The 45,415-nt window shown below is 52.7% G+C and carries 43 protein-coding genes; 21 read left to right on the top strand and 22 right to left on the bottom strand.

All coding sequences use genetic code 11. The features are described from left to right. Positions 1 to 254: 254 nt before the first annotated feature. Both FJ146_13755 and FJ146_13750 read right to left on the bottom strand, forming a co-directional pair. Positions 255 to 857 carry a class I SAM-dependent methyltransferase gene (locus tag FJ146_13755; GenBank protein MBM4253033.1) on the bottom strand — a complete coding sequence of 201 codons (603 nt, stop codon included), beginning with the start codon at positions 855 to 857 and terminating at the stop codon, positions 255 to 257. Continuing rightward, positions 854 to 3,304 (bottom strand): hypothetical protein, encoded by a 2,451-nt coding sequence (locus FJ146_13750; protein MBM4253032.1) that lies wholly within the window; start codon positions 3,302 to 3,304, stop codon positions 854 to 856. The genes FJ146_13755 and FJ146_13750 overlap by 4 nt, the downstream gene beginning before the upstream one ends. Before the next feature lie 355 nt (positions 3,305 to 3,659). Here FJ146_13750 and FJ146_13745 point away from each other — a divergent pair, with 355 nt between their 5' ends. From FJ146_13745 to FJ146_13725, 5 genes are all read left to right on the top strand, one after another. Next, on the top strand, positions 3,660 to 5,708 hold the full coding sequence (locus tag FJ146_13745) for a hypothetical protein (protein ID MBM4253031.1): 2,049 nt from the start codon (positions 3,660 to 3,662) through the stop codon (positions 5,706 to 5,708). A gap of 15 nt (positions 5,709 to 5,723) precedes the next feature. After that, a complete protein-coding gene (locus tag FJ146_13740; protein MBM4253030.1) occupies positions 5,724 to 6,626 on the top strand; it encodes an SPFH domain-containing protein in 903 nt (300 codons plus the stop codon). Continuing rightward, on the top strand, positions 6,623 to 7,531 hold the full coding sequence (locus FJ146_13735; protein ID MBM4253029.1) for an SPFH/Band 7/PHB domain protein: 909 nt from the start codon (positions 6,623 to 6,625) through the stop codon (positions 7,529 to 7,531). Before FJ146_13740 ends, FJ146_13735 begins: the two co-directional genes overlap by 4 nt. Before the next feature lie 135 nt (positions 7,532 to 7,666). After that, positions 7,667 to 8,641, top strand: a complete 975-nt coding sequence (locus tag FJ146_13730; GenBank protein ID MBM4253028.1) for a hypothetical protein — start codon at positions 7,667 to 7,669, stop codon at positions 8,639 to 8,641. A gap of 422 nt (positions 8,642 to 9,063) precedes the next feature. Next, positions 9,064 to 9,573 (top strand): peptidyl-prolyl cis-trans isomerase, encoded by a 510-nt coding sequence (locus FJ146_13725; protein MBM4253027.1) that lies wholly within the window; start codon positions 9,064 to 9,066, stop codon positions 9,571 to 9,573. An 88-nt stretch (positions 9,574 to 9,661) separates the two neighbouring features. On the opposite strand, the gene FJ146_13720 is transcribed toward FJ146_13725, so the two are convergent. Then, positions 9,662 to 11,224 carry a S1 RNA-binding domain-containing protein gene (locus FJ146_13720; protein MBM4253026.1) on the bottom strand — a complete coding sequence of 521 codons (1,563 nt, stop codon included), beginning with the start codon at positions 11,222 to 11,224 and terminating at the stop codon, positions 9,662 to 9,664. Between the two features lie 289 nt (positions 11,225 to 11,513). Here FJ146_13720 and FJ146_13715 point away from each other — a divergent pair, with 289 nt between their 5' ends. Beyond that, positions 11,514 to 11,903, top strand: a complete 390-nt coding sequence (locus FJ146_13715; protein ID MBM4253025.1) for a hypothetical protein — start codon at positions 11,514 to 11,516, stop codon at positions 11,901 to 11,903. On the opposite strand, the gene FJ146_13710 is transcribed toward FJ146_13715, so the two are convergent. The 4 genes from FJ146_13710 to FJ146_13695 all read right to left on the bottom strand — a co-directional run bounded on the left by FJ146_13710 (position 11,900) and on the right by FJ146_13695 (position 15,421). Then, a complete protein-coding gene (locus FJ146_13710) occupies positions 11,900 to 12,649 on the bottom strand; it encodes a DUF1275 domain-containing protein (protein MBM4253024.1) in 750 nt (249 codons plus the stop codon). The genes FJ146_13715 and FJ146_13710 overlap by 4 nt on opposite strands. Positions 12,650 to 12,766: 117 nt before the next feature. Beyond that, positions 12,767 to 13,798 (bottom strand): rod shape-determining protein, encoded by a 1,032-nt coding sequence (locus tag FJ146_13705; protein ID MBM4253023.1) that lies wholly within the window; start codon positions 13,796 to 13,798, stop codon positions 12,767 to 12,769. Between the two features lie 119 nt (positions 13,799 to 13,917). After that, on the bottom strand, positions 13,918 to 14,712 hold the full coding sequence (locus FJ146_13700) for a methyltransferase domain-containing protein (GenBank protein ID MBM4253022.1): 795 nt from the start codon (positions 14,710 to 14,712) through the stop codon (positions 13,918 to 13,920). Further along, on the bottom strand, positions 14,705 to 15,421 hold the full coding sequence (locus FJ146_13695; protein MBM4253021.1) for an RluA family pseudouridine synthase: 717 nt from the start codon (positions 15,419 to 15,421) through the stop codon (positions 14,705 to 14,707). The genes FJ146_13700 and FJ146_13695 overlap by 8 nt, the downstream gene beginning before the upstream one ends. 217 nt (positions 15,422 to 15,638) lie before the next feature. Between FJ146_13695 and FJ146_13690 the strand changes: the two genes are divergently transcribed. Continuing rightward, the gene (locus tag FJ146_13690; protein MBM4253020.1) at positions 15,639 to 17,444 is read left to right on the top strand and encodes a long-chain fatty acid--CoA ligase; all 1,806 of its coding nucleotides are present in this window, start codon (positions 15,639 to 15,641) and stop codon (positions 17,442 to 17,444) included. On the opposite strand, the gene FJ146_13685 is transcribed toward FJ146_13690, so the two are convergent. Together FJ146_13685 and FJ146_13680 are read right to left on the bottom strand one after the other, a co-directional pair. Next, positions 17,445 to 17,954, bottom strand: a complete 510-nt coding sequence (locus FJ146_13685) for a hypothetical protein (protein MBM4253019.1) — start codon at positions 17,952 to 17,954, stop codon at positions 17,445 to 17,447. It abuts the gene before it with no gap. A 72-nt stretch (positions 17,955 to 18,026) separates the two neighbouring features. Beyond that, positions 18,027 to 19,562, bottom strand: coding sequence for a VWA domain-containing protein (locus FJ146_13680; GenBank protein MBM4253018.1), 1,536 nt, complete (start codon positions 19,560 to 19,562; stop codon positions 18,027 to 18,029). 160 nt (positions 19,563 to 19,722) lie between these two features. Here FJ146_13680 and FJ146_13675 point away from each other — a divergent pair, with 160 nt between their 5' ends. Continuing rightward, positions 19,723 to 20,457 (top strand): hypothetical protein, encoded by a 735-nt coding sequence (locus FJ146_13675; GenBank protein ID MBM4253017.1) that lies wholly within the window; start codon positions 19,723 to 19,725, stop codon positions 20,455 to 20,457. A gap of 28 nt (positions 20,458 to 20,485) precedes the next feature. Here the strand turns inward: FJ146_13675 and FJ146_13670 are convergent, their stop codons facing one another. Continuing rightward, a complete protein-coding gene (locus FJ146_13670; GenBank protein MBM4253016.1) occupies positions 20,486 to 20,902 on the bottom strand; it encodes a hypothetical protein in 417 nt (138 codons plus the stop codon). Positions 20,903 to 21,009: 107 nt separating this feature from the next. Between FJ146_13670 and FJ146_13665 the strand changes: the two genes are divergently transcribed. Continuing rightward, a complete protein-coding gene (locus tag FJ146_13665; protein ID MBM4253015.1) occupies positions 21,010 to 21,267 on the top strand; it encodes a DUF4160 domain-containing protein in 258 nt (85 codons plus the stop codon). Continuing rightward, positions 21,264 to 21,731: a hypothetical protein gene (locus FJ146_13660; GenBank protein MBM4253014.1), complete on the top strand. Its 468-nt coding sequence runs from the start codon at positions 21,264 to 21,266 to the stop codon at positions 21,729 to 21,731. The genes FJ146_13665 and FJ146_13660 overlap by 4 nt, the downstream gene beginning before the upstream one ends. A gap of 170 nt (positions 21,732 to 21,901) precedes the next feature. Here FJ146_13660 and FJ146_13655 read toward each other — a convergent pair whose 3' ends face one another. Further along, the gene (locus tag FJ146_13655; GenBank protein ID MBM4253013.1) at positions 21,902 to 22,276 is read right to left on the bottom strand and encodes a hypothetical protein; all 375 of its coding nucleotides are present in this window, start codon (positions 22,274 to 22,276) and stop codon (positions 21,902 to 21,904) included. Between the two features lie 231 nt (positions 22,277 to 22,507). Between FJ146_13655 and FJ146_13650 the strand changes: the two genes are divergently transcribed. The 3 genes from FJ146_13650 to FJ146_13640 all read left to right on the top strand — a co-directional run bounded on the left by FJ146_13650 (position 22,508) and on the right by FJ146_13640 (position 25,920). After that, positions 22,508 to 23,299 carry an enoyl-CoA hydratase/isomerase family protein gene (locus tag FJ146_13650; protein ID MBM4253012.1) on the top strand — a complete coding sequence of 264 codons (792 nt, stop codon included), beginning with the start codon at positions 22,508 to 22,510 and terminating at the stop codon, positions 23,297 to 23,299. Positions 23,300 to 23,415: 116 nt separating this feature from the next. Then, positions 23,416 to 24,372: a hypothetical protein gene (locus tag FJ146_13645; GenBank protein MBM4253011.1), complete on the top strand. Its 957-nt coding sequence runs from the start codon at positions 23,416 to 23,418 to the stop codon at positions 24,370 to 24,372. A 525-nt stretch (positions 24,373 to 24,897) separates the two neighbouring features. Then, positions 24,898 to 25,920: a serine/threonine-protein phosphatase gene (locus FJ146_13640; protein ID MBM4253010.1), complete on the top strand. Its 1,023-nt coding sequence runs from the start codon at positions 24,898 to 24,900 to the stop codon at positions 25,918 to 25,920. Between the two features lie 10 nt (positions 25,921 to 25,930). On the opposite strand, the gene FJ146_13635 is transcribed toward FJ146_13640, so the two are convergent. Further along, positions 25,931 to 26,650, bottom strand: a complete 720-nt coding sequence (locus FJ146_13635; protein MBM4253009.1) for an SGNH/GDSL hydrolase family protein — start codon at positions 26,648 to 26,650, stop codon at positions 25,931 to 25,933. A 206-nt stretch (positions 26,651 to 26,856) separates the two neighbouring features. Between FJ146_13635 and FJ146_13630 the strand changes: the two genes are divergently transcribed. Next, positions 26,857 to 27,801 carry a hypothetical protein gene (locus tag FJ146_13630; GenBank protein MBM4253008.1) on the top strand — a complete coding sequence of 315 codons (945 nt, stop codon included), beginning with the start codon at positions 26,857 to 26,859 and terminating at the stop codon, positions 27,799 to 27,801. Here the strand turns inward: FJ146_13630 and FJ146_13625 are convergent. Genes FJ146_13625 through FJ146_13610 form a run of 4 tightly spaced genes read right to left on the bottom strand, consistent with a single transcriptional unit; the run spans position 27,639 to position 32,830 of the window. Continuing rightward, complete coding sequence (locus tag FJ146_13625; GenBank protein ID MBM4253007.1) at positions 27,639 to 28,490, bottom strand: 1-acyl-sn-glycerol-3-phosphate acyltransferase; 852 nt, start codon at positions 28,488 to 28,490, stop codon at positions 27,639 to 27,641. The genes FJ146_13630 and FJ146_13625 overlap by 163 nt on opposite strands. Then, complete coding sequence (locus FJ146_13620) at positions 28,475 to 29,404, bottom strand: class I SAM-dependent methyltransferase (protein ID MBM4253006.1); 930 nt, start codon at positions 29,402 to 29,404, stop codon at positions 28,475 to 28,477. The genes FJ146_13625 and FJ146_13620 overlap by 16 nt, the downstream gene beginning before the upstream one ends. Further along, positions 29,383 to 30,027 (bottom strand): hypothetical protein, encoded by a 645-nt coding sequence (locus tag FJ146_13615; GenBank protein ID MBM4253005.1) that lies wholly within the window; start codon positions 30,025 to 30,027, stop codon positions 29,383 to 29,385. The genes FJ146_13620 and FJ146_13615 overlap by 22 nt, the downstream gene beginning before the upstream one ends. Next, complete coding sequence (locus FJ146_13610) at positions 29,936 to 32,830, bottom strand: CDP-archaeol synthase (protein MBM4253004.1); 2,895 nt, start codon at positions 32,828 to 32,830, stop codon at positions 29,936 to 29,938. Before FJ146_13610 ends, FJ146_13615 begins: the two co-directional genes overlap by 92 nt. A gap of 54 nt (positions 32,831 to 32,884) precedes the next feature. Between FJ146_13610 and FJ146_13605 the strand changes: the two genes are divergently transcribed. Both FJ146_13605 and FJ146_13600 read left to right on the top strand, forming a co-directional pair. Further along, positions 32,885 to 33,799: a hypothetical protein gene (locus tag FJ146_13605; GenBank protein ID MBM4253003.1), complete on the top strand. Its 915-nt coding sequence runs from the start codon at positions 32,885 to 32,887 to the stop codon at positions 33,797 to 33,799. Between the two features lie 191 nt (positions 33,800 to 33,990). Continuing rightward, the gene (locus FJ146_13600; protein MBM4253002.1) at positions 33,991 to 34,731 is read left to right on the top strand and encodes a hypothetical protein; all 741 of its coding nucleotides are present in this window, start codon (positions 33,991 to 33,993) and stop codon (positions 34,729 to 34,731) included. A 17-nt stretch (positions 34,732 to 34,748) separates the two neighbouring features. Here FJ146_13600 and FJ146_13595 read toward each other — a convergent pair whose 3' ends face one another. Then, positions 34,749 to 35,207 carry a hypothetical protein gene (locus tag FJ146_13595; protein ID MBM4253001.1) on the bottom strand — a complete coding sequence of 153 codons (459 nt, stop codon included), beginning with the start codon at positions 35,205 to 35,207 and terminating at the stop codon, positions 34,749 to 34,751. 79 nt (positions 35,208 to 35,286) lie between these two features. Between FJ146_13595 and FJ146_13590 the strand changes: the two genes are divergently transcribed. The 5 genes from FJ146_13590 (at position 35,287) to FJ146_13570 (ending at position 37,648) form a co-directional block, all read left to right on the top strand. Next, positions 35,287 to 35,820, top strand: coding sequence for a hypothetical protein (locus FJ146_13590; protein MBM4253000.1), 534 nt, complete (start codon positions 35,287 to 35,289; stop codon positions 35,818 to 35,820). Then, positions 35,787 to 36,344, top strand: coding sequence for a hypothetical protein (locus FJ146_13585; GenBank protein ID MBM4252999.1), 558 nt, complete (start codon positions 35,787 to 35,789; stop codon positions 36,342 to 36,344). Before FJ146_13590 ends, FJ146_13585 begins: the two co-directional genes overlap by 34 nt. A 329-nt stretch (positions 36,345 to 36,673) precedes the next feature. Further along, complete coding sequence (locus FJ146_13580) at positions 36,674 to 36,874, top strand: hypothetical protein (GenBank protein MBM4252998.1); 201 nt, start codon at positions 36,674 to 36,676, stop codon at positions 36,872 to 36,874. Positions 36,875 to 36,920: 46 nt separating this feature from the next. Then, on the top strand, positions 36,921 to 37,277 hold the full coding sequence (locus FJ146_13575) for a hypothetical protein (protein MBM4252997.1): 357 nt from the start codon (positions 36,921 to 36,923) through the stop codon (positions 37,275 to 37,277). A gap of 14 nt (positions 37,278 to 37,291) precedes the next feature. Beyond that, positions 37,292 to 37,648 (top strand): hypothetical protein, encoded by a 357-nt coding sequence (locus FJ146_13570; GenBank protein MBM4252996.1) that lies wholly within the window; start codon positions 37,292 to 37,294, stop codon positions 37,646 to 37,648. A 53-nt stretch (positions 37,649 to 37,701) separates the two neighbouring features. On the opposite strand, the gene FJ146_13565 is transcribed toward FJ146_13570, so the two are convergent. The 5 genes from FJ146_13565 to FJ146_13545 all read right to left on the bottom strand — a co-directional run bounded on the left by FJ146_13565 (position 37,702) and on the right by FJ146_13545 (position 45,281). Then, the gene (locus FJ146_13565) at positions 37,702 to 39,255 is read right to left on the bottom strand and encodes a DUF1501 domain-containing protein (protein ID MBM4252995.1); all 1,554 of its coding nucleotides are present in this window, start codon (positions 39,253 to 39,255) and stop codon (positions 37,702 to 37,704) included. Position 39,256: 1 nt separating this feature from the next. Continuing rightward, positions 39,257 to 42,430, bottom strand: coding sequence for a DUF1585 domain-containing protein (locus FJ146_13560; protein ID MBM4252994.1), 3,174 nt, complete (start codon positions 42,428 to 42,430; stop codon positions 39,257 to 39,259). A gap of 153 nt (positions 42,431 to 42,583) precedes the next feature. Continuing rightward, complete coding sequence (locus tag FJ146_13555; protein MBM4252993.1) at positions 42,584 to 43,684, bottom strand: S1 family peptidase; 1,101 nt, start codon at positions 43,682 to 43,684, stop codon at positions 42,584 to 42,586. A 625-nt stretch (positions 43,685 to 44,309) separates the two neighbouring features. Beyond that, complete coding sequence (locus FJ146_13550) at positions 44,310 to 44,993, bottom strand: hypothetical protein (protein MBM4252992.1); 684 nt, start codon at positions 44,991 to 44,993, stop codon at positions 44,310 to 44,312. Between the two features lie 42 nt (positions 44,994 to 45,035). Beyond that, a complete protein-coding gene (locus FJ146_13545; protein MBM4252991.1) occupies positions 45,036 to 45,281 on the bottom strand; it encodes a hypothetical protein in 246 nt (81 codons plus the stop codon). Positions 45,282 to 45,415: the final 134 nt, after the last annotated feature.

Raw genomic sequence — 45,415 nt, 5'->3', positions numbered from 1 at the left:
TTTTTGCTGTCGCATCGCTCGAGCCATAAGCGCCTCAGTTAAGGCACCGAAATCACAGGACGGGGGTCCCCGTTCTTACTAAAATGGCATCGGCACACCGGGGGATAACTTTAGGTAGGTATTTAAGGCACGGAAAACACTGGTCAAACGGCGACGAATTCCGCCAGTGTGATTGGCTGAAGGAGCTGAGATTTTGGGGAGTTGGACTCAGATGAGCGAAAGCTCAATCCAAGCGCTGGGCCTATCAGACAGTTCTAGGGTTCTGCCACCGCAACCAGTTGCACCACCGCACTGCGACCTTTATGTCCCTGCCCTTCATTGATATCGCGCTCTAGTTCGTGGCATGACTTGACTCTTAGGCGATGCCAGCACGCCCGCAGCTCATCCGCTGTGACCAGCATATCGACATCTGGAGGACCACCGGTTTTAAACGTGAGTTGCCGTGGCGTGTAGGATTCGAGCAGAAATACACCGCGTGGCGCCAGCGCATCCTCGACTTTTGGATAAACTATTTTGCGTTTATTAGTCGGCAAATGAAACCAAATCGAAACAATCGCGTCCCATTTACTTTGACCAAAATCGAATTGCGTCAGATCAGCACAGACTGTCTCAACCTGGAGGTGCTCTGACCTAGCCCAGTCGTTTAATTTCTGCAACCCAACTTTGGACCAGTCGACAGCGGTCACCTGAAAACCAAGACGCGCCAAAGCCACCGCGTTGCGCCCCTCGCCCTCGGCTAGCATGAGGACCCGACCACCCTTCGGAATAAGTGCGATGCTATCCCGAAGGAAGTCGTTAATCTCGCGTCCGTAAAAAAAGTTCTGAGAGCTATAGCGCTGGTCCCATTGATCCTTCATAGCGAAGCACTGTCCTCAGCTTGGCTACTACTCGGTGGAACGAAGCGTACTTCTAAATAAAGCGGTAATGTTTGCAGAGCTGCTTCCGTATGAAACTCTTGTACCTTGCCACCAACGATACGCACCTGTAATGCCGCAGCTGAGTTCACCGCAGTGAACGTTCCGACCGCTGTCTGCACGGATCCATTGATAGACACGACGCTATTGGCTAGGTCGTCGAAGGATCCAATCGTATTCCAGGAGTTCACAGCTGTTCCGAGTTTGAGATTACTGATGACCGACGTAACAACTGGTTGCCCAGCGATGGTCGGCGTCGGCGCATAGGCTACACCACCAACCACAAGCAACGAGCCTTTAGTACAAAGTGATTGGCTCTTACCTGCAACACATGCGGGCAACGCACCGGTCATGTCAGCCATCGTATGGGTGTGAGTGGTGTTCGCTTTGTTACGCATTTGCACATCGAGCGCCATGAGTACGCCGTCGACGTAAGCTTTGTTGTAGAAGGTCTCGGTCAGCGTCGGTGTGCGCAGCGAGATCACGTTATTCTGGCTACCAAAACTAATGTCGCGAGAACCAGGCTCTCCAACTGGACCCGCTGGACCAACGGGACCCGCAGGACCAACGTCGCCCTGGTCACCTTTGGGACCAACGGGACCTGCAACGCCCGTGGGACCTGTGGGGCCAACAGGACCTATCGGGCCCATATCGCCCTTGTCGCCTTTTTCTCCTTTGTCACCGACATCACCTTTGTCGCCCTTGGGTCCAGCGGGACCGACAGGACCAGCTACGCCTGCTGGACCAACAGGACCAACAGGACCAACAGGACCAACAGGACCAACAGGGCCGGCGGGGCCGGCAACGCCCGTCGGACCGGCGGGACCAACTGCACCAGTGTCACCTTTGGGACCAGCGGGACCTGCAACGCCCGAGGGACCGACAGGACCTATCGGGCCAACATCGCCCTTGTCGCCTTTTTCTCCTTTGTCACCTACATCACCTTTGTCGCCCTTGGGTCCAGCGGGACCGACAGGGCCGGCAACGCCAGCGGGACCTACCGGACCAACCGGGCCTGCAACACCTGTGGGACCGACAGGACCGACTTCTCCCGTTTCACCTTTAGGGCCAACGGGGCCGGCAACGCCTGTGGGACCGGCAGGACCTACCGCACCAGCTGGACCTACGTCGCCTTTGTCACCTTTGTCACCGACATCACCTTTGTCGCCCTTGGGTCCGGCGGGACCCGCAACGCCAGCAGGACCAACGTCACCCTTGTCGCCTTTATCGCCCGCGTCACCCTTATCGCCTTTCGCGCCCGCGTCACCCTTGTCACCTTTTTCGCCGAAGTCGCCCTTGTCCCCTTTCGCACCTTCTATACCGGTAGGACCGGCAGGACCGACAGGACCAACATCACCCGTGTCGCCCTTATCGCCTTTGGCGCCGACGTCGCCCTTGTCACCCTTCGCCCCTGCTAAACCGGCAGGACCGGCAGGACCGGCAGGACCAACTGGGCCTACATCACCCTTGTCACCCTTGTCACCTTTATCGCCCGTGTCGCCCTTATCGCCTTTGGCGCCAACATCACCCTTGTCGCCCTTGTCTCCTTTATCGCCCTTATCACCGACGTCGCCTTTAGCACCGCTGAGACCAACCGGGCCCGCTGCACCCGCTGGACCAACGGGACCGGCTGGACCAATCGAGCCTTTGTCGCCTTTGTCGCCTTTTTCGCCCCGGTCGCCTTTGGGACCGGCTGGGCCTTCGTCGCCAGCTTCACCCTTTTCGCCTTTTTCTCCTTTATCGCCCTTAGGACCGTGAGCCCCTGGGACTCCAGGATTTCCTGGCTCCCCTTTATCGCCGCGTGGACCTTGAGGACCCTGGGGACCGGCGGGACCTGGGTCACCCTTGTCGCCTTTGTCACCTTTGGGACCTTTATCGCAGCGTGGGAGATGGTAGGCATTGGGAGTCGTGCCGTCCGTACATTTTGGGATGCCCGTTTCGGCGCGCGACTGCGATTCGATGTAGATGTGACCCTGTCCGTCGAGCGTCACCGTCAGCATCTGACCGCGTTGGTCGATCGGACTAAACTTCGGTTCACGATCAGAGATCCGACCATCGCGATTTTTGTCGAATCCAATTTTGAGACTCCCACGCAGGCTCTGCGCACTGACCTCTGGGGTGCCTATGGTAACGATCCCAAAGATGCGATTACTCCCATTGACGGGCGTAGACCTTAGTCCTTGGCTATCGACACTGAGCCCGACGGTGTCTCGCCCCACAATGGCGATGAGCTGCGCTCCCACTTCTTCAGCGCTCAGCTCTGAACTCAACACATCTATGGGGAATTCAAATTTATCTGGCACCGCGGCCGCTGCGGACATCGCGACACTTGCAGCGGGGCTGATTATCAATGCCTTGAGACTAACCGAGAGCAATCCCGATAGGCGCATGATTTTCCATCCAAATAATTATTGTTTATTTTTTTTTACTAAAGAGACATCGAGAAGATCGTCATTCGCGGATCTCTATAGGGTACCATAGCCAGGTAACCGACACCAAAGATCGGCTTCCCTGAGGCTTTAGTCATATGTTATCGCGCCACTAAATATGACTCTGATTTGACCAAAATTTCGGTAGACCATAAGATCGCATAAGAACCATCTACCGAACCGGACTCCCCGTGCTGACCCCGAGGGTGCTCCTACAGAGTGAGACAGCATTAGCACACGCACTGCCGTACGCCCGACACCCTCATTCGGTCCTAAAGATAATCAACACAACCAAAATAAGCAGAGGGGTGTCCTGGTGACGCAAACAGTGAACGGCAGTCAGACAGCGACCGACGACTGGGCTCCAATGCGGCCGCGGGAGCTTCTGCGCAGTTTAGGTAACAGTTGGCTGGAGGTCCTGAAAGCGCCGTCACTACCACAGGAGATCGTGGCGGGTCTCACCGTAGCAGCCGTTGCGTTGCCCCTGAATATTGCTCTTGCAGTGGCTTGCGGACTACCACCAAGTGCCGGGCTCGTCGCTGGAGCTATCGGCGGAGCCGTTGCGGCGGTCTTTGGCGGGTCTGCCTCGCAGATATCCGGTCCAGCAACAGCTCTATCCTTGACTGTGTTTACTCTGAATCAAGAATTTGGCATGTCCGGTGTCGCTGCGGCCTGCCTGTGTATTGGTGTCATCCAACTTGCACTTTGCGCCGTCGCTAGTCGGAACCTTCTGAAATATATACCTGAGTCGATACTGACCGGATTTGCAAGCGGCGTGGGACTTAAGTTACTAGACAATCAAATCCCAGAACTTCTTGGTTTTGATTACACAACTTCTGAACTAGCTCAGATGATGCATCGCCCAGCTTGGCTTCATGAAGTGTCTTGGTTAGCAGTAATGTCCGGACTCTTCGTTGCATTTTTGGTCAATGCCAGTAATAAGTTTAAGCGATTTCCGGCTGCGCTGGTGGCAATCGCGCTCATCACTGCAGTGGCCAACAGATTAGGCTGGAACGTAGAGCGTGTCGGACTGGTTCCAATTAATTTACACCTACCAACCTGGCCCACAGTTGCTGATGACCGATGGTTGCGCATAATCACCGTATCTGTACCGCTAGCAATCCTTGCCGCAGTTGAGACTCTGATCTCGGCAAAGTTGGTAAAAAATTGGACTAGCGATTCAAAAAACATTGATTCAAATCTTGAGATCTTCGGCCAAGGAGTGGCTAACCTCGCATCAGGTTTTGTTGGCGGCATGCCGGTATCGGGGGTCACCATTCAATCAAGAGTTGCCGTCCAGAGCGGTGCCAGGACAAGGTTATCTGCCTTATTTCATAGCGCAGCTCTTCTATTCGCTTTTCTCTATCTAAACGAGACAATTTCATCGATACCGCTTTCAGCGCTAGCCGGTTTACTCTGTATGATTGGCGTTCAGTTAATCGATACCTCAACTTTCTTCAAATTAATCAGGACACAACGCGTCGAAGCATTATGCTTTCTGCTAACCATCATTGGCACTCTCAAAGGTCACTTAATGGTGGGGCTTACCGCTGGTATTGCGCTTCACTTGGTCTCAATGAAGGTAAGACGTTTGATTCACAGTCCTGCGAGCCACGAAATAGCCGAAAAAGCGAAAAAAAAACCAACCAGCGGCACTCGAGCTAAAACCTTGGATGCGACCAAGGCAGCCAACAACCGTCGTCGCATCAATCACTTCAGTGATGAGAATCCAAATATTGATTGGCTCAAGCAAATCCGCATGAGGGCCCAGTCAGCTGCCTCTGCATTTGTTCATCAAAATGCATCTGTGATCGGCAAAGTGGTGCTTGGGGATCATGTTCATATTGCTGCCGAAAGCTCGGTACGAGCCGACGAGGGGTCGCCTTTTTATATTGGCTCCAATTCCAATGTACAGGATGGAGTGGTCCTTCATGCGCTCAAAGATAAGTGGATCGATGTAGATGGCGAAAAGTGGGCAATTTACGTCGGACAGAACGTATCAATAGCACACCAAGCATTGGTTCATGGACCGTGCTATGTGGGTGACAACTCATTTGTGGGGTTCCAGGCCGTAGTGCATAACTCTGTCGTTGGTAGCAAATGCTATATCGGTATCGGTGCCATCGTAGTTGGAGTCAACGTTCCAAGCGGTAAATATGTACCACACGGCAGTATCATCGACACTCAGGAGGCAGCAGATCAGCTTCCAGACGTGAGTCATGAACATATGCACTTCAACGAAGAGGTAGTTAATGTCAATCGGGGCCTGGCGGCGGCTTACTCACGCGAAAAATCTGTATCTTCAAAAAATTTAAGTAAGACGCAGGTCAATTCGCGTCCCCACCAAGCAAAAAATTGGTTTTGATCAGGGAGATTCCAAGTGACAGCGACTTTCTATTTAGCTGTATTTATTGGGCTAACAATTTACGCATTATACGGATTATCCAGATGCTTATTTCAAGTTTCTGAGGGAGAGATTGCTGTCATCTCAGCTTTTGGCAAAAGTAAATTTAGCAACGTATCTAGTAAGCAACTTAAAGTCTATGCCCCAGGTCTGCATCTAAAATTGCCGTGGGAATGTGTACAAAAAGTCTCGATGAAAGAGCAAATTTTAGAGCTCTCTGGAGATGAAAGCGGCATCACAGCCATGACAGCTGACGGCACGACACTTGCGATTAATGCTATTGTCCGGATCACGCTCGCCAAAGATTCCCTGTATCAATTTATCATTGGCCTGGAACATCCAATTGATCACCTCAAAAGTTGGTTTACTTGCTTGTTGCAGGACCAAATAGCAAACTTCGATCAAAAGTTGAGAACATCTGTTCCGTCTCAGGGCACTTTAGCAAGTTCTGATGACATAAAATTAGGCTCCTATGCCGTGATTCGTCGTGAGCGCCGTCTGCTTAATCAGGGCATCCAAGAATTTTGCCGTCATCAAATTGGTGACCGCTACGGTGTCAGCTTTGATGGTATAGACCTTACCGATATCCTGCCTCCCGACGAACTGGCCGAAGCTCTCAACAGCGTCATCAATGCCCACAGTGAGGCCCAAAGCCTTCTGGCTCGGACCGAGGGCGAATGCGAACAACAAGTGATCGCCGCGGCTAAAGGGCTAGACATTGCGAAAGCACGCGCTCAAGCGGTCGAGCAAGAGATTTCCACCATGGTTGATGTTCTGGCGAAACTCCAAAAAGACGGGACGTTGAGCGCTTACCTTGAGCGTCGTCGTGCCGAAGTTTATGCCGATGCCCGCACCTCCTACATCAAGAGGCCATCATGAGTAACGATATTTTGTCTATTGGCTTTGGCATTGTGATTGGTTTGAGTGTGCTCCCACTGATTGGTTGGCTCATGAAGCTCGTCAGCATGGAGGTTCATGAGGAGACCGCGGCCGTCATCACAAGTTTTGGTCGCCTGACCAAAGTCGTTCGGGAGCCTGGCCTCCACCTTTGGCTAGGAAGGTATTTACCGTGGAATAAATGCCAACAAGTCTCACTCAAGCGGGACCATCGCACGTTTGAAGAGATCCACGTCAACGACTGCCGTGGCACCACGGTCATCGTCGACCTGTGGACTCAGTTCCGCGTGATGTCACCGGAAAATGCGCTGTTCCGCGTCACTGACCGGGAAAAAGCGTTGCGTAGTCTGCTCACCAACTCTGCCACCGCTATTCTCGGTACCTTTGAATTAAGCCAAATCCTGGCCAACCGCAGCGAGCTTAGCCAAAGGCTCAAAGACGATATCCGCGATGAAACGCTGCGTTGGGGTCTAGAGATCGACCTCGTATTCATTAGTAAGCTGAGTCTTTTGCCCGAGGTCTCAGCTCAGCTATTTGACACGGTAGCAGCACGCCTGGAGAAGGCTAAGGCCGACATTGACGAAAATGGCCGCCTGAGTGCCGACATGCTCCAAGCCGCTACGGCAGCAAGTGTTGCTAAACTGGTGGCAGAGGCCCGCGGCCAGTATAGCCTCGGCGTGAACGCCGCCTACCAGAAGCTCCGTACCAATCCAGAGCTCATGGCAGCATATAAGGAACTGTACGAACTCTCACTGATCAAACCCTACAAGACTGTGACCTTTCACGGATTCAGTGACGGCGAAGTGTCGGCCATCGATGCAGCGATGACCACGGCTAGTGGCTTTGATGCGGCTCACCAAGCTTTGAGTTCCCATGCGCCTGTCTAGAAAAATCTGTCTAAGGATTTGACATTCGTCGTCAGGCCCCAAGGAAACCCTCTGGAATCACTGGGGCCGATTTCTGGCACAACTCCTGCTGCCTTTTTCTTTAAGAACAAAGAATAAAAGAGGTAGGAGTCACCCATGAACCACACAATTCGCATTCGTGATCATTTGGTCATTACCGGTGTCACGATCATGGCCGTCATTACTGGCTACAGCATCTATCAGATGGCCGCCGTGCGTAACGAAGCCAAATTGTTGCGGGAACAAAATACCGTCGTCACTGCTAATCTCCATAAACTGCAAGCACACTTTCAGCAGCTAAGGTCGTATACGGAAAGCACTCAGACACTTGCCATCGGTGGCGTGCGCACTGCGGCCGTTAGCGAGGACCATTATGATGCGCGCACTCTAAACTTAGGATCACGAGCGCTCGGCCAAAATGCGCCTTTTAGCCTCGCGGCAAAAAGCTTGAGCGGCGTGAGTGCAGCGGCTGCGCTCAGTGACACGGAGCAGTTCGCTCAAAACATTGCGCGCATAGACAGCATCGCCGACGATATCGAACTGGTATCAAAACGTCTCACTAATATTTCGGCAGCCCTACGCGTCAACAAAGACAATCTGAAAGCCGTGCCGTCCCGTCTACCCGTTTGGGGCCGCATCAGCAGCGAGTACGGTGAGCGTATGTCACCATTTCATGGCCTACGTAGGATGCACGATGGTATCGACATTATGGCAACCGTTGGTACTACGGTGTACGCCCCTGCTGATGGGGTCGTGACGTTTGCCGGTGAGTTTCCGCACATGGGCCGCATTGTGGTCATCGACCATGGCGGCTCCGAAATGATCACCCGCTACGGCCATCTGAGCGGCATCCAAGTCAAAGCCGGTGACAAGGTGAGAAAAGATCAGGCGATCGCTAAAACTGGCAACTCTGGTAGGTCCACCGGACCTCACCTGCATTATGAAATTTGGCACCGCAATCAGCCTGTAGATCCCCGGGAATACCTATTTGACATGAGCGACCAGGCGCCGCTCGTCATCGCTCCGCCTACCCGGCTGACCGCTGATAAGCGCTACTTTGAGCCAAAGTCGTTCTACAAAGACTTGGACTGAACAGGACGGATCTGGACGGATCGGGACGGATCCTCGCTAGAGGCTTGAAGCTGTACGTTAGCCGGTTTAAGATCAGGTTTAAGTCAAACTTTTCTGCTTATGAGCCAAGGAGGCTTTATATGCGTTCCAATCTGTCCAAGATGGGCCTACTCTTAGCCGGCGTCCTGGTAAGCACCAGCACCTATGCCAACGACAAACTAGCTGCCACTCCGGCCGCTAATGTGGCACCAGCGTCCGCCACGGCCACGGCACCTGCCACCACGGCCGCGCCGGTCACCAATAAATCCCCTGCAACAGCCCCTGCAGCAAGCACTGCTGCTCCCGCTGCTCCTGCGGCAGCTACGGCGACCGGTAAACCAGAGGCTGGAAAGCCCGCCACCACCACGGCACCGGTAACCGCTCCCACCAAAAGTGCGGGCACAGTGGTAGAGATCAAGACTAGCGAGGGCAACATCAAGGTCGAACTAGCCGATAAGGAAGCCCCGATCAGCGTCGCCAACTTCGTGGCCTACGTGAATAGCAAATTTTACGACGGTACCGTCTTTCATCGCGTGATCGATGGTTTCATGATTCAAGGCGGTGGCTATACTGTCGATGGTGATAAACTCAACGAAAAGCCAACCAAAGCGGCGATTGCTAATGAAGCCAAGAATGGCCTGAAAAACGACAAAGGCACCATCGCCATGGCGCGCACGAGCAATCCCGACAGTGGGACCTCGCAGTTTTACATCAACCTCGTAAACAACGACCGCTTAAACTACCCGAATCCCGATGGCCATGGCTATGCGGTCTTTGGTCGCGTGGTTGAAGGGCTCGACATCGTCGAGAAGATCGGCAAATCTAGAACGGCGATCCGCTTCAATATGCAAGACTTCCCCGTAGCGGACGTGAAGATCCTCTCGGCCAGCGTTGTGAAGCCTACCAGTCACTAAACTTAGGTCATGAAGCCTGATTGAGTGAACCACAAGGGCGACGCACGGACTAATGCATAGTCCGTGCGTCGCCCTGAGTTTTGGGGTATCAGCCGCGCTGTTTGAGCTTACTGCCCAGTAGGGCACCAAAACTGCCGACCTTAGGTGCATCTGCTTCAGCCCTCTGCGTGGCAGCAGCCTGACGCTCGGACGCCAGGTAGTCCTCGTAGTTCTTTTGATCGGAATCCTCTTCCTCAATATCAGCAAGGGTTAGCTGAATCCGTCGCTCCTCAGGCGCCACAGCTACGACTCTGACCTCGAGCTCCTTACCCGGGGTAGCGGCCTGCTTGTAGGCCTCGCCGTACTTGCGTTTAAGCACACTCAGCGGAAGCAGAGCCGTCAGGCCTGGTGCCAACTCCACTAAGGCACCAAAGGGCTTGAGCCGCTCGACTTTAGCACTGCGCAACTGCCCTACTGGATAACGCGTCGCAGCGGCGAACCAGGGGTCGTCCTCAGGCTGCTTCATGGTGAGTGAAATACGGCGTTGCACCGTGTCGATGTCTTTAACCGCGACGGTGACCGTGTCGCCAATCTTGAGAACCTCGGACGGATGATGCACCCGCTTCGTCCACGAGAGTTCGGAAATATGTAGCAGCCCCTCAAGTCCTGCATGAATTTGGACGAAGGCACCAAACGACTGCAAGTTTACAACTTTACCCTCGTAGACTTTGCCACCAGAGATGAGATCATGCACCCGCTCCCACGGATCTTGCGAGGCCGCCTTCATGCTTAAGGAGAGTTTAGGCCTGCCCTTGTCGTCACGCTCGATCTTCAGGATTTTGACCTGTACGTGATCACCAACACTGACGACCTCGCTCGGGTGAGACACGCGTCCATGCGCTAGATGCGACACATGGACCAAGCCATCGACGCCACCGATATCGACGAAAGCACCAAAATCCCGGAGCTCCGTAACCGTACCGGTGAAGACCTTGTCCTCAGTGGAGGTCGCCGCCAACTCTTGCAGGCGTAAGTCAGCTTTTTTGCGTAGCAGAGCGGTGCGCGAGACGACGATGTTACGCCCGCGTTCTTCGACTTTTTCGATCAAAAACTCGTAGTCCTTGCCGACGTGCTCAGCACCGTTATCGGTAAACTTGGTATCCATCTGCGAGATGGGACAGAAGGCTGTCTTGCCGAGTACTGTTACTTCAAAGCCGCCTTTAATGACTTTAGCGACGCGGCCGCGCACCGGGATGCCCTGGGCTTGAGCCTTATCCAAGTCATCGGACGACTTAAGAGCGTGAGTCATGTGATGACTCAGCTGGACCTCGCCACCGCGCTTAGCGATAACAAAGGCCTCAATCTTATCGCCTACCTTGTATTTTAAAGCGCCGTGCTCATCGACGAGCTCGATTTTGTCGATCACACCAGTCGCCTTACCGTGACCCAGGTCGACCATGACATCGGTACCAGAGCCAATGAGGGATAGCGTGCCCTGCACTTTTTCCCCGACAGCAATACGCTGGCCACCTTTGGCCTCCTGCTGCAGCAAAGCGGCAAAAGCCTGGGCCGCACTCTCCTTCTGCGGAGCCTCGGCGTCAAACCCGCTATCGTCATCTTCCCACTCGATACTTGGACCCTTAACCTTAACCATGTAGCACCTATCTCTCATCTGGGTTGGGAGGGAAAATTACCACGGTCCCCCTTAAACTGGTCTACTTAATTGTTGGTCAGGGAGGAATCAGCTACAATTTCCTCTTTGCGGCCACCAACACCTACAGGGAGCAGTTTGCCATGTGCATCATCTGCCTTGAATTTCAGCGCTCTCGCGACCTAAAAGACGCTCGTCAGATGCTAGCCGCGGCCAGACGTGAACCCACCGACATCTCCAGAGAGCACCTTGACGAGGTGGAGCAAAAACTAAAAGATGCCGAAGCAGCGACCAAATCAGGCAGTAACCCATGACGACCGACGATAGCCCAGGCGGGTCACAGCGCGCGACGACTGCTAAAGAGCGCGCCCGCGCCTTCCGTAAAGCAGCGTATGAAAAGGCAAAAGCGGCTGCCAAAGAGCGACGCAAGGCTGCCGCCGCCACCCCGGAGGCGCAGCAACGCGCCGCCGCCCTTAAAGCCAAGCGCCGCGATGCCTACAAAAAGGTGAGAGAGCGCAGTAAGGCCCGCGACCTTCAAGTCGCAAAGGCGGAGGCTGAAGCCGCTACGGCGGACCGTGCTACCGTCGACGCCGTGCGTCAAAAGGAGCTACTAAGGCTCATCACGACGGCCGACAAATTGGCACCACAGCCGCCGCGAGACACGCAGACGCAGCCCAAACTGACCCTAGTGAAAAATTAAACCCGTCCAGCTTGCTCACTGGTCGCCTGGTAAGCACTGATACTGCCCGCTGAAGGCGTGGGTGACACCTGAATTGGGGCAATCCCAGGGACCTGGCCAAACCCGGATGTGCCGACGTAGACAGCCAAAGCCGCGGGCATCAGAAAGCCGAGATACTGCGTGTAGTGAAACACGGTACCACCGATCAGCCCGCCGATGATGAAACCAAGGATCGTCGCAAAACGCACAACCGCACGGTGCATCTCTTTGGAGTAAATTTCTGGCCTGTGGCGACAGGTGAGGGCGCGTACCAGTCCCATACCGACATCAGTGGTAGTGCCCGTCAGATGGGTAGCCCGCACTATGCCGCCCGAGGCCGAGGTAAGGACCGCATTCTGCAGGCCAGAAGCAGCACATAGCATAATCAGCAGCGGGTAGTCGGCACGCAGCTGAAACGGCGATTCGAATGCCGTGAAGTAGCCCAAATGCCCAAGTAAACCAGCGCCGGCAAGGAGCATCGCAGCGAAATACATGAGCCCCCTGAATTGGGGCTTGCGACCGTTGAGTATGGCCGCATCGGTGAAAAAGGACGCAATCATCACACCGAGCACAAAATAGAGCGGCACACTGAGCATACCGGCAGCCAAACGAAACTGCCGATTACCCGTCTCCATACCAGCCAAGGTGGCAAATCCCGTCACGTGCGTCACAAAGCGATCGCAGGCCATCAAGCCACCGGCATTAACACTGCCGGAAATGAAGGCCATCGCGACCCACTTACGGACTATCTTAGCCGGAAACCGCTCCGTAACCACCCGAGACCTCAAACCACGGCTGCCGCCCAAATCCGCCAGGGAACAATGGGGCGTCCAGCCGCGTTACACTTACTGAGTAATACCACTGAGGACATGGATCTGATCAAGAGCCTTACCGCTGCCGATCACAACCGATGTGAGCGGATTGTCAGCAATCATGATCGGCAGACCCGTCTCCTCGCGGAGAAGCACGTCGAGATTTTTGATCAGAGCGCCACCACCAGCAAGGACGATGCCCTTGTCGACGATATCAGCAGCTAATTCGGGCGGCGTCTGCTCGAGAGCAACGCGCACGGCCTCAACAATGATGTTGACTGGCTCAGCAATCGCCTCGCGAATCTCCTCCGACGTCACCTGGATGGTCTTTGGAATACCAGCCACCATGTCGCGGCCCTTGACATGCATCGACTCGATCACATCGCTAGGATAGGCATTACCAATGGCAATCTTGATCTCCTCAGCGGTGCGCTCACCGATGAGGAGGTTGTACTTACGCTTGATGTAGTTAATGATGGCCTCATCCATCTTGTCGCCCGCAACGCGGACCGACTTCGAGTAGACAATACCGGCCAAGGAGATCACAGCGACTTCCGTCGTGCCACCACCGATGTCGACAATCATGCTGCCGCTCGGCTCAGTCACCGGCAAGCCAGCACCAATCGCCGCCGCCATTGGCTCCTCGATCAGGAACACTTCACGCACGCCGGCGCTCTCGGCAGCTTCTTTAACCGCACGCTTCTCAACGTTGGTGATACCGTAGGGAACACAGACGATCACACGAGGCTTAACCATCGTGCGGCGATTGTGCGCCTTCTCGACGAAGTAACGGATCATCGCAGCCGTGATCTCAAAGTCAGCAATCACACCGTCCTTCAAGGGACGAATGGCGACAATGTCACCAGGGGTACGACCAAGCATCTCCTTCGCTTCCTTGCCAACGGCGAGGATACGCTTAGGGCCAGTCACGTTCTTATTGATGGCAACGACCGATGGCTCGTTCATCACAATGCCCACACCCTTGACGTAAACTAAGGTGTTGGCGGTCCCGAGGTCGATAGCTAAGTCGTTGGAGAATAAGCCAGCAAGCCAGTCAAAGATCATCTCGCCCTCATTCGTGGCAAAGTGTTCGCGCGTTGGTGAAGTGGAATCGCTACAAAGGAATCCCTATCACGCATGGTACACGGAGGCAACGATCAAGGAAACGCAAAAAAGCAATCCGGTCAAATACGGTGCTTCTTTTTCTTGCGCTGCTTACCTCGCGGCATCGGCTTGGCCACCGGGGTCAGTGGCGGTGGCTTGGGAGCACGCGTCTTAGTCGGCTTGGACACGTCACCTTGGCGCATAATAAGCAGATAATTGAATCCGCGTAAAAAATAATTACCAAGTGCCGCCGACCGATGCCAGTGATCGCGCTTCATAGTCCGATTGTGGCGCACCACCGCCACGATATCAACTGGTACAAAAAAGCGCCGCATGATCGCAAACAGCTCAAAGCCGATGGGGCAGAACGGATGGTCCTGACGCCACGAATCACTCACGTAAACACCGACATGCCCACCAGGTTTGAGGACGCGGTGGATCTCGGTGATCACCTCGGTCATCGCCTCGTAGTACCCTCCCCCGTCGGCGTCTAGCTCGCCAATGCACTCGGGCAATCCCGAGTACTTAAGATGCGTCGAGTACGGTGGATCGACAAAAACAAACTCGGCGCTGCCGTCTGCCACCGGTAGATGCCGCGCATCCGCCCGCACGATCGCGGCGCGCTGCGGTTGCAAGTCGAAGCCTAGCCCTTGGCGGCCAAGATCCTTACAGACATCGAGGGTTGTCCCACTGCCGCACATCGGATCGATGACCGTGTCGCCGTCTTTGGTGTAGCGCTTGAGCAGATTCCAAATGACCCAGGAAGGGGTGGCACCCTTGTAGTTCTTACTGCCCTGCATGCCCTCGCCATAGTGCTGCGAGGGGTACTCCCATAAAGTCGTGGTCTGGAGCTCTAATTTCGGCTTCTTATACATGAATGTTCTCCGCAATCGGCGCCGGCCAAATGGATTGCCATACGGGCGGCAGCGCTGCCACCACCTCGATCAGCTCCTTAGTGATGGGATGATGAAACGCTAAGGCCCTAGCATGCAGGGCAATTTGTCCCTCCCATGGAACTGACGCCCCGTACTTTACGTCGCCGTATATGGGCATGCCAGCGTCGGCTAGCTGTACCCGAATCTGATGGCTCCTACCCGTCTTGGGAGCCACGGCCACAAGTGTCAGCCCGCCGTGGCGCGCAATGACCCGGAATGCCAACTCGCAACTCTTAGACCCCGCAGTGCCGGCCTGGACCATGGTGGTGACGTTGCGGTCCCGGTCCTTGAGGAGCGCCCCGGTGAGGACCCCGCTCGGACCAGGCGGCGTGCCTTCGACAATGGCGAGGTAGGTCTTGCCAATGTCACGCCCACGCATCTGTGCCGAAAGGCGAGAGGCCGCCTTGCTACTAAGAGCAAACATCACCGCACCTGAGACCGGACGATCGAGCGAGTGTAAGGGCGCCACATACCCCTTCTTACCCGGAGCCTGCCGACTGGCGTGAAACTCCCGCACCAATGCTAAGAGCGTATCGTCACCACTGTCGTCGCCCAAGGTCAGTAGGCGCGCCGGTTTATTGACCACCAGACAGTGGCTGTCTTGCCATAGCACCTGCGAACTGATCCACTTAACTGTTGGTAAAGACATTATTACGTAATGATTAAAGATGGTTACTGGAATACATCCTAACGCTCGCCCAAAGCCGCGCCAAGCACTGCTATCACGGGCAGTTGGATCAAATCACCAACAATTAAGTAGACCAGCTAAAGAGAGTTTACCGTTGAACCAACGCCTCAGGGTTGGCTACACTCGATCACCATTTGCGTCCCTGATATTAACAGGTTGACCGACTCTGGAGTACGAAATGCGACCGACGCGACTATTTGACCTCATCGAACGCCAAGCCGCCGCGCTGCCACTCGACGATGCCCTCGCTGCCAAAGTTGGTGATTCTTGGCGGCGTTATTCCAGTCAAGAAGTTGTCGATACCGCGCGGAACGTAGGCTTAGGTTTGCTCACCCGTCATCAGATTGCCAAGGGTGAGCGCATCGCCCTCATCTCAATGAATCGACCGGAGTGGGTGTTCAGTGACATTGCCATCGCGCAACTCGGTGCGGTATCGGTGCCACTTTACCCATCTGCTACAGCCAAAGACTACGCATACATTCTAGGTCATTCAGAGGCCACTGTCGCATTGGTCTCGACCACTGAGATCGCGCAGAAGTTGAACAGCGTGCGGGGGAGCCTCCCGAACCTAAAGGCCGTCTATACTTTCGATACCGCTCCTGGCATCACTGATACGATGCCGTTTTCAGAGCTGCTCACAGCTGGCCAAAATGCAACACCGGAGCTTGCAGCCGCACTGCAGGCGCGCCGTGACTCTGTAACGCCGCAAGACCTGGCTTCCATCATTTATACTTCTGGCACCACAGGCACACCCAAGGGCGTCATGCTGAGTCACCAAAATATACTCAGCAATGTCCTGACCGTTCTGGACGTCGTGAACATCAACCATCTGAAGCGGGCTCTGAGCTTTCTGCCATTGTCCCATGTATTTGAGCGATTGGCATGTTACGCGTACCAGTATATGGGTACGTCGATTTATTTTGCTGAAAGCGTCGAAACGATCGTCAAGAATTTGCCTGAAGTCAAACCTCATGTGATGGCGACCGTGCCTAGACTACTTGAGAAAGTTTACGAGGCCATCGTCAACAAGGGGCACGAACTTACGGGTTTTAAAAGGGTGTTATTTGACTGGTCACTCAAGCTAGGTTTGACATACGACCCCGATCACCCTGCTGACCTAAAAACAAAATTACAATTAGCCGTCGCTAGAAAACTAGTGTTTAGCAAGTGGAAAGCTGCACTGGGCGGCGAGCTAGATGTCATTTTGATTGGCGGCTCTGCTCTGCAGCCACGACTGGCAAGGGTTTTCTGGGCGGCAGGCATTCAAGTGCTAGAGGGCTACGGACTGACCGAAACCTCACCGGTGATCGCTTTCAACTCATTTACCGAGCATCGCGTGGGATCTGTCGGTAAACCACTGCCAAATTTGCAACTCAAAATCATCCAAGAGGAGGGCTACCGCGCGGGCGAGGGTGAAATCCTCGTTAAAGGACCATCCGTCATGATTGGGTACTTTAAAAATCCAGAGGCAACCGCCCAAGCTGTGGACGCGGATGGTTGGTTTCACACTGGCGATATCGGTGTATTAGATGATGGCTATTTGCGTATCACGGACCGCAAGAAGGAAATCTTTAAGACCTCCGGCGGTAAATACATTGCTCCGCTCGCCATCGAAAACAAACTGCGCGAATCACCTCTCGTCGCTCAGGTGATTGTCGTAGGAGAAAATCAGAAATTCCCGTCTGCGATCATCCTCCCTGAGTTCGACAACCTGCGTAAATGGTACGCAGCCCAGGGAAAGACCGTCACCAGTAACGCCGAGCTCATCGCACTGCCCGAGACCAATGCCCTCCTAAAGGAAGTCGTTGAGAACTCCAACGTCAACTTCGGTCAGTGGGAGAAAATCAAGCAGTTTCGGCTCGTATCTGATGAATGGTCGATAGCCGGGGGCGAATTAACCCCCAAGCTGAGTATCAAACGCAAGGTCGTCATCAACAAGTATAAAGATCTTATCGACGGCATTTACAGCGGCAGCAAATCTTAACTAGCGGTAGCTAACTTCGGATTTGCTACAAGTCATCCCAAACCGGTAGCCGTCGATATCGTAGATCGCTGACATGGGGAAATCTCCCGACTCTGGCCAGAGAGACAGCGACAAACCAGTTAATTGGTCGGCGCCGAACAGCTTGGCGTCGATGTAATTAGTCTTAAATGTTTCGCCGCCAGATGGTGGGATAAAAGTCCCTTGGACCTGAGCCGTATAAGTTTTGCTGCGTTTTCCTGACGCGCTCACCGATAAACTAACTTGGCCGCCGATAGCATAACCGCCAGGTGTCAGGCCTACTCCAAGCAGCACGCCTTCCATCCGGCCTTTAAATTCATGGCTATCAAAAGGATCACAGTGCAATGTGATCACGGGCATATCCGGTGTGTTGATGTGCCCAACGACGCCGCCACGTGACGCCGCCTTGACTCCGGACAAGTGCGCGCTCGCGCAGGACGAAAGGAGCAGGGATAAGCCGACTAATCTGATCGCTACAGCAACGAAATTCATAAATAAAAACTCATCTCAAAGGGGAATTGGTACAACTTGGATTTTTGGCAAGGAATCAGAGCAACGCTACTGTCACTTTGGCAAGAGCTCGTGGTAGCTGATATTGGCTACCGAGCTCAGTGTGTCGCCCGTCGATACTTTGCCCGTCACGGTAAGTTTATTTAGTGTTGCAGCCGTTGGTGTACCAACCAGGATGAAAGGCTCGGTGACCCAGTAGTAGCGGTTGGGCATATCTTGACGCGGCGCGAATTCTTCAATTTTGAGATTACGTACGCCGGCAGGGTTTTCCAGGGTTGCGGTCGCGTCTGCAGCCTTCATAAAGACGGGTATGGTTCCCAGCGTTGCCGCAGCCCGCACTAACTCGTCGGCGTTGGAGGTGACGCGCACCAACTTCGCATCGCCCGTGACTTGCTCAAGGTAGGCTCTAGGATTGACGGCAGATCCAGCATTGTAGCCTACAAATAAGGCAAACATGCTGACTCCTGGGATGCTGCGCAGGCGTTGGGCTGCGGTCAGACCAGATTGTTTTGGGTCGCCTTGACCAGTGGTAGGCGAGCCGTCAGAGATGAAGTAAACAATCTTGTCACCAGGGATATTGGCAAGTTGATCGGCAGCCGTGTTTAGTGCCGCGTGATAATTGGTCAGCTGTGCCGTGCCTGTTTCAGAACCACAAAAGGTTGCTGGGTTGAGACTATTAGCGACGGCGTCAAGCTCACCAACAGGAATCTTAACTTCCGATTGGGTGGCAAACCTGACCACACCAGCCTTAATCGTGGTGTTAAGCATCGCCTGGTATTTTTTGACGATGAGGTCTGCAGCGCGCAGACGTCCACAGGAGCCGTTGGTGGTCTTATCGTTCGGTCCTTCGCCAGCGGTGCCTTCCATCGATCCTGACCGATCGATGACGAACAAAATGGTGATTTCACCGCTTGGTTTAGCTTCGGGACAAAATTCTCCAGCCACACGCACTGTGGTGCCGGCCTTGGCGTAAAACTCGTTCGGAAATTGCCCAGCATCTTGGCCATCTTTACGGCAAGCAAGCCATAGCACGCCAGCGGAGTCGTTCAGAATCTTTTGGCCAAGTGTAGGGTTGGAACCCGACCCTGTCGAGGCATCGGTGTTGATGCGTGGACCACCGCCGATACCAGGTAGACCGGGGATACCCGGGATACCGGGAAGTCCGGGAATGTTTGGGATACCGGGAATACCGGGAAATCCCGGGGTCGTGCCGCCCGGGGTGGTTCCCGGTGCACCGCTGGTGCCTGGCGCTCCGCCGTTACCGGTGGAGGCGTCAGTATAATAGTTGGGCGCGGCGCCCGTCGAAAAGATCGCGTCGACTTGGCTTCGCACTTCAGAACCGACCCAACCGGGTTGTGAAACTTCAGGCGACACTGGCGTTCCGAAAGGAATGGGATCACCTTTAGCATCGTATTGCGGCGTCGGTGTGCCGCTACCATTTTGACTACTCGGACCAGCTTCTTCGCGAACAGCACGGTACTGTTCACCACCAAACTGGGTCTTGTTACAAGCAAAGTTCACCAGCGACATTAGGGACGCTATCCACAGGACAGACGACTTGCGCGGGACAGGAGCATTGATCTTCAACATAATCGCACCTCAGCAAGAGAGAACCCACGTTGGGACATTGTGCAAGAAGCGTGCACAGCGTCTACTCCCGTGGAATCAGGGGTTTAGCGAGACCTGTGGTAAAACTTTAGGCAATTTGGCATAGGTAGCGAGAATTTTTGCAGCCAAGGTAGCTCGGAAATTGCCGCTAATTATAAACAAAAATATTTTTAATCCGCTGGCGTGCGAGGTCTACGATGGGCAATCCTCGCTGGATCTCACTAGCCGCATCCTCCACCTTGACGAAGCGATCATAGCCGTAGACAAACCATCAGGGATGCCGACGCATCCGGGCCCAGGTGCCGATGATGTGCTTAGCCTCATGGCTGCAGCCCGTAACTACCTGGGCGCCTGGGTTTATCCCGTCCATCGCCTGGACAGAGCGACATCCGGTGTGGTGGTCATGGCACGGACTAAGGAGGTGGCTGGTCTACTTGCTGCCGCTTTTGCAGATCGCCAAGTCAGTAAAATTTACCACGCCGTAGTGCGCGGCTGGGTCGCAGATGACCTGCTCATTGATCGTCCCCTGGAGCGCCTGCATGACGACACCGAACAGTCGGCCTGCACCCACGTGAAGACGCTGACTCGCTACAGCGCGGATTGGGCCGTAAGGCCCTACCCTACCGCACGTTATAGCTACCTTGAACTTCGTCCCGAAACTGGCAGAACGCATCAACTCAGGCGTCATCTCGCTGGCATCTCTCATCCCATCCTCGGTGATACCAAATACGGTGACGGCGCTCACAATACGGCGTTTAGGGAGCACTGCGGCAGTCAGAGGCTTCTTTTGCACGCAGTACAGTTAGAGTTTAGGCATCCCATTAGTGGTTCATTGATGGTGGTGCGTAGTCGCTCTGATTTGGTAGGCGAGGGATGATCGCGTGGCTTACACCCTGGTTACAAACTCAGGGCCTGAAACTCACCTCGAGCGATGTCCAAGTTGAACTGCAAACGGCGGACGGCACTACAGTGCCATCGCTATATATGTAGAGAATACATGCAGTATTACCGTTGCCACTCAAGGTGGCTAGATGCCGTCCATAGTTAGGTCGGTAACCAACGGGTAACGTAAAAGCGGCCTGATTAAGAGTACCATTTTTGATGAGGCCTTTGAGGTGCACTACACCAAACTTGTCCTTGTAGTAACCAGCAGGTTCCCACGTGCCACCGTAGTTTACCCAGCTGTTTTGGAATGTGGGAGTGTTCCAATCCTCAATCGCGATACTACCACTCACATTGATGTTGCCTGTTACGTCGAGAGCGGCTGTAGGTGCCACTGATCCAATACCGACGTTGTCCGTTGAAATCGTAACAAGACGCATTCAACTAGCTTCGCCAGTAGAATTCTCACCGAGGTCAGGCTGCGAATTGATTAAAATCAAGGCGAAATACCATCCAAGGCATGAATTGAACACTCAGTAAAGAATGTATATATTGCTATCTATTACCTTATGTGGTAATAGATAACATAGTCTATGTACTCGAGGAAATTTTGGCCAAAATCCGTCGCAATGGTTACATTTTCATCACATGGAAGGGCGATCATTCTCCAAGGCACGTACACGTCTTTAAGAATGGGCGCGAAATTCTGAAGTGGGACTTGGAAAATAATCTCGTCATGAGCGGAAAAATTACTTGTAAATTACTGAAAATCATCCAATCCCTGGTTAGAGAGGGTGAGCTTTGAAAATCAAATTTGTTACCTTAAATAACCGCAAAAAGGCGATAGAGATTGAGACCATTAAGGGTAAGTTTTCGTTGCCGTTTTCACGCCTAGAGTTGCGCCCTTCGGCAAAGAACAGAATTGCCCAGATCTTTATCGATAAGGAGCTTGGATCGCGCGCCGTAACCTATGTGATGACATCGGGAAAAGAGGCTTCGGTGCATTTAGATGCATTTCTCGACTACAACAAGGATCCTGACTTTGTTCGTGCCGCGGCGTTATACCAGCTGACTATTGCTGCAATGGGACTGATGAGTAAATCAAGTTTAAGCAAACATGAAGTTGTTAGACGCCTTAAGACCTCTCCAAGCCAACTTGCCCGACTTCTTGATCCAGCAAATAAGAGCAAGTCGGTCGATGAAATGTTGCGACTGATGTCGGTCCTTGGCTATCGAGTGGAATGGCATATTGTTAAGGAAGTGGCCTAATTATCTGTTAAAAATTCTCAAGATTTTTGGTGTCTCCTCAGTTCGCGCCCAATTCATCCGCAAACATTATGCCGTGATCATGCGGACCGCGCCAAGGGCATTAGACTAGAATGGCGCGTTTATGTTCCTTTTCAACCGATGAGAGCCCGGGGTCGGGCACTGGCGCTAAGCTAATGAAAACCATAGATCTTACCCGCTGCAGTAACCTCGATATAAACAGGAGCACTGCCGTCACCAAAGATCTGCGCGATCTCAGCACTCGTGGCAACAATCGTTATTTGCAAGACGCCTTGGTTAGGTGTCACACCCGCATAGGTAAAAGCACGTGCAAGCTGGCTACCGCCCGTCGCAGCAGTCCAAAACCGCGCTTCGACATCGACTGGCCCGTCGACGGGAGCACCATTGGCGGTCGTTAGGCGCGCTGCATAGCTGAGCGAATAATTTTCGGCCTGAGCGGCAGCGGCTGGCATTAGAAAAAGCACGCCCAGTAGGCCAACAAGTGCCCGTTTAAAATGCTTAGGCGGTTTGAAAATTTTAAGGTTCAATCTGACCAGTTCCCCCCGCATGAGCTGGTTTAGCCATCGGTCATGCCGTAGCCGTGGCCTCAGCCCGAAAACTTCAGGGAAGCATCGGTAATTTATGGGGAAACTTGAGAAACAAGAACTTAACCCCTAACGACCCGATTTCACTTACAAAAGCAGACCACCGTAAGGTGCATTTGCGGCGCCCCGAAGCTGTGTCAAATTAGTAGTCACAGAGTTTTGTAGGAGCATGCGATGTACCAATTTATCCAAGCAAGCCAGGTAGGGTCGACTTTTGAGATTGTTCTCAATCGCCCAGATAAACGAAATGCTATCTCACTGGAACTCTGGCACGAGCTGGACGCAGCCTTGAAGGAAGCCAATCGCGCCTCTGGGGTGCGCTGTATCGTCATGAGGGGTGAGGGCAAAGGATTCTCTGCGGGCATTGATCTCAGTACCCTGACACAACTAGGTGACGGATACGGTGCCGACTGGCTGAGCAAAATGCGTCTGATTACCGCCGACATTCAAGCTGTGGTTAATCGCCTCGAACGATCCGAGTTGCCGACCATAGCTTTATTGCACGGGTTTTGCCTGGGCATGGGCATGGAACTGGCACTCGCCTGTGACTTTCGCATTGGAACCTCCGATCTCAAGATGGGGCTACCGGAGGTGCACCTCGGGATCATCCCAGATGTCGGTGGCACCACGCGTCTGGTCAAACTCGTCGGTGCGGCTCGGGCCAAAGAAATCATTATGACTGGGCGGCAACTTGATGCGGCATATCTGGAACGAGTCGGCATCCTGAACCAAGTCGTCGAGCCAGCCCAGCTCACAGACGCCGGTAAGGCTATGGAATCAGAACTGAGCAAGGGCGCACCACTAGCTATAGGTATGGCCAAACGTGTCATTGATGGGATGATCGATCAAGACCGCGGTTTAAGTCTTGAGGCCTGGGCTCAGGCGGCACTGTTTCAGACTGCCGACTTTCGTGAAGCAGCAGCCGCAATGAGCGAAAGGCGGCCTCCGCGATTTAGCGGCAAGTGACTCTGTGAGCCGCACTCACGACGGCTGGTGGCTACAAATCTAGACTCACGCTCGATTCTGCTAGAGGACGACGGCGATTCGACGCTAATTGTCCATAGCGCCTCGTATTTTCCTCTTTGTACGTGGCGATTTGGGCCGCCCTCAACGCGGCCCATTGGGTGGGTTGGTTAGCGCTGCCGCTCATCATGACACTCGCCGCTAATCGCTGGATGGCGGTCGGAATTCTGTCGCACGACGCCTATCACTATACGTTTCATCCCAACAAAAAAGTGAATGATTTTTTTGGGCACCTAACGGCCCTGATGATCTTCAACGACTTTAACGACGCACGCCGCGCCCATCTGGCGCACCATCAGCATCTCTTTACTGAAGGAGATCTGGATGCTCGTGTTGCCCGCGAAATAGATCAACTCGGCATCAAGGGTTGGAAACTTTGGCTGATGGCTCCTGCATACATGTTTAAGTATATGGGCCGTATCCTCCAGATCTACGGCAATGCTCCCAAAGGCTTTTGGGGTGAATTACGTCAGTACAGTCTGCACCTAGTATTGCTACTTGGTCTCAGCGTCTTGGATTGGCGCATGTCAATGATCCACGTCGCCGTAGCTTACCTGGCCCTGACATTCCATCTAACGCGCAGCTTTTTAGAACATCTACACATGCCCATCGGCGTCAAGACGCGGAGCTACTTCGGTAGTAGTCACCTACTTAACTGGACCATCTACGCTCATAACATTGGCTTTCATGAGCTACATCACCGATATCCGGGCATCCCTTGGTACAATCTCCCGAGGGTTCACTATGCCGGTGTCATGTCCAGTGTGACTACAGCCAACGAAGGTAAAGCACACTCCAATGCAGGCGCAAGCGCGCCAGAAGAATACGTCGACGCTGTTTTTTTTGGTGAGCACAGTATTGTCGCTATAGCTCGCCGCTATCCTTTTTTCAACCTACCACAGGGTCTGCCACCGGTTGGTACTAAACATGCTTTTGAAAAAATCACATCGCCAAAAAAAGATCGTGTTGGGTTTGAGCCGCAGCAACATGGCGTACTGCATCATCTAGCTAGCTAAACCTAGCAGCGATGCACGCGCTCCCTACTAAAACGTTGTTATAGTCGACCATAACTCTGGTTATTTATCTCCATATAGTTAGTAGTTACCATAGGGCAGACACCAAACAATAAACCAAAATTCTGGAGTTTCTGCCACATGCGACCGATCCCCTAATCGGGAGGCCTTAAACGTCCGTGGCACCTAGCTCCAACAACAGTCAGGAAGATCAACTCCAGTCGCAGGTCGATGTTTGGAGCAATAAGTTTTTGGCATCAGTTTCGCCGCGCATTCTACAATTGTGCGCAGCAATTATGCTACTAGCATCGATTCAGATCTTTCTGTTTACAGAAACACTAGAGCGCTTTCCTCTCGCAGCAACGTATTTTTTACTATCTATCATGTGTGGATTTTGCCTCCGTTTTACTTAAACGAGGCAATCTTAAGCTCGTACATTTATTCACCGCTATTAGTCAATTATTGCTGATTGGACACGCCATATCTTTTCTAGTCGTTTCTTACGGAGTTGATTCGGTCGAATCAAAGATGATTATTGCCGGAATCTACACGGCCATAGGACCTACTATCGTATTTATCGCACCTACTTCAAATAAGAACGCCATACTTTTGGCAGCTGAACACATCATCTTAGGGATGATTGGTTGGGGTCACCAACATCCAGCACTAGAAGACTTCAATTGGTTTTCCCTATTGACGATTTTTGATAGCTTGGGACTCGCCCTAAATGTTTTCTTTTACAAATATCTGATCCAATTCTCTCCCCTTGACAGCCGATCTAAAGAGTTGCAGCTGCAAAATGAGCGTTTGCGCTTAGAAGCCATAGAAACTCAAATGCATATTGCCCAGCGAGTGCAGGACTCTCTATCACCAGCGCTCAAGGTTTTGCATTGGAATGATGCCGAGGTGCACTTTTACCACGAACAACAGGACATACTCGGTGGTGACTGGATGGGTGCGCGCATTTTACCCTCAGGGGAACTGGTGTTGGTCGTTGCTGATGTGACCGGCAAAGGCATCGCCGCTGCCATGGTCGCTCAGGCAATCAATACGCTGTGGGCCGAGGCCAAAGCAGCCAGCTTCTTTGCGGCAGAAGACTGGCTGCGAAGCGTTAATCGCACGCTTTATGATATGGGAGAAAAGGTGCCGCATACGGCCACGGTAGGTTTGGCTGTAGTTGGCCGCGATCAGCTCACTTACTACTCGTGTGGGCATACGCCAATATTCATCGGCCAAGCACAGCGCACTCAAAATGTCCGCTATCGCCCCGTGATTGCCCCTGGTCAAGTGCTCGGCTTAAGCGGCGACATCTCATTCAATCCGCGGCGCATAAACTTTGCACCTGGAGCGCCTACACCGTCGATCCTACTTGGCTCCGACGGCGTGTTTGCCCGAGGCAGCAGAACCTCATCGAAGAAAATCAGCGCGATACTGAACGGCATCGAGCACGAACGACTGGCCCCTGAAGCGCCTAGCGAAGCTGAAGATGACCGACTACTGATATGGGTCCGTCCTGCGTCCCAGGCAGGATTAGGTACTCTCAGCGCCTAGGCAGCTTTGATTACTCGCTTTGCTCCAACACTTGGATAAATGCATCAGCAATACGCTGCTGACCTCGGGCCGAGGGGTGAATGCAATCAACCGTCGAAACGTCCTCCGGTTCAAGAGTGACACCGTCCAAGGTATCTACGACGAAGACATTCGGAAACTCATCGGCAAGTGCTAAGATAGCCTCGTTACTCGCAACGATGTCACGTGAGATCTCAGCGCGTCTCTCGTCGGATGCTTTCAAGAAGAACGGCGCGAGCCAATGAGTCAATTGGCAAAGCCTACGCCCGCGACCTAGTTTATAGAGCCATTCAAGGTCAGGTATCATACCAACAAAGATTTTGGGCTTTTTCTCACCGCGCGACAGACGTTCGACAACCCAGCGCACATCAGGAGCAACGCGGTGCCCTAGCCCCCAGCCGTAGTCGTTGGCGCCGATCTCGATAGTCACGTAATCTGGTTTGAGATTTTCGGCAAGGACCGCCTGCGCCTTCAGGATCGCACTCACTGCCCCTGGTATGGCGAGTGAGTAGACGGCGTCGACACGGTCACCTAGCGCTTTGACAAAGGTCCGCTCAAGTTTCCGACCAACAGCCCATGAGTAGTCACTAAACACGACTCCTGTTACGGCATTGGTACCGGATGTGATGGAATCACCAAGTGCTACGTAGGTCGCTCCCCGGGCTTGGACCGTCCATGCCAACAGTAAAGTAACGAATGCGACTTGCCTCATGAGTGATCTCCGAATCCGAATTGGTGACAAACAGCTAGTGTCTGGCTGATTTGCCGCGGAGCTTAGTCGGCGGACCGTTGGACGACAAGTGCTATCTGCCGTCCAAGTAAACTAATCCTGCGTAAGCGCAGCCCTACCTACCCCTGCGGCAGCAGTCGTGAGCTCTGCAACTCAATGAAAACTTGCAACAAATTCTGGATCGCATCATGATGGAATTCCAATGGAGATTCAGAGAGATGCGCCAACGCAGTTTAGCATCTTATTGGTTTGTCCCCGCAACGCAGCTAAAGGGTATCGCGCACACCTTGCTTGCGGCACTGGGCGCCCATGGCGTCTGCATAGCTGCCGGCGGTCTTGGTGTTGCGGCCCTCGTGTCAAGCGCTCTGACGGGAGCCGTCTCGACGAAGTTTATCGGCTTAGCGTTCTTGGTTGTATTTTCCAGCTATCGCATCGACTACCTGACGGAACGCCTGGAGACGCAGCGATTGCTGAATGTCATGGTTACTTTGGGCAGTTTTCTTGCGGCCTTTATTGTTTTACTGCAGACATCAAGAGCTGCTGCTTTATATGCAACCCTGTTCCCTGTCGCGACTTTTTTCTATGCACGACCTTTGTTACCCATCTGGTCAAAGGCCATAAAAGACTTGCCCTTGTTCAAGGCGATCTTCACCGCAGTATGTTGGGCGGGACTCGTACCTTTTGGCATGTTCTACTTCAATACTTGGAATGTCGAGACCGGTCTTTGGTTGGGTGGTTTTATCTTCCTGCGCATGTTTATTAATGCCGTGGCCTGCGATTTTAAAGACATGGAGGCCGACGCCCGCCGCGGTACGCTTACATTTCCGTTATGGCTGGGCGAAAGCCAAACTATCCGCCTACTGCAGGTCATGAACGTCGCTGCGTCTTCAGTCATTGCGCTAGTCGTTGTCTGCGACCTGGCACCAAGGTCATTCCTCTGGCTCTGTCTAAGTGCTGTCTGGCCGACGGCTTACCTTTGGGCGATCAAACGCAGATCAGTTGGACCGGTTGGACCAGTTGGCTTACATGGATCGCATGGATCGCATGGATCAGGCGATCTGATATTTCTCTCTGCAACGGTGGTCGATGTTGAGTTTCTATTTTGGATTCCCCTACTAGCCATAGCTACTTGATACATCTGATAGGCCCGATCGCGTACCCGTGCCACATCAAGCTCTGAAAGACCCTGGGTCTCAATGGGGTCAAGCGCCCTGATCCGGACCGTCGATGGTCGAAAGAAATACGACGCACCGGCGTTGGCCTCTGGGGGGATTTCGAAAAGTAGCGGAACGACCGGGTATTTAAGGCGAACCGCGAGGTGAAATACGCCTTTGTTAAAAGGCGCCACGCCACCGCCAGTGAAACGGCTCCCTTCGGGCGATGCGATCACTGATTCTGCTGTGCGCATTAACTCTCGCTCCGCGTGTCTGAAGCATCCGACACGTGCTTCATGTCGATACTGCGGTGGCACTAGAAAAGCACCAATCGAACGAGCTGCCCACATCATCGGTGCATGCTTAGGTCTTTCGGTCGAAAAAAAGCTGCGCAGATGGGGTAGATTCAATGCGGCAATAACAAAAATATCGAGGTTTGAGTGATGGTTGAAAAGATAAAATGCCGGCCCTCGGTGCCAGATATAACCATCTATTTCCACACGAATACCGTACACCCGCAAGGCTAGGTTAACCAGAGGACGCATTATAAAGCGCCGACTGAAATCCATGCTGCGACCGAACGTAAGTACATAAGCTGCAGTGGACAAAGCAGTGCCAATGCCAAAAAGCCCAATTCCGATAACAAATGGAACTACGCCTTTTTGCATATCACTGCCTGCATTGCCAGACGCCGCTTATGCAACGCTGCGAATAGAGGAAACGTCAAGGCCTGCGCAGCGAAATAAGAGGGCAGATGATTACGGATGTCAAAACCCTGTCCTTTGTTTAATTTAAACGCTGCCCCCATATAAAAGTAGAAAAAGGGCGGGAATGATCCCCACGGGAGGGATTCGACAATGCGGAGACCACTCTTCTCCAGTAAGCCGTGCAAGCTGCGACGGTCAAAAAGCACCGTATGCTGCGGCGCCTGTACGCCAGGCCAATGTTTGCCAAAGAGCTTGAAACTGAGACTACCGAGATCAGGCACTTCAAGCACGAGCACACCATCATCTGCCAAGTGGTCACGGGCCATCGTCAAAGACCGGACAGGATCGTAGCAGTGCTCGAGGAAGTGCCACATCGTAACGACATCAAAAGTCGCGTCGCCAAAATCCTGTTCGTAAAAAAGTCCCAGCCGAAAATCGATGCCTTCAAGATCTGTCACTTGGCGCATATCTTTGAAGTCGACACCGGTGACGGTCGCGCCATAGCGCTCGCGGATGTGCTTAAGAAAAGTACCGCGGGCACAACCAACATCGAGGACGTGGCTTGCGCTACCGAGCCGTGCATGCCGCCTAACGAGCTCAGCTTTCCGCCGATCGTGACCAGACAATGCCCAATTAACAACGGGTGTAAGCGCGCCAAAGTCTAGCTTCTTCTGATGAGATAAATAGGCGTCGTCGTAAAAATCCTGGACCTTCGCCATAGTCAAGCGCGGACTTTGATAAACCAAACTGCAGTCGGCACATTGGACATACGAGAAAGTACCAGGACGCCCGGTGTAATCATCGACGGCTTGCATATAGGGGACGGCACGCTGGGATTCACAGCTGTAGCATTTTACGTCGCTCTCGAAGTCCAAAAGTACACCCCCTCCGCAAGGAATAGCGCATGCCGCAATACATGCGCGCCACGAGTAGCATCATGACCGAGCCAAATGGCGTCATGCAAGATCTCGTTTATAAAAACTGCAAAAATCATCGATCCGATAACGGATAAGCGAACGCTACCAGCGCCTATGCAAACGAGCCAAGGATACTTAAGAAGTATGAGCCAGATGCGATGTGGCGAACGTATGCGATAACATACCCCGAGCATCATATTGAGAACGACCCATGATACCATTGCTTGCGCCGGCAGCATCATACTTACAGCTACAACGAGAGCGAAGTAACTAGCGATTAAACCGGGAATATAATTAGAGCGACAAAGCGTGCGCTGTGGATGATCCCGACGGTCTATAGCTAGCGAGGCCAGATCGTCCAGCAGCCGTAATGAAAGACCCATAAACCAAATCAGCGCAAAAGCACTCAAGTAGTCACAGTTACGATCAATTGCGGCAACAGCACTGAGAAGATAGAGACTAAAGAGTAAATATTTTACCCCGTAGCGCTCACGAATCCAGCTCACCAAGTCGCACATGAACAATACCACGGTCGCCATCCACTTCGATGTCGGTGCCGTCGGCAATGAGGTCGGTCGCATGGCTAACTCCGATTACGGCGGGAATGCCGTATTCCCGTGCAATGATGGCGCCGTGCGATAGCAGACCGCCGCGCTCTACAACTAGGCCCTTAATCATAGGCATGTAAGGAGCCCAACCGGGATCAGTCTGACTGGTGACGACAACGCTCCGTGCTCCTGAAATCTCCCTGACTCGGTTAGTCACCACGGCGCTACCCGACGTACGTCCGCCTGAGGCTGGAGTACCCGCGAATTGGCTAACTTGCCCACCGGTAAGGGGGCTTATCTCGAACACTGGTTCAAAGCGCGCGCCCTGGGCCAATACGAAATGACCAGGCGGAATAATCGAAGATGCCGCACTGAAATCAGCCCGCCGACCCGCCACATCCACCGATCGCCCTGCAGTAACCAAGGTAGCTAGTTCGTCGTGATTTAGAAAATAGACATCATCTGCCTCCGAAATCAAATCACGCGCCTTAAGTGCTGCCCCGAGCTTTACCAAATGGGCACCAAATCGTTTGTACAGCCGGGCCTGCTGGAATCTGGCACGTTCACGAAGGGATACGGCCTTTCGCGTTGCGCGCACAAAATAGCGGAGCACGTTGCGTCGTACGAGACCCAGGGACTCCAGACGCTGCCAAGCGCGAGCGAATATCTCGCTTTGCCGTTTTTCAAGATGCTCCGGGTTTTCAAGATTCGCAGACAAATAGGCACGGATCATGTTCGTAACGTCTTCCGCCGTAAGACTAGGAGATGTCAACATCAACTCCTCTGAGCAACGGAATCCATAGTCTCTAACGAATTGCTCAATCCTAGTCCTCATCTCTGGCGAGTCGATTGGCAGACCGCGGCGCACCTGCTCAGCAAGTGCCCAGATTTGTTTCCCGGGTCTTGCACTGACCAAATCTGGAATTCCAGCAAGAAGGTCAGCTTGAAGCTCCGCTAGATGCCACCTTTTGAGCAGATAACTGACAATTGCCGAGTCGACCATGGTACAAAGGTCGCCTACCGAAATCAGCCACCACTTGTTGAATCGAATATCAAGAAAATCAAGGACCGGCCAACTAGCGACCGCGCCATCTGGAAGGTCTTTACGGCAATACGTGTCTGCAAGTCTCTCAAACCGCGCTACCCGCAGCGGCAACATCCACCAGGCAATGGTGGCAAGCACTGCGATTTTTAGCGCCGTAAACAGGTCAGCCCCCTGCTCTTCGACACGTGCCTCAGCACGGACGTCGGGACTTACGCCCATAAACTGATCAAAGGCGGTACATACCGCTTTTGCAAACGGCAATTCCGTACAGAGATTATAAATATTAGTCAGATTGAAATATAAGCGAGCTCCATGTAGGCCGACAACATCATGAAGCACGTGATCTTTAGCCTGGACGCGATCGCGTGGCATGCCAATTAAGAGAGCCATCTTACGAAAATAATGATAGTAGCCGGCGCGCACGATGGAGAATTGCAGAGGAGGAGCGGGACTCGGGTAGTTTTCCGCTATGTTAGCGTTGCTCCAGACCACCGGGGTGTTGGTCGTGATGGGCCGCGACTGCACAATCCACGGTCGACCCTGCGCATCTATAATCCATTCAACATCGCGCGGGCCGTCTTGGCCAATGATGCGTAGTAAATCGATCACCTGATTAATCTTATCGATCGCAATCGTTAGCGAACCATCCAACACTTTGATGCCGTGCTGCGTGTGAAAGGCGACTCTGGTAGGGGTAGCGCTGCCGTCAACGAGTTTGGCATTATCTCCGGCCACAGACTCGATCAACATCCACTCAGATGAATCACCGTCGTAAGGTAAAGCCACAGGTGAGCTGGTAAATGCCACTCCGGCGGCAAGTGGCGGTATATAGGCTTGCACGATGATGCCTAGGCCGCCGAGCTGTCCATGAGTCCGCTGATACTCGATCGCTCGCGCCGTTTTTAGACTTTCGCGGCAAGTGTAGATCGCCGCCAAAACGGAGTCGATATCATTAGGGCTTCGGTGCGACGACAAAATGCCGGCAAAAGAGGCGGTAGTCGAATCCTCGCCACAGGCCGAGCTACGGACAATAACCTCGTCACCTAGCGTTACAAGTTTGCGGCGGAGTTCACGAACTACAACCTTGCGGAGGCGGCCCGATGGCGAAAAAGCCGAGGGAAGAATAACTAGCCCATCTGGGACAGGTAGCCCGTTGGCAATCAAATGTGCTAGTCCTTGAGCCTTACCGCCGCTGGCGCTGCCGGCGCCCTTGAGCTTAGCGACATAAGGCGATGACTTAAGCCCGACCCTAACCAGAAATACATTAAAGACAACGTGCACGCAGTAACCGATGCTAAGTGCCGTCGCCCAGGCGAATCGGTCGAAGGGCACCGTTAGAGAGATGAATAAAAGTGCCGCAACTACTGAGTCTAGTTGGTCGAAAACCCTGAAAAAGACGCCGATTAATCCCTTGCCATTAGCACCGGCTGCAATATTCAGACGCCGTTTTATGAAGGAATTCGGTAGCTCGCCCAGCATGTAAGCAAGACCAGCGCCGAAGCCAAGCTCTGTCAATGTCACGAGGCCAGTCGGCCATCCGGCAGCAGCAAGCACCCCTGGCGCCAGGATGCCGACGACACAGAATGCCAAGGCCGTTGCAGGCGGCATGACGACCAGACCGGCAACCGTTTTATTGGGACCGAAGATGGGACGATCCCCGAGCAACCGACCACCGTCGAGGGGAAAAGCCAAGCGCTTAAAAGCAGGCATTCCTAGCCAAACGCTGTGAATGATACCAGCTGCGGCAAACATTAAAACGCAAGCGGAACCAATGGCAATACTTGAAATCATCGTTATTTTCCCGATAAAGTTGAGCCAGGATAACTGCCAGCTTCGGGGAGGTCAATGGTGGATACTGCGCCGCTCGTAGCGACTATGGGACGAGCTCTTCTTTACTTGTTCCTCGCTTCGGGTCTGACGGTCAGCGGTGTGTACGCCTCGATAGGAACATCATGGCCTGTGTGGTGCGTAGGACAGTTGATGCTGGCAGTCGCCTGCACGCAGTGGTTTTGCATCATGCACGAATGTGGCCACAAGACCTTTTCTGGCGGGCGAAGCTTCGACACTGTCGTCGGACACCTTGCCGGAGTCTTTTGTCTCATGCCGTTCGAAACTTGGAGGTTCGTCCATCATGGCCATCACCTTTGGACTGGATGGCGCGATCGTGATCCAACGACGCGCGGTATCCTACCCAGGCCGATCGGACGAACTGAACGGATGTTTTTCAATACCTGTTGGCGACTTTGGATTCCTGTGTTTGCCTTCGCATATCGAGCAACGATATTTTGGAATTTGAGGAAATTAATTCGCTACTACCCGAGACAGAAGCGAGCCTTTACCATAAATGTAGTCGCATTATTTATTATTTACACGATCGCAGCGCCATGGATGATTAAAATATTTAGCCTACCTTTGCTTCTTCACTTCGCGGTGATGGATCCGATTATGCTAAGCCAGCACAGCCACATTCCACAAAAACTTGCAGGTTCCGCAGCTGTTAAACCTATCGTAAAAGCGGAGCAAGGCGTCTATACGCGTTCGGTGCTTTTGCCACGCTTGCTATCGACCTGGGTATTTCTCGGATTCGATTTACACGGATTGCATCATGTGTACCCGTACACTCCAGGATACAGACTACATCGCTTGGATCAGGTTGCCGGAATAACAATGTCTTGGAGGCGCTGGATTAAAGAGGCCAAACGAGTTCCCGCAGATATCTTGATCTTTAAAAACTGGGATCAAACGAGAATTCGCATTTAAAGCCACTGCATCAAACCACCCAAAACTCTGATTTTATTCAAAAATCTATCCGCTCCCATGGACGCAATCTAAAGCCCGATTGATTGTTTATATCTTTATTTTTTATATTTTTAATAAAATAATGTTTACAATCATGATTTTTTTATTTATTAAATATTAAATAGACTGAGCCCTAATCGAGGTAAAACGCCATGATCCCTCGCTTAAAGACCATATCCGCGTTGACCGTCCTTGCAACCGTGCTCAGCTGTGGGTCGGTCGACAGCGCGACAACTAAGTCGTCGACTAGTGCTTTTAGTGGCGCTGGGTCGGGTCAGTCTGCCGGGATCGGTGGTCACTCCTGCGAGGAACAAGCAAGCTGGGGCAAGTGTTCCGAGTCATGGATGCACCCGGTCTGTAGCTACGCGTGTAGCGGCTCTAACGACCAATCAAATAACACATCGCATGACGCCCCGAGTTCCCAAGGTGCCTGGGTCGGTGGTCATTCGTGTGAGGAGCAAGCAAGCTGGGGCAAATGCTCCGAATCATGGATGCACCCAGTTTGCAGCTATGCCTGCGGTGGATCTGGTCTTGGATCAGGTCTGGTCTACTACTGGATACCGAGTGCGCCCCAACCAGAACAACCGCAGGTTGAGCAGCCGCAGCAGCCCCAGTATGCAGGGCAACCTCAGCCACCACTATACGGGACATCCACGCTTCCTTATCCCTATAACAACAACGGACTGATGATTCCGAATCTGAGTCCCTATGAATTGTTTTCAAACAATACGGGACTCCTGTATCCAAATGTTGGCGGCGGCAATTCGTTCCCGTATTCTAACTCCACCACAAATGGCGTCATGGGCACGGGTACCGGCCTCGTGACTCCGAATTGGAGTGGAAGCTATAGCTACTCCCCATACTGGAACGGTCAACGATCGCCGTGGAAATGATTAGGATCAGGGCGCTATCAACTCGCGGCCACTAAACCAAATGCGGCACCCTGTGGATCGTGACAGACGGCGATATCATGCCCTAAAGGCGAGGGGTAAATACCTACCACATCGCCTCCCAGGTGGCGCACCTGCGACGCTGCTGGTGCCAATTTGCTCACGCGAAAATAATTGAGCCAATGCGGATGACTGCAGAATGCATCCGACGACTCGGCACCGGTGATGCTCGACCCCACGAGTAAAGTTGTATGCTGGTCACAAAAGGCATACCAGCAGAAGGTGTGGCGCACGCCATTGACCGTGATGTTGAGTTGTTTACCATCTCCTCTCCTTCCCATAGGGCTCGGCAGTATAGTCTGAGCTCCGGTCGTCGTTTGGCCCATGATCACTGCAGTTATCGGTATGGTTACCGTATAAAGCGTGCCGGTATAAGTGACAGACTGAGCTGGCGGCACGGACGGGATGATGTAACACACACATGTCACCCGGCGACAGACAAGCTACTGAGGCTCATGTCCCTTCCCCATCCTCAAACCTCGTGATCAAACCTCAGGCATGTCAAATGCCGCTTCCCAATCATGCGCCTACCAAAGGCGACGCCCCGAGCTTACTCCCTGCTATCAAATAATTGCAGACCATTTAAACACATTCACCTGCGAGCGCGAAGCTGAGCAGCGGCCCTTACCCGATTATGTACTCAAAGAGTCCGAGGCTTATCTCAAATGCGGTATTCTGGCACACGAATTCATACGCCTTAAATGCACGACATGCTGTGACGAAAAGGTTGTCGCATTTAGTTGTAAAAAACGCGGTTTCTGCCCAAGCTGCTGTGCCAAACGCATGGCTGAGGCTGCCACTCATCTGAAACAAAATGTACTACCTCTCGTATCATATCGTCAATTCGTCGTGTCATTCCCAGTCCCGCTTCGTTACTGGCTGCACACGAATAAGCGCTTTGCGTCCGAGATCTTTGGTCTCGTTACCAAAGAGATTCACCGCTACTACCTGCATAAAGCTCATGATGCTGGCATCGTCGATGCAACGCCGGGGACTATCTGTTTCACTCAGCGTTGGGGGGGTCGGCGCTAAACTTAAAACCTCACCTCCACTTACTCTGCATCGATGGTGTTTATACGAGATATGGCGACGTCGCACGCTTTCGCAATTTGGAGTCCATTAGCGATGAAGAAGTCGAGAGTCTAGTTGACAGTATCGCTAATCGTGTCCGTAGTCGGTGCATCAAACGAGGCTACTTGGGTAAAGACGGCGACATAGTTCTAAACCCCGCACTCGATCCATTGTTTCAAGATCACGAATCTCTTTCCGCCGCATTAGCAGCCTCGATAAGCGGCAACATCGCCTTTGGTCCTAATGCCGGCAATTACGTCCGAAAGATCGGCGGTGGCTTCGGCTATGAGGGCGAAGTGCCGCTGGATAAAGGCAAGCGCTACTACTCAGTTAACGGCTTCTCAATCCACGCCAACACCGCTGTTAACGCACACGCACTGATTCCCCCACCGCGCAGTCATCTCGTACGGTGGGCCCCCTTTCTCCAGGTTATTTGCACCGAAATCTCCTTACCGGAAAGACATAACCCTCAGGTCGGAGATTAAGAAGGGATTCCAGTTTGGTGATGATGCAGCGGAGGGCAAGAAAAAGAGTGATTTCAAGAACTACACCTGGTCAAAGCGAGCAGGGTGAGTTCACGTTTGGGCCGGACGACTGGTCGAGGGAACACATGACATGATCGAGGGCTAAGCGAGGCATGTGCTGGATGACGAGCCGGAGTCCAGTTAGCTCATGGGCTGGGGTGCCCTATTGCCTCGATAGCTGATGCTAAAGGACATCGCGGAGAATGCTCGTAGTCACGGTGGCCACAGTGGCGCCTGGTACAGAGAAATCCTGCCATTTAGGCAGACTGTGGGTTGCGGAGGAGGGAAGGTTGGCCCGGGAAGCAAGCCCGGGTGCTGGGGCAATGGGGGTTGAATGTCCTACCATCCGCTCAACGGGCGAAGGCGCTTTGAAAGGCCAGCATGATGAAAAGGCGGCGGACGGACCAGCCGATTCTGAAATTCCAGGTGGGGTCGCAGGACCGAAGCATCCAGGCTCCGCACCGGGTGTAGATACTCTAAGCTCGCAGTGACGATCAGTAGAAGTGTTTGTAACCCGCCCCGACTCCGAGAGAGATTGTGCTGGTGGTCGATGTCACCGGGTCCATGGGGCCGGGCGCAGGTGATGGCTTCAACCACGATCCCATGCGCAACGGGTCGTGTGAGCGAATGGAAGCTGTTCGTCACGTTCTGGCAAAACGCGCGATTTACACTCAACTGCTGCATCGCTCTTTGCTGATCTGGAATCATCAACTCGCCGACCAATCGCTAATGTACTCTGTGCTGCCGAGGGCGAAACAGATTATGCTGCAACTTTATCAAGTGCAGGTAAGATCCTGGATAAATACGCAAGAACTCATGTACAGCGTGAAGTCTACTTTATCACCGACGGTTTACCTACGGTCAGAGACGGCATTCGTGAGGCAAGGGCTCTAAAAGACGATGGAGTCATGATTGCGCCCATCATGTTGATCGGAGACGAGACTATCCTGCGCGATCACATCGCTAGCCGTGATTCTTCGGGGCAGCCACTTTTCCGCAAAGTGGTCGAAGCTAATCAGTTGCCGCGAGCTCTAGCTGACCTTGCTGGCAGTAAGCTAGTGAACATGGACCTAAAATATCGGGCAAGTCGCGAGCAGAATTGGCAGTTCATAAACCTGTCGAGAAGACTGCAAGGTTACCGCTTTAGCTTGTCACCGCTACAGTTTGACATGATGGTCGGTAAAAGTCTGGAAGTTAAGCTTGAGACCCTAGATAGTCGTGGACGCAAGACCGAGGTCGCTGGAGTTCTGGTTGCAAGTCCATGAATTTGCGGATTACAGGCCGATTGCAACCTTGCTACTAAAACCCGATAAGACCCTTAGCTCGCCTTATGCCCAGGTTTGATTGCAGGTTTGACTGCATCCCATTCTGTCACCTGCTGCGCAGGAACATCCACGCCAAAGATGGCTAGCACAGTAGGAAGCACTGAAAATTGGCTAGTCATCTTGCCACTTGCGCTTGGAAGTCCCGACTGAGGGTCGATAGGAAGGGGTTGTAGGAAGGCTCCTACTCCGCCATATACGCCGTTTGGCCCGGTGCCACGGCCACCGATCACCTTACCGCCGTTGGCACCGTAACCAGCCATGATGACACTTGCAGTGTAGCCATGGTTGGTTCCCGGTCTAGTGGTAAATCTAGCATCGTTCACAGTCCTTGCAACTTGACGATCGAATTCGGACGTGTAAACGAGTAATGTTGAATTAAGAAGATCACCGGAGCCGTCAGGCGCGGGGGTGTTCTTAAGTTTTATGATCAGTGCTCTGAGGCAAACAAGCCCCGCAGTTGTTTCAATAAAATCCATGTCGTTTTGGTCGTGATAGTCTCCACCTGGGGCGGGTACGTCAACGACGGCTGCAAGATCACGAGTCACCAAAAAATCAGCTAGAGCAAACGGGAAGATCATTGCTTGTAGCTGGATACTGCGGTTTAGAAAATCCAGCATCCCCGTACCCGAGCTTGGCATCCCTGGGATTTTGGACAGTGCGTTGCGAATAGAGGGACTGGCTGAAGAGCTGAAGATAACCTCTGTCAGGTCGTCGACAACGGCTTTTTCGTAGCGCTTCATCGTCGCCAGAAACTCTGGACTCTGAGCAAAGTTTTTACCAGCAATTTGCTCGCTGGCATTGAATGCTATAGCGAATGTCTCACTGAAGAGCTGCTTACTACGTGGTAGCTTAAAAGCGTCAGTGCTACTTGCGAGTCCATTGATACTTTTTGAGATCGCTTTTCTGACGGCCTCGTTGGCAGAGGGATCATTCGGATCGGGTGAACCTATGAGCTTCCATGTTCCGCTGTTTGGTACGTTTAAAGGTACACCTGGGCCCTGATATAAGCCAATCTGTGAGTAAAAACCCGCTGAGTCTTCTGTACACTGTACGTAGTGGAGAGGTCTTGTATAGTCGGGTGCCTTGGCTAGAGCATCGGCAACAATAGTTGAGAAAGAGGCTGCATATCCCGATTGATGACCGTCTTGAATGATAAAGTTACCGACTGAGTGACTGCCTGGTACACCCAAGCCGCGCCATATCATGAGTTGGGCAAATTCAGCGGTGTTGTAGGCGCTCATGCCGGGACCAAGGACCGATCCACCGAAAGGAATCGCATGATTGTCGTTAAATCGCGGGGTAGCTACATCTCCGTGAAAGTTGCTGTTTATAGCCGCAGCTGATAAGCCAGCGGTATCACGCAGCACCATCGGGGTGATGTGCCACGAAGTATCCCAGCCACCACGGCACTGAATATTAATTAAGTAGCGGCTGCGTCTTGCTGGATCCGCGTGCCCTATCGACGAGAAGCCTAGGGGGGTTGTTGCAATGGCTAGTCCAGCGGTGCCGAACTGGATAAATTGACGCCGACTCGGCTTGGTAGTCATATCAATTGCTCCTCTGATAGATCGGTGACGTCATGAGCTCGGACACCATTCCGTCATAATTGTACTGTAATTTGGTACTAAACGATTTTGCCACAGTATCAATCAGACGATTGTCGTCACCTTCAGGCTCGCGGCCGAAAATATTCTTGAATGCTGTTTTTACAGTACACCGCGCAAATTGCTTAGAATCAGCAAGCACCCTGGCCACCTCGGCAATGCCTGTTACTTTTTTGCCAAATAAGGCACCGGTGCCTTGTTCGTAGCCGGTACGGACACCGTAGGTTCCACCCCTGTTATTGAGTATCCCAGCGAACTTCATCTCACCGGTGCTGGATCGATTTACATCTTCGGCAAAGTCTGCGCTCAGCGCTGAAGCCAGCGGATCCATCACAATGTGACAGCCATAGCAACCCGCCTTGGGATCGAGATGCTTCACACTATCGCGCTCGTAGGTAGGGATGAAATTTCTATGCAAACGTCTCGCGTTGGCGTCCAAATCGGGCAAGAACTCACTTGGTAGTCCACAAAGCAGCCTTTGGATCATCCTGGCGGCGATACTACGGGGCTTGCCACCTCCGACTGATACTGGTCCCAAGAAGGCAGCTTGGGTGAGTACGCCCGACATCTGTTTTGGCGGGATCGAACCTCGCTGAAACTCAGTTGCTAAGTAAGTTTTATCGGCACCTGTGATATTCGGTAGTAGTTCTTTACTTTCGGATTTAAACAGATATCTAATCGGAATAGGCCTAAAAGTATTTGCCGCGATCAGGTGCAACGAGGACGCTTGCGGACGCACATTATTCATATAGACTGGTAGGTTATAGGCCTGATTGCGGTATAGAAGTTCGAGTTCCGTACGCCCGATAGTGTACGGAGCTGTCAAAATCAAGCGATAATCTTTGTTTTTTGAAAGAATATCATCAAGGAGATTCATGGGTTCGTTAGCAACGTCTTCGACTAAACGGCCGATTGCTTTGTCTTCCAAACTAGTTCCGTTTGCACTGTAGAAATCGGCCGCATTGACTGCTAAGTCGTTTAGGTCATCTCCGGGGACGCCGCGCGGGTAAGCAACATCTTCGCTGTAACCGCTCGACCCTACGGTGAGGATTTCAGCTGCATTGGGCTTACCGCAACGGAAACTGTCGAGCACTGGTGGCGTTGCTAAAGAATCACGCAGATCTGGTCCGAATTCTGGTCGCACACCACCACTTCCGGCATTCCAGTTCGCGATCCTGCCTGTTGGGAAATTAGCGGCCGATGCTGGACGGTAGTAACATGTTGCAGGAAAACGCGAGACGGTGTTGCAGACTTTGACCTCTTCGTTACTCCACCATAATTTGACGGTGCTGTAACCATTTTGCTCACCGCTAGGCGAAAATCTACGTACGCGGCGAGGGCGATCCTTTGGACTGAGGTATTTACTGTCGAAATGGTCTAACGGTGTGTCTTTGAGGTTGCCAGAAACATAATTGCTCAATCCGTCCTCTGATAGTCTCATTTCAACGACGTCGTCCACTGAAGTGGTTCGTTTTGAGTCATCGGCCAGTGTTATCGACCCCGGGGTCTTGACCCATTGACCGCTACTCTTATCCCAGCCACCAATGGTTTCCCATGCGCTACTCTCAGGGTTGAATTGCTGCCACAAGATGCGCGTTGTGCGAGGATCGAACTCTTGTTCCTTACCTCGTGCACACAGCTCTGAAAATGTATGCACCCTTGTGTTAGCCCTTCGTAGTAACTCCATCGCTCGCACCGGGGCAGCGAAACCGCTTGAATCGCTCGGTAGTTCCTCATAGGCCCAGCTACCCACCACGGATCCACCACTGATACCCCCGAAAGGAGTGCGCACCGCAGGTTTCATAGCTAGGACACCAAGATTGATAAAGCCACGTAGCCCAAACCAATCTCGGTGCCAGTCCTTGACGGAATCAGCATATCCAGTGGTCGTGTTTTGTAGTTTAGCAACGTAGAACTTCAGATAGGCGCCTTTATCTAGAGCTGCATGATAGTCTTCGTAGTCGCTCATGGTTGGTAGTCTTCTGCCCACCTCAAGTGCCATGCGGCGAATCTGATCAGTTTCGCCGGCGTTGCCAAAGAGGAATTGAGGTGCCATCAGCGCTGCGACGCACACTGCTTTCTTGGCCGCTTTATTGTCGGCACCAACAGCGACAGCTTCACGGTAGAGATCAGCTAAAAGTTTGGTTTCGGTAGAATCGACTTTGTAAGGATAAAGCCATGCATTTCTAGCGGCGGCAAGTGCGATCTTATCAGCTACATCGTTGGGAGCTGTTTCCCCAGCTAGTAGTAGGTTGCTATCCAGTTTAAAGAGCGTGCTTTTATCGTCGGTATCATCGACGTAGTAACGACAGAGTGCGTTTGCTTTGCCGCGCATAACGATCTCAACCACTGTACTAAACTGGCGAGATGGATGTGCTACTGCTCGGTTTATTGATCGCGCTGCAAACTGGTCAAAAGTGCTTGCACTGATAATCGCCGCAGATGCCTGAGGAAAAAGTGCTTGCAGACGCATCGTGATTGCTTCGCCAGATAGACGGCTTAGGTTTGTTGGGACCGACTCGAGGGTGCACGCGACGTCAGAGGCCGCCCAAGTCTTGAGTGTTCCAAAGTCAACCGAGCCAGGTTCCAATACCATGCCACCCGCGTGGCGATCGTCTTTATTGGCGACCATTAGGAGTAGCTTACTGTTGTCGACGTTCTCCGTATCCAACATTTTTTTAAGCAGCTCAACGTTCACGGCTGCCTCGGCAGTAGAGGGATTTGGGCCTTTCAGCGTTAAACTACCAGCGCCGCTGCCACCAGCCCTATGGCAGGCTAGGCACTTGCCGTCAAGTATAGGGGTGACGTTAGTCTTGAACTGATCACCTGATGTTTTACAGGACACAGCTTGGCTATCCGCACCACCTGGAGCTCCAGGCACCGGACCAGGATCTGGGCTGTGCTGGATGCCCCCATTAATGGCTGCTCGGCGGTTAACGCTCTTGGCGCTTCCGGCTGTGAGCCCACCGCAGCTTGCTAAGATGACGCTCAAAACGGCGATTATGCAGAGGTCGAACATAGACTTTGGGTACAGCCGGGGCCCCATATACACTCCCAGAATTCTAGGGGTGAGATCTTTTGTAACCTCTACAGCGGGGAGACTTTCCCCCGACCACATTGGTATCGGTGGGGCTTCGTCTCAACTTTAGTGCTATTTTGTTTAGCAAGCTAAGTTGCCAGATTTTAACAATAAATTTGGCGATGTGGAGGGCGCTTTGCTGCCCTCCGATTCTACCTCGATTTTGTACCAGAGCTCGATTTTTTTATGTTTTTACCTGGCTGCTGGCGCGCAAGATTTGCTGCTCGACGCATTCCAGCCATAACCATCATACTTGCTTGCGTCGGCGTAGCTACAACCAGGACTCCCATATGGCAAGACTGCTGTCGATGGCGCACTGGTAGATGTCGATTGTGGACTATTGATTGTATTTGTATACAGATTAGCATTGTCACAATCTGCACTGGAATCGTCGTCAATCAAAGTTGATAGAGGGTTGCCGTGACTCTCAAACTGACATTTCATCCAGCCTTGAAAGAGATTAACCATCACGTAACTGCCCTGACCAACGTCGGCAGCAACATTTTCTAAACCCTCACTCCAGCCATGGGTTGCACCAATCAGCTTAAGGATACCATTTGAATCTAGGTAGGCAGGACCTCCGGAGTCACCACTTGCAGCGCCCTTGCCGGTATAAGTTTTGATGCCGAGCTTTCTAACTTTTTTGTCCAAGGACTCGACTTCCGTCCGGACCTGACGAAGCACTGGCTCTAGATTAACTTCTCCCTCTTTAGTCGCACCGTAGCCCGCTAGGAGCAGGGGAGTGCCTACTTGAACTTCATCGGGGCTGGCTAGGCTTACCGGGATCATTCCGTCGGGTAGTTTGCCTTCTATCGAAAATACGCCAATGTCGTTGGGCAAAGTCGCTGGTGTGATGGTTTTGGCGTCTTTGAGCCACTTCTTGTGATAGGAGACGTTAGTCACTTTGATGGATTCAATGGCTTTTCTGGGAGCAGATCCCCAACCAATTTTCCAGATCTTCGCCTCTGGCGTTAGGGTAGCACAGTGAGCGGCTGTGACGATATGATTCGGTCCAATGAGTGTACCTGTGCATTGAACTAGATTGGTGCCCTTAAGATTTTTACCCTCGAATTTAATATCCTGATCGATGGTTACCATGAGGGCCACAGTCGAGGCTAACGACCGCTTGTCTTCGGCCGATTCGACAGCTTCACCGCCGACAATTTTGACTATACTTCCCCTTGGTCTTGATGCGCCGCATGCCACTGTTAAGGCGATGGCAGAATAGCTCAGCAAGCGGCATGTGTTGGCGTTTCTAAACAGTGATAACGGGGTAGTTGCAAGGATCTTCACTGGACATACTCCTTTGTCTCTTTAGGCCAAACCGAAGGTCATCCATTGGCTCAGTGAATTCTTAGTTCGAGTTTAGCCCTGCAAACCAAGTGCCACGCACTCAGGTCTGCTGGTCTCTGATTTTCTTGGTAAATATCAGGGGCGATACGCTGGGAAAATGGCTACGACATTTACACTCGCTGATGGTTTCTGACTAGAGAGTTATCTGATCTGCTAGAAATTTGATATCATGAGGATTTTGCGTAATATTTGATTGGCTCTCAAGTTAATCGCTTTAAAAGCACGATTGTGCGACCTAAATAGCCAGGGAGCACTATGATGAGTACATTTGCGCTCAAAAAAATGCGTCTATTCAGGGTGTTGCCGATCAGTTTATGAAGAGTGTGTCTACTTACGAGGAACTACTGGAGATAGACGCCAGCATACCGAAGAGACCGATTCCAAGCCATGTTTGGGAGACCCTTGCCGGGATCGGTGGTCACTCTTGTGGAGAGCAAGCAAGCTGGGGCAAATGCTCCGAATCATGGATGCACCCGGTTTGCAGCTATGCCTGCGGTGGATCTGGTCATGGATCATACTGGAACGGTCAACGATCGCCGTGGAAATGATTAGGATTAGGGCGCTATCAACTCGCGGCCACTAAACCAAATGCGGCACCCTGTGGATCGTGACAGACGGCGATATCATGCCCTAAAGGCGAGGGGTAAATACCTACCACATCGCCTCCCAGGTGGCGCACCTGCGACGCTGCTGGTGCCAATTTGCTCACGCGAAAATAATAGAGCCAATGCGGATGACTGCCGGGAAAATCTTTAATGTCGACAACCATACCGGTGGCCACCTGACTCTTATTCCCACCGATAAGATGGAACGTAAATCCTGTTTGGGAACGCGCCGACGAGACCACCTGCCAGTCAAAAATCTTACAATAATCCTGCACCAACTGGACAGCATCTGGGACAAGTAGTTGAAAGAATCCGACCTCATTGGCATCAAGCCGAGCCCTGTTCGCGGTCACCCCTATCACGGCGCCGCCGGGTCCTTTAAGGGTAACATCTTGAATACCAGATTTAGAGCTGCTGGATGGGCCGATGATAAACGCTCCGCACTGGAGTAATTCCTGAGTGGCGCGTTCCACGTCGTCGACGCCTACGAACCCCACCCAATGCGCAGGTGCCCCAAGTGCTGCGGCTCTGGCGCTCAGTGCGACGATGCTGCTGGTGCCCCGCCCAAGCAGAGCTTCATAAAAGGTTTTAGCCGCCGACACATCGGTAGTCCTCAGTTCCAAGCGCGTAAAGCCAAGAGTCATTTGAATACCTCTGTCCACTGCTGGATTTCGAGCGATTGAGAGCTACCGATCGTTAAGACCTTTGCCGGCAAGAATACGAGGCTTTAGCTTAGCTATGCGCGCCTTTCGCGTCGCGGCTTGCTTTGCGCCCGAAATATGCAAGACGTAAGCGCGCTGGCGGCCGGGTGTCAGCGCTTTGAACGCAGCTTCTAGCCGAGCGCTCTTACGGAAGGCCTCCCTCAATTCATCGGGTAAAGTTGTAGGGCGTTTTTTAATCTTTAAAGCTGTACCGGATAATTCGATCTCTATGGCTTCTTTATTAACAGGTGCAAAAGTATGCGGTCATGATGTATGATCCCTGTCATGGCGCTCGACGGTCGACAACTTAGTCATGAAGCGCTCGAAGCTATTCGCATTCGAGCCGTGAAGGCTGTTCAATCCGG

It is taken from the genome of Deltaproteobacteria bacterium (assembly GCA_016874735.1).
In the GTDB taxonomy this organism is placed as follows: domain Bacteria; phylum Bdellovibrionota_B; class Oligoflexia; order Oligoflexales; family CAIYRB01; genus CAIYRB01.
This window is presented reverse-complemented; position numbering and strand designations above follow the sequence as displayed.

What these genes read in the sequence shown, in the direction of transcription:
- FJ146_13755 (MBM4253033.1), bottom strand. Translation starts at nt 857, where the DNA reads ATGAAGGATCAATGGGACCAGCGCTATAGCTCTCAGAACTTTTTTTAC.
- FJ146_13750 (MBM4253032.1), bottom strand. Translation starts at nt 3,304, where the DNA reads ATGCGCCTATCGGGATTGCTCTCGGTTAGTCTCAAGGCATTGATAATC.
- FJ146_13735 (MBM4253029.1), top strand. Translation starts at nt 6,623, where the DNA reads ATGAGTAACGATATTTTGTCTATTGGCTTTGGCATTGTGATTGGTTTG.
- FJ146_13730 (MBM4253028.1), top strand. Translation starts at nt 7,667, where the DNA reads ATGAACCACACAATTCGCATTCGTGATCATTTGGTCATTACCGGTGTC.
- FJ146_13720 (MBM4253026.1), bottom strand. Translation starts at nt 11,224, where the DNA reads ATGAGAGATAGGTGCTACATGGTTAAGGTTAAGGGTCCAAGTATCGAG.
- FJ146_13715 (MBM4253025.1), top strand. Translation starts at nt 11,514, where the DNA reads ATGACGACCGACGATAGCCCAGGCGGGTCACAGCGCGCGACGACTGCT.
- FJ146_13710 (MBM4253024.1), bottom strand. Translation starts at nt 12,649, where the DNA reads ATGGCCTTCATTTCCGGCAGTGTTAATGCCGGTGGCTTGATGGCCTGC.
- FJ146_13705 (MBM4253023.1), bottom strand. Translation starts at nt 13,798, where the DNA reads ATGATCTTTGACTGGCTTGCTGGCTTATTCTCCAACGACTTAGCTATC.
- FJ146_13700 (MBM4253022.1), bottom strand. Translation starts at nt 14,712, where the DNA reads ATGTATAAGAAGCCGAAATTAGAGCTCCAGACCACGACTTTATGGGAG.
- FJ146_13695 (MBM4253021.1), bottom strand. Translation starts at nt 15,421, where the DNA reads ATGTCTTTACCAACAGTTAAGTGGATCAGTTCGCAGGTGCTATGGCAA.
- FJ146_13690 (MBM4253020.1), top strand. Translation starts at nt 15,639, where the DNA reads ATGCGACCGACGCGACTATTTGACCTCATCGAACGCCAAGCCGCCGCG.
- FJ146_13685 (MBM4253019.1), bottom strand. Translation starts at nt 17,954, where the DNA reads ATGAATTTCGTTGCTGTAGCGATCAGATTAGTCGGCTTATCCCTGCTC.
- FJ146_13680 (MBM4253018.1), bottom strand. Translation starts at nt 19,562, where the DNA reads ATGTTGAAGATCAATGCTCCTGTCCCGCGCAAGTCGTCTGTCCTGTGG.
- FJ146_13670 (MBM4253016.1), bottom strand. Translation starts at nt 20,902, where the DNA reads ATGCGTCTTGTTACGATTTCAACGGACAACGTCGGTATTGGATCAGTG.
- FJ146_13650 (MBM4253012.1), top strand. Translation starts at nt 22,508, where the DNA reads ATGTACCAATTTATCCAAGCAAGCCAGGTAGGGTCGACTTTTGAGATT.
- FJ146_13640 (MBM4253010.1), top strand. Translation starts at nt 24,898, where the DNA reads ATGATTATTGCCGGAATCTACACGGCCATAGGACCTACTATCGTATTT.
- FJ146_13635 (MBM4253009.1), bottom strand. Translation starts at nt 26,650, where the DNA reads ATGAGGCAAGTCGCATTCGTTACTTTACTGTTGGCATGGACGGTCCAA.
- FJ146_13630 (MBM4253008.1), top strand. Translation starts at nt 26,857, where the DNA reads ATGATGGAATTCCAATGGAGATTCAGAGAGATGCGCCAACGCAGTTTA.
- FJ146_13625 (MBM4253007.1), bottom strand. Translation starts at nt 28,490, where the DNA reads ATGCAAAAAGGCGTAGTTCCATTTGTTATCGGAATTGGGCTTTTTGGC.
- FJ146_13615 (MBM4253005.1), bottom strand. Translation starts at nt 30,027, where the DNA reads ATGCGACCGACCTCATTGCCGACGGCACCGACATCGAAGTGGATGGCG.
- FJ146_13610 (MBM4253004.1), bottom strand. Translation starts at nt 32,830, where the DNA reads ATGATTTCAAGTATTGCCATTGGTTCCGCTTGCGTTTTAATGTTTGCC.
- FJ146_13605 (MBM4253003.1), top strand. Translation starts at nt 32,885, where the DNA reads ATGGTGGATACTGCGCCGCTCGTAGCGACTATGGGACGAGCTCTTCTT.
- FJ146_13600 (MBM4253002.1), top strand. Translation starts at nt 33,991, where the DNA reads ATGATCCCTCGCTTAAAGACCATATCCGCGTTGACCGTCCTTGCAACC.
- FJ146_13590 (MBM4253000.1), top strand. Translation starts at nt 35,287, where the DNA reads ATGTCAAATGCCGCTTCCCAATCATGCGCCTACCAAAGGCGACGCCCC.
- FJ146_13570 (MBM4252996.1), top strand. Translation starts at nt 37,292, where the DNA reads ATGATTGCGCCCATCATGTTGATCGGAGACGAGACTATCCTGCGCGAT.
- FJ146_13565 (MBM4252995.1), bottom strand. Translation starts at nt 39,255, where the DNA reads ATGACTACCAAGCCGAGTCGGCGTCAATTTATCCAGTTCGGCACCGCT.
- FJ146_13560 (MBM4252994.1), bottom strand. Translation starts at nt 42,430, where the DNA reads ATGTGGTCGGGGGAAAGTCTCCCCGCTGTAGAGGTTACAAAAGATCTC.
- FJ146_13550 (MBM4252992.1), bottom strand. Translation starts at nt 44,993, where the DNA reads ATGACTCTTGGCTTTACGCGCTTGGAACTGAGGACTACCGATGTGTCG.